A 57,671-nucleotide genomic window follows, 5' to 3' on the forward strand; every position below is an offset into this window, starting at 1 on the left:
CGGACCGAGCAGCACCACGTTGGAGGCCTTGGCCAGGAACGCCCCTGTGCCCAGGTGGGCGATCATGTCCCGATTCAACGCGGGCTGGTGATCGAAGTTGAAGTCCTCCAACGATTTGCGGGTCGGGAACCCCGCCGAGCGGATGCGGATCGCCGCACCGGAGGCCTCGCGGGCCGCGACCTCCCGAGAGAGCACCGCCGCCAGATACTCTTCGTGCGTCCAGCCGGCGTCGCGGGCCTGTTCGGCCAGTCGGGCGGCGGAGTCGCGGATGCGTGGTGCTTTGAGGGCCTGGGCGTAGTGCAGGCAGGCCTTGAGCGGATCGTCGGCCATGATCAAGCCACCTCACCATCGGAAACGTCTGTGCCCGTGCCGAAGTCGACACCAAATGCGCGGTCGTAGTCGGCCAGATCGCGCAGTAGATGAGCGCCCGCCTGCGGCGTCGGCCCGGCTTGAAACTGCTGGCGCAGCGTTGCGGCAGCGGCAACGTGGGCGGGGTCGGTGAGGGTTTGTCGCGCCGCCCAGCAGCGTTCGTGTGCCGCCAGCAGGCGCCCTGCCCGGCTCACGGTCACGTGGGCCAAGGTGGTGGTCACGTCGACGATCTGGCCGATCGCCGCCGGATCCACGGAGTAGTCGTTTCCGGCCACCCGCACGTAGTAATCGCGTCCCAGCCGCACCGAGGTCACCGTCTCGGTGACCGGCGGCACCGGCGGCAACCTCAGCATCTGAGCTCGGTCGGCATCCAGGAAATCGATCGGACGACCATCGAGGACCCGCACTCGACGACTGTTGGCGACCGGAAGCCATTGCTGGAGTTGATCATTGAAGTCCTGCGGTGAGGTGAAGCTGCGACCCGGCAGAAACGACGTCTCCAGATACCGGTTAGCTCGCTCGACCATCCCCTTGGATTCGGGGTCATAGGGTTTGAGTTGCACCAACCGCGACCCCAACGTGCCCACCAACGCGGTAACCGGATCGGTCAACCGGCCCCGACGTCCGATCCCGGCTTCGTTGTCCCACCACAGCTCACGCGGAACCGCGGCGAAACAGCCCGAGAGCAGCTGCCACATCCCAGCCACCAGATCCATCGTCTGGCGCGAGGGCAGCATCACCGCGGCGATGAACCGGGAGAACGCGGCCACCATCACCAACACCGGCAGCATCGCCTCCTGGCCGAACCCGACCGCAATCTTGGGTGCGGGGAACCACAGATCGCACTGAATCACCCGCCCCGGCGGATGCTCGAGGCGGTCGACCGGATCCGCCGGCAGGTACTCCGGGCGGACCGCCCGGACCCGCTCCCGAAACCAGGAGATCGAGCCGGTCCAGCCGACCCGCTCGGCGATCACCGTCGCCGGCAGCTGTGGATACGCCGATAACAAGGCCCGAATCCGTGGCTCCACCTCGTTGATCGCCGACGGCACCGCGGGCCGCTCGTACTTCGGTGGACCATCACTGGCCAGCGCCCTGGCCACCGTGTCCCGCGCAATGCCGAGCTGTCGTGCGATGGCCCGCTGCGACAAACCCTCGCTGCGATGAAGATGCCGGATCAAGGCCCAGTCTTCCAAGGAGATCACCCATCCAATCTGATTGGGTGGCCTACTTTTCAACCGTCGCGCCTGGCCGGAACTTCAACCGTCGTCAACAACCGGTGGGGTCAGCCGGCCGCGGTGGAACTGCTAGTGCGGCAAGGCGTGGCGCCGGGTCAGCCAAACTTCTTAGCCGCCAGCAGCGTCAGGTGCTGTCTCAGGCGGAAGTCTGACCAGACCGGAGTGGAGGACTTGACCCTGCTGCGCAGTTCTTCGTGTCACGACGAAGGCACAGCACAAGCGAAGTTCGATGAAGCGGGAAACAGGATCCGGTGACATCCGCTCGACCTGCACACACATTGTGCCCCCAGTCGGACTCGAACCGACACTTGGCGGATTTTAAGAAGGGGCGAGCCGCTTCCGGCGACCACGGGAAACACTTCGCCGAAGCGGCCATACTGCCTGATAGACGGCCGTTTTTGGCGTTGCAAGTACGCCTCCGGTACGGCTCCGATTCGCCCTAGAACCGCCCCCGGCCGCCGCGTTCGCGCCGCGACGAGACCCGGGCGCGGCAGTTAGCTACGGAACCGCAGGACACGGCCGAAGCTCGGACACACCGACTGCTTACTTCCAAGCCAGAGACATCTCGCGGGCTCTCCACTAACGTGTGGAGTAACAGTATTTCGATAGCTCTTGGGGGAACCTCTTCGTGACTCAGAATCAGAACATCGAAGATGCCTTTAATTCAATGTTGCGAACAGACTATATTCCGCTCGCTGATACAGATAAACTGAGCCTCTTGGCCGACTATTACGTCGACTACATGGGTTACATGAAGGACATCGTAGGCCCGACTGACCAATTAATAGTCGGCCGACGCGGCACCGGAAAGACAACTCTTCTGTATAGAGCGCTTGTTGAATGCATGCGCTCCTGGGGCCCAACTGAAACTAGTGCGCGACCGCGCACGCTCGGCGTGTATCTCGATCTAGAAAAGTGCCAATCCCTAAGTTCGACGGCGTCCAGCGACTACGAAACCTTCGAATTTGCGTTTGTAGCCGAGCTGTGCGATGCACTGAAAGAAGAGCTGCTGCGGTCTTGGCCGGCTCTGGCCAAAGAGCCCACGCTAATCGATCGGCTCTTTCGAAACGGAGAAATGAAAAAGGCCGTCGCCGTCAACACGGAACTTTCTAAGTTAGTCTCCGTTTTGACTACAGGACTTCCGCGGTTTGTCAATAAGTCTGGCATAGTAGAAAAGCGTTCCGAGGTCAAACAGTCGCATACTGATAAGGCTGACATTTCGGCTTCGCTGACCGCATCGGCCGCGAAGCTCAGCGGCAATCTAGGTGCGGACGACAGTCTCTCCACCATGTCAGAAGTCAAGAATCGAGAAAACATTCATTACCGACTTTCCGTAGCCGATATACTTCGCGTAATTGGTGATCTACGAACTGCGGCGCAAATCCCGTATTTCTTAATATTTATCGATGAGTTTTCATCTCTCCACCTAGACCTGCAGCAACGGTTTACCACCCTGCTGAAGAAGATGCTCGGAAACCATTCGGGTGTGTACATTAAATTGGGAGCAATTACCGACAACTATCAACTCGGGTCATCGATTATTTTGCAACGTGACTTGTTTGAACTTTCGTTGGACTTAGACGCCTTTGTAGGGCGAAGTGGTTCTTTGACCGCCGCAATGGACCAGCTGACACAGCTCACAGAGATGATAATTGAGCAGCGGATACAGGCTTATACTCAATCACCGGGCAGTAGGATGTTCGACGCTCCCGAAGACGCATATCGAGAACTCACACGGTCGGCGATGGGCGTTCCTCGCACAATCGGTATCGTGCTGAAGCAGGCCTGGTCGCGCGCGAGGCAATCTCCGAGGGGCCGAATCCGTCGTACCGACCTCGACTATGGTATCAGGTATGCGTCCAACGCATATATGAACCAAATGACGGGGGCTGCGCGTAATGGAGTGGCAATACCCGAGCATGTTCCCGACATATGGGACTCTCTACTTGTGCGCGCCTCTCAGGAACGCAGGAAAAATCCGGACAGCCCCGCAAGCCACTTCATGGTGCTGCCCAAGAATGAAGAACGACTTCGCTTCCTGAACATGTTTTTTCTTGTCCATCTCTTAGAGAAGGGACGAACGACCAAGAAAGAGCGTGTTAATCGGAGCCTTTATTCGTTTGATTACGGGATCGCCTTAGAAAACAATCTTGGCTGGGGCGACGACAAGAACGTCATCCGCCAGCAACGATTTGCCTACGACTCCACTTTGCAGGAGTATGACCGATTTTATGAGGCTGGCCAAATGGCTAGCTTTCGCTGCACCTGTTGCGATAAAATTTACACAGAGTCTCAGCTCATGCTCGGCGGTTCTCGCTTGCAATTTTGTCCCGATGACCGGGCTGACCTCGAGGTTGTTGTGGAACACAGAAATGACACCCCTTACACTGAGGAAGAAATTAAAATTATCGGTGCGATACGCTCTGCTAAGCGTGCAGACAAGCTCGCCGCAAGGCAGGTTGCTGACGATGTCGGCTGCTATGTTCAAAAGGTCGCGAAGTTCGGCGAGAAACTCGAGCGCGAGCAACTGATCGCGCGAGACCGTCCCAACGATGCGAGCCGTCACTACTATTTCGATGTCGAGAAAGATTAAATCTCCCTTTACTCGAAGGAAATTCAACAGAAGTTGCCATCCCGCCGGTCGACCCCGCTAGTTAGCCTTCCGCTCAAGTAATCTCACTACATTGTCCGCCGTCTCTACGACAGGCGCTGGGGCAGGTGGTTCGGGCAGCGTATTTGCGGCCCCGCCGTCTTGCTCAGGGATGTAGTCGCCGTACGTGTCGAGAGTCAGCGTGAAGGTGCTGTGCCCTAGCCACTTTGATACCTGCATGAAGTGTGTGCCCGCCGAGAGCTGTAGCACCGCGAACGTGTGCCGGAGGTCGTGGAGCCGCACGCCTCGGGTCGCGGGCGCAGTCGCGGTCGCGGCACGGCTCGCCGGCAGCCCTACGGCCTCCAGGGCAGGCTTAAGAATGGTGTCGTAAAAGGTACCCATGGCGAGGGGGTGGCACCAGTTCAGCGGGACTACATACCGCTCGCCCTTCGCGCGGTACCCACCGCCGTTATTGCGTGACGGCCACAGCGGCGCAGTCGACTCGTTCGCACGCGGGTGGTTGGTCGTGAGGTAGTCCGTCATCCGCTCGGTTAGCCAAGGCGGAAGAGGGACCGTGCGGCGAGACTTCTTGCTCTTGAGTGTTCCGACGACCCACTGGCCGTCCTTGCGGTCCTTGGTTCGGCGCACATTCACCGAGCAGCGCGGCCCCGGCGCGAATACGAGGTCACCGACTTCCAATCCGCTGATTTCCGCAACACGGAGCCCGGTATAGGCCATGAACTCAACCATGAGCGCGTACGCCGGGTACGCAGGCAGACCGGGTACAATCCCCGCGACAGCAGCGGATAGCCGGCCAACCTGCTCGGCGGTCAGCGGGTGGTGCTCGAAACGGGTGTGGTCGCCGGTCGCGCGGCTTGCGGAGAAGTCCACGCGGTCGGTCGGGTTCGTGACTATCGCGCCGTGGTGCACGGCGTACCGCAACACCCGCCGCAGAACGTCCCAGACGTGTTTAACGGTGCCGGGTGTAAGCGGCTTACGGTCGCCTTGGCGTGACGACTGCCGGACCAACGCGGAAAGCATCCCCTCGCAATGGGCGGGGCCAATTGCGGCGATGGCGGTACCGCCTAGCTTCCCCAGCACATAGCACCGCAGCAGCCGGTCGTACTCGTCCACCGTGCGCTGTTTGAGCTTGCCCTGGGCCACCTTCAATGCCTGAGCGTCGAGCCAACCCCGCGCGTAGTAGCCAAACGGCAATTCCCCCGCCTTGCGCTGTTCGGCCAGGGCGCTGGTGCCGGTCGTGTGCCGGGCGGAGTTGAGTTCGTCGCGGCGAGCTTCTGCGGCCTCACGGGTGAAGTAGGTCTCGCGCCGCGCACGCACCTGCCCTGTGGGCAAGCCGAAGTCGTCGCGCACCGGCTCTCGCCAGACGACCGCGTACGTCTTGATCGGTTTACCGTTGCGCTTCTGCTTGGTCTCGTGGGCTCGTACGTAGGCCATGTGGTCATAGCTCCTTGCTCGCTTGTGATCGAAATTTGTGCACGTTACGCGGAGAGGACAGCCCACCAAATTGCCCCTATACCCCCGTTTCGGCGTGGTTGGCTCATGATGCCGCCTCCAAATCACTTGTAGCCGTTGCACTCTGATAAATGCGGCGCACCGTGGACACCTGCCACGTTGGCCGGCCAGCTGGGCTGAGGATGGCCTCGGCCTCCAGGGCGCGGGCGATGCGACCGAAGCTGAGGCCTGCGTTGCGGTCGAGCACGATGCGCCGCACGACGCCAGCGGTTGCGAGACGTGGCCGCCCAATGCGCTCGCCGCGCGCCTTCTTGGCGGCTAGGCCTGCCTTGGTGCGCTCGCTGATCAACTCGCGCTCGTACTCGGCGAAGTTGACCACGGTCCGCGCCATCATGCGGCCCGCAGCTGTCGACAGGTCCAGGTTGATGTCGAGCACGACCAGTGACCATCCCTGTGCTTGTGCTGCGTCAATTATGTTGGCGGCATGAACTATTGAGCGCGCGAGGCGGTCGAGCTTCGCCACGATCAGCCCGTCGCCTTGCCCAGAAGCCAACAGCTGCAACGCCTCCTGCAGGTTGGCGTTGATGAACTTGCCGCTGGCGCCTTCGTCGGCGTGGTGTTCCACCGTCCATCCGCGCCGCACGGCCTCGGCGTCGATGGCCGATCGCTGGGCTTCCAGCCCGTTCCGACTGTCGGCTTGCTCAAGGGTGCTCACCCGCGAGTACCCGAAGAACAGCTTCGTTTCCATGTCGTCTCCATTCGGGGTTGGGGCCTAACCGGTCGGTTCCGCCTTTCGCCTCAAATTCTACGCCAGCAGCAAACTTATATCTGGCCTTGAACTGGCTTTTTAACTCTACCAGCGACTTTTCTTCCGCGCTTGGCATCGGGCTTCGGCGGCGTCCTCCAACGTCATGAGCCCGCCGCTCGCGCGCGGCATATCGCCGCCGGGTACGTCGCCCGCCTCGGGGCCTCGCATCGCGTCTCCGGACCGCTCGGGGCCGCGCGCGGGGTCGCTCGCGTCGGCGGGCTCGACGACCTCGGCTTCGATAACGTAAGCGCCCTTGTGGGATCGGTGCTCGGCGCGGGATATCGTTGCGATGCCGGCAATGTCTTCCAAGAGTCGTTCGTATGGCTTGAGCTCCACGGACACTTCGGATTTGGCGCCGAGCCCCGCGCGGTCCAAGGCGTCCCGAATCGCGTTGAGCTTGACAGCTTCTGATTCGGCTCCCGTGGCCATGCCGAGCAGTTCGCGCGCCATACGGTCTGCGGCAAGCTCAAGCCGTTCCTTGGCTTTTCGCTTCACATGGCCGGCCGCGCCACCGTGAAACCGACACACGGTCCCGCCGCGAATGGCCGCCTTCAGACACTGGTCACCTGTTCTGGAACTATGTGCGACGCAACGGTTTTCGTTGTCGTGCGCCGTCCACCAGTCCTCCGAGTAGACTTCTGTGCAGCCCATTACTTGCTCCTGTTCTTGCCGTTTTCGATGGTTTTCGCGATGGTTCCGGGTGTGAAATGCTGGTTTACCGTCCTTGAAGGGTCGCGATCCTTTATGGCTCCGCAGTTGATGCAGTGCCCGCCGTCCAATCTCTTACTGAAAGTAGTGTGGCCGGGCGACGCTGAATGGGAATTGTTCTTATCGACGACCGTTCGGCGACGGCGGCGAGCGGTCGATACCCGCCCTAAAGGGAGGGCGGAGCGGGTATCGCCGACTCGGCTAGACGAAGCCCGGTAGCGTTTCCCGTATCGGGTATCGTTCTCTATCAGGCGTTTTCCGTTACTCGATGCGCCTCCCGGTGGGCCTCCGGTTAACGTGCGGGTATCGCTCCCGAGCGTCTCCCGCTTCGGGTATCGCCTCCGAACAGGCGTTTTCCGAGTCATAGCGTTACCCGGTCTCTCTGGTGGCTAAGGTCCATCGAGCTGGCGATCCACCCCCACCGGCGCCGCCACGGGAACCGGCCGTGTAAGCGAGTCGAATTTCGGCCACCAATTTGTCTAGCCGCCGCCGAACTGATTTCTTGGCGTTGTCGTAGCCGTCATCAAGCTTGCTGATATCAAAAAGTGCGTGCACCGCCTCGGCTTCGGTGATCCCGACTTCACCAGCAGTCGTCGCAAGTTCACACAATCGCTCATACGGGTCGCTCGCCGCAGACTCCCCGCGTGCGTGCTTGTGGTTGATGATGACCGGCGGTATCCGTTCTTGTGGTTGCTTGAGGTGACTTAGCTCCACCGACTTCGCTCCAGCCTCACCCCAGAGCAGAAGCACAGAGCCTTGTCCGGCCGTCAGCCAGTTGCTCCCATATACATCCGCAAGCTTGTCGGGTTTCCGGTTGTCCGCGTTGGCCTTCCGTTGGTGATGAAGTGATACGACCTCAGTCCCATCACGGATCACCGCCTGAATCGCAGCATTGAAGCCGATGCCGTCCTCATCCTTATTCAGGCCACTGCATACGTCCTTGACCGAGTCGATTATCAACATTCCGGGGTCACGGCCATGCTTAGCAACCCATTCCGCGAACGCGTCCGGTGCTTCATTCGCCATGATTGGTGGTCGCCCATCCCAGAAGATGAGTTGGTTACGCAATAGCTCGCGGTCTTTCACCTCGATCATCCGCAACATCGACCGCGCAATCTGCCGAGGGCGATCCATCGCTAGATACAGGATGGGTCGGTGATCCGGTTCCACCAGGTACCCGAATAGTTCATTGCCTAGCAGCCCCATTCGCGCCAAGACCAATTGTTGGACGATAGTGCTCTTGCCAACACCTTGCGGACCAACGATCATCAGCCCCTCTCCGGGTGCCCATAAGACGCGTCCACCTTCACCCCACAATGCTTGCGTTTCCGCGATACTCGTTAAGAACGTCCAGCCGTCGGCGAACCGATCTGAGCTGACATTGACAAGCGCTCGCGCCTTTCGTTCTGCCACGCGGCGACGGGCTTCTGCCTGCTCCTCAAACTTGTCGGCGAGTTCCTCGATGCGTCTCTCGCGTACACCCACGTCTTCGTCACTGTCCTTCCCCTCGCGGCCCGCGTCAGGCGCTTCAATTCGTGGTTGCCAACCGTCTACACCGGTGTGCTCAAGCCGTCGAAGCGTGTCGAATACATCCGACCGGCACATTCGCGCACCCCAGTGCACGAAAGCACTTTCATAGCCGTCGAACTCTCGGGCCGCTTGTCGAGCACCCCCACGGCGATCATCTTTGACTGCTTCGATGTACTGGTCTTTCAGCAGCGCGAGTGCCGCCGGCACTCCGCGAAGCCCCGCCGCGCCCATCTGAACCAACCATCGGACCTGTTCTTGCGCATGATCGTGGCGACTGCCCCAACGCCCATCAAGGCCAATTAGCGCGTCGTTGAGTGTCTCGCGGACTAAGGCGCCCATCGGACCATCCGGCATGGCATCGAGCCAGGCTTGGGCCTGCGCGTCGGACGCCAGTGGCGTCGCCTCGTCACTCCATCCCTGGATAACCAGGGGCAGCCAGGCGTCCGGCAGCCTTCTCTGCGACTCGATCGGTGGTGGCGCACCCAACGGCTTGTCGTCGACGTCGAACCACTGCTCGGCGTTGCCTGTATGAGGATTGATCCCGACGTTCACATACCTATGCGTCGGGGTAACGATGTCCACGCACGGACCAAGGCTCTTACGGAACTTCAGCCCAGTCTGCACCCAGAAAAGTCGCTTCTCACTTCCGTCAGTTCGGTTGCGTAACTTCGGTCCTCGTGGCAGATCGCAACCCGCGCGTTCCCGCGCCTCCGCCATCGTCGCCGCCCCAGTGCCGGGCCGGCCACTTACCCTTGGCGTAATTGTCAACGTCGATGAGCAACCAGCCATCCTGCAGCACGAACCCGATGCCGTCGTCGCCGCGTTTCCGAATCCACTTTTCAATCTGCTCTGCGGACGGCGGTGCCGTGTTATTGCTTCCGGTGAAACCGGTTGGAGGTGGTCCCTTTTGATGTTGCGGTAAAGGGATCGGTGCTGGGTAGCCCGCTCGCAAATACATCGGCGCCAAGTAGCGATACTTGGTCTGAGGCGGCACCTTCACCGCGGCGCATCCTCAGCCAGCCGGTAGACGCCTGCCTGTCGGCGCGACTCCACCCACCGTCGCAGGTCGTTGGCGCTCAGATAATTTCCGTTGCCGAAGCGACTTGGCTCAAGCTCACGCCGCAGTACCGCGTACTTGATGGTGCGCCGCGTTACGGGATATTTCCACTCACGTAGCTTTTGAAATGCCGCCTCCTGGTTCAGGTTTGCGACATCATCAGGATCAATGTCCATGTTTCCTCCGAAATGCGTATTCACCGCGCACGGTTGCGCGGGGTGGCGTTTCGGAGTGCCCCGTTACCTTCTCCAAGTCGGCTACGTAGCCGTTCAGCGACCGCGTTCGAGCAGCGACCACCGTGTTAGCCGGGACTTTTCTTCAGTTTTCGCCGACCCGGCGACGGGACGGATACCTAAAGCTTACCCGAACCGCCGCCGACGCGCCGACGTAAAGACGAGCCGAAATCGGCTACGCTGCAACATATTTAGTCTGGCCAACAGTTGGCCCAGTGCCGCTCGCGCCAAGCCATGTGCCGTCGGTCGCGATCATTGCCGCGGTCCTCTTCGCCGCAGCCATTGCAACGGTAAAGGGATATGCCGGTCACCGGGGCTGGGTCATCAAGAACGCGAATGATTTTGCGCGGCTGCACCTTCCCCTTCCCGTTAGCGTGGTTCAGCTTGTGGAGCGATGCCCTCAGAACGGCAACTAGGTCGTCCCGGTGGTGGTCACCAGCCTCTGAGGCGAGGTCATCCACTTTCGCCTTGGCACGGTCCTTCCAAGAGGTCTCAGTCATGCTGCCGTCTCCTCAGCGCCATCGTCCAACGCGCGCAGGCTTGACCTCAGCAGCTCAGATAGTTCATTGGCGCGCTCGTCGGATTCACCAGCTTCTTGCAGCCACGTATCGAGCTTCGCCTTGACGCGGTCTCCCCATCGGGTCTCGGTTCGTGGTGTCGGGCTCTTCCGCAGTTCCTCGGCGATGATCCGCCGCCAGGAGCCGCCGTGTTTTGTGCACGCGTGCTCAATTTCGAGCTTGGTGGTGAACTTCTCGGCCAGTCGCCTTCGGCGGGTGATTTCCGAGGCTTCCAACTTGTACTTCGCGGTGATCTGACCCCGCAGATCTTTCGGCAGTTGCTTCTTGCCTATTGGTATATGCGCCCGCAGGACACGCCCGAACTCCCAACGGGCGATGATGCTTTCCGTTCCGCTTTTTTGGATCCGTTCCTGTATGGCGTCTAACTCACTGACTACCAAGTCGGTATCGGCAGACATGTGTTCTCTCCTTTAGGGTTGTGTGAATTTACAGACCCCTGGAGAACGAGAAAGCGCACGCCCAAAGGTCAATTGCCTCTATAAGACGTGCGCATGTCCGGCCCATATCGTCCGGATCGATTAGCGTCTGGCTGCGGCCAGCTTGTTTCCTGCGTCACCCGCGACGTGGAGCTGCGGTCTCAAGTGTCGATATCGGAAGGCTGCCGTGTCAGCCAACGCAAGGACCATAGCGCGAGCACCACACCGACGCAAGACCCCGCCGAGCCCGTAGACGCGCTGCCGCACCGTAGGCATCCGATCCCCCGTCCGAAGCTCCGCATCAGGTCTCCGACGCGACGAGCGACCCGCGCGGACCCCCTCTAGAGACTCGGCGGGACCGCCGAGCCGGGGTCGATCCGCGCGCCGGGTGGCAAGTCTGCTTGAGCGGCCAGGACGCCCAGCTTGAAGTTGGTCTCAGCAGTCTCCCGAGCCCAGCTGTCGCAGGCTCTGCAGATGCTGAACACCACGATGAACTGGCCCCGCTCAAGCGGCAAGTACACAGCACGCCCGCTGCACCCACTAGGCGCAAGGTGCACGTCGCAGCCGCGCCGCCCAACAGCGTCGGGCAAGGGCACCCGTTTCGTGATCATGTACGAAAACCGTTCCATAGCATCGGCGTACACATAGAGGTCTGGGATGCAGGGGTAGTAAAGGAACGTGTCGCAGTCCGCCGCAGCCTCGATACGGTCGCCGAATTGTTGGTGTATATCGCGCATGGTCCGGTTGGCCAGCTCCCACATAGCGGGATTCCAAGTTGGGTCGAAAAGCCATGCGGTGTCGTCGGTCTCGCGCGTTACTAGCGCTCGGGTGCGCTCGACTACCTGGATCGCGTTCACATGCGGGTTGTCGGTCTGCGGGGGTTGGTCCATGCCGTATTTCGCGCGGAGGTCATATTCGTTGATGTTCATGGTGTTGTGTTGCCTTTCTGTTGGTTGTAGCGAGCGGCCCCGGCTGTACGGCTGGGACGGGTGACGATGAACCGCCACAATTCCTCGGTGCTGTACACGCGGCGACCGGCGATGATCCGACACATGAGTTCGTTGCGGTCGGTAACTGACTTCAGCCAGCGTTCAGTGACATCGACGCCAAGTTGTCGGTACCACTCGACGGCACCGCTGACGGTTTTGTCCGGGACGTGTGACAAATGCAGCCACTCCGGTGGTGGAGCGACACGCACAACTGATTGCGTTCTAGCCATGTATATTTCGCCTCTCGCCGGTAGCTCGATTATATCGCTCTAGGCCGTCCCGCGCCCGTCCTATTCCGACCGTTTCGGTACCAATAACGTTGTAGATGAACGAGATTCGGCGCCGAGGCGCGACTTTCCGATACCCTCGTCGTAATAGCGTTTCGATAGGAAGCGAGAGAGACGAGATGGCAAATAGCAAGGGATTCAACACTTCCGGAGACGTGCTCGTAAACGAGACGGCCGACGGCGTTGATCTGAACAAGATTTGGGATGAGATCGGGACCGCCCTGGCGCTTTACAACCGGCATCGCTCGGCTGTGGTTCGCCTGCTCAGCTACCCGACAACCGCAGTCGCCGACATCATCCCGCAGAGTATGTCCAGCGAATCCTTCGAGTTGGCAACCGAATTCGGCGTGCCGACCTCCTTGCGCGAGCCCGCCGACTATCTCCACCTTGGCTACAACTTCCGGGATTGGGACAAGAGTTTGCGGACGACTTGGCGGTGGCTCAGAGCTGCTACGGCCGAGCAGGTCACCGCACAAGTAACTCGCATATTCGAAGCAGACAACCGCCTCGTCACCGGCACGATCCTGCGTCGATTACTCGATCCCGCAGAATCTTTCAATGAATGGCAACACAAGTGTTACGGACTATGGTGCGGTGACGGGATGGTGCCGCCCGAACACCTCGGCCAAACATTCACCGGCAACCACACTCACTACCTCACCAGCGGCTCGACAACCATCGACTCCGCCGACATCGAAGACATGATCCACCACGTCACCGAACACGGCTACGGCCGCTTTGGCAGTCAGGGTGGGCGACTCATCATCCTCGCCCACCCCAATGAGGTTGAAGACATGACCTTCTGGCGGGCAGGCGTGGACTACGGCGGCGCATCCACGCCCAAGTGGGATTTCGTGCCGTCTCAGGCCGCCCCGGCCTATTTCACCACTGAGCATCTCGTTGGCGCGGTTCCGCCCGCCGATTTCAACGGCCTCCAAGTCCTGGGCAGCTATGGTGACGCCTGGCTGATCGAGTCCCATTATGTGCCGGCCGGATACGTGATCGTAGCCGCGACAGGAGGACTTGATTCGGACATGAACCCAATCGGCTTCCGCCAGCATGTCAACCCGGCATACCAAGGGCTGCGCCATATTCCGGGCCGCGGACCCTACCCGCTACAGGATTCGTTTTACGCACGTGGGTTCGGCGTCGGCGTCCGACACCGCAGCGCAGCCGTCGTCATGCAGATAACCACGAACGGCAGCTACACGCCGCCGACGATCAAGACGTAGGCGAACATGGCAACCGGATCATTCCGCCAGCGCCTTGGCTTCTGGAACGACAGGACACCGGACGACCCGTCCGAGTTTTCCTGGGGACCCGGACTCGTGCCGCCCGGCAAGGAGAACGCGCCACCAAGCCAGGGCGGAAGGTATCGGGGGACTTGTCCGCCGGTTGAGCTCACCCGCAGCCACGACCTCAGCGTGCGAGTACGGCAGGCCAGACCGCAACCAGGTGACGCGCCGCGTGGCTATCCAGGCGAGCGGGTGGGCTGACACGCGCGCCCGGCTTGCCGCGACTGATGCTGCGCCAGCAAGTTTGCCAGCGGGAACACATCGCCACCTAGATCAGCGGATTCGTGCACTAGAAAGCGACTAAGCTCTTCAACTATGCGAGCTCAGATCGTTGCTACGTGCGTGACTCTAGCTGTTCTTCTGTCCGGCTGCGGACTCAAGGCACCCACTGAGCTATCGGGTGGCGAGCCCAAGACACTGGAAGCTGCAACTGCGGCGGCACAGGAAATCAAGAACAGGCTGTCTTCGGAGGACTTCGCCGGAGTCTGGCTGATGATGAGCAAGCAGGTCCGAGAAAAAATTAGTCAGTCCGACTATGTCACTCTCCAAACCGCCTGCACCAAGACCCGTATCCCAATCAAGGTCGAAGGTGTTCGAATGGATGGCGATGAGCGAGCTATTGTCCGCATCTACCTAGACGTGCCAGGCCTCAGTGGGTTCAAATCAACCGACACAATGCTGTACGAGGACGGCAAATGGGTTGAAGCCCCAGACCCCCGCTATGCGCAGGACTATGGCCTTCCTATTCAGCAAATTATTGCAAAGCGAATCGCGACCGGACAATGCGACAGGACCGCGAGCGCGGCTTCCACACCGCCAACGGCAGCGCCACCGACAACCACAAACGGGACACCGTTACCGACTTGCCCGACCCCCGGCCCCGGCGACGAACCCCAGTACATTCCGCCGTGCACTCCGGCCCAGACGACACCGCAGGACTTCGTCTTCCCGGGCACCCAATACGCCTTCCCTGCCCACTACAGCAGGTACACACCCGCGAGAGAAAAGCCCGCGACCGTTGCGCTCAACTACCGTTTTCACTCACTGTCCAATCTGACTTGGACGACCTGGGGATCGAACGGCGCTGACGGCTCAGGCGAGGAGCACACCCAAACCAACTGCGACCCGACTTGCGCCGAGGGCGCGCGGTACACCGACGCGGTTCAAATCCATGCGTCGAATCCTCAACCTTCACCGATAAGCAGCGGATGCCCAGCCACCGTCTTGTTCTACTCCGACGTAGTACTCAGCTACCCAGACGGGAGCACCACGCCGCACAACCCCTCCGGCGAAAATTTCCAGTGGACCACCATCAACGGGATGCAGGCTGTTCACTACTGGAACCGCGTGCCGACGTGCGAATAACAGTTGAGGAGCGACACCCCTCCGCTTGCTCTGCCTCGGCTCGTCATCGACTTCCACATCACTGACTCTCAAAAGCAAACCCCGAGTTAGCTACCGCGTCGACCTCGCCGCCGCGATCCCGCCGTCGGCCGCGTCGACGCCGCGACGAGAGGCCCGCCGAGCCCGTCTATTCCTCCCAGAAAATTCGTCTACCAGCACAAACCCTGTGCCCCCAGTCGGACTCGAACCGACACTTGGCGGATTTTAAGTCCGCTGCCTCTGCCAATTGGGCTATGGGGGCTCAGCGAGTGAATCTAGTGTGCGATGCGCCCCGATCGGGCATGCCGTCGGCCGCGCAACGCCAATGTGCGGCGGGGCGGGGACTCCGCTAGGATGGCGCGCCGCGCATCTGAATAGGCGCGCCCACCCCGTTGGGGCATATGACACGGCCGTATCAGCCGCCAAGAGCTTGTTAAAAGCATCCACGCGATCGTTAAGAGGCCGTAAACGTCCGTCACCCTGTGCGCTTCGGCGGGAACTGTGGGGCAGTAGCTCGTTAGCGTTACGCCAACGCACAGCAGCCGTTACGCAAACACTCAGGGCCGACGGGCAGTACAGGTCGGCCATGTTTCCGGATACAAGGAGCAACAGATGTCATACCTGACAGCGGTACCTGCAGAACTGTCCGCCGCAGCGGCACAGCTGGGTGCCATCGGCAGTGCTTTGGCGGCGCAGAACGCGGGCGCGGCGGCCCCGACCACCTTCATTTCTCCCGCGGCTTCCGACGAGGTGTCGATCATCCAGTCCGGGATCTTCACCGCCTACGGCGCTCTGTATCAGCAACTTGCCGCCGAAGCTCAGGCAATTCAGGAACAGTTCGTGCAGACCCTCGGCATGAGCAGCGGTACCTACGAGTCATCGGAGTCGGCGAACGCCGCAGCGGCGACTCTGGCGGACGCCGTCGGCTCCGCCGCCGCCGCCCCGGCGGCCTCCGACCCCGTCTCGGACATCTTCACCGAACTTGCGACGCTGCTCGGCGGACCGGTCGGAAGCGTGAACAGTGAGCCCCTCAGCCTCTCGGGGAACATGGCCAACATCGCCAGCTACGAGATCGGTAACTTCGCCTCGGCCTCGTCGAACATGCTCGGGCTGACCAGCGGCGGCTTGATGTCGGAGGGATACGGCGTCCCCGAAGAACTTGCCGCGGCAGCCGAAGCCGCAACCGCGGCCGAAGGCGCCTCAGCGGTCAGCGCGGTGAGCGGCGGCGCGCCGATCGCGGCGGTCGGCGAGGCCGCGATGGTCGGCTCGATGTCGGTGCCACCGAGCTGGGCCGCGGGCACCACCCTGGTGTCGAGTTCCACCACGGGTGCGCTCTCCGGAGCCGGCTGGACGACCGCAGCGCCCGCGGCTGCACCCGGCGCGTTCTATCCCGGCATGCCTGGCGTGGCGTCGGCGGCCCGCAACAGCGCCGGTTTCGGTGCACCTCGCTACGGGGTCAAGCCCATCGTCATGCCGAAACCGGTGAGCGTCTAAGCCCCGCACGCCGAGCCTGCCACTAATCGGAATCAAACTAAAAGAAACGGATAGGACATGTCTTTCTTAGGATTCCCCCCGGAAGTCAACTCCGCGCTGATGTACGCCGGCGCAGGCGCCGGCCCGCTGATGGCGGCCGCGACGGCGTGGAACAACCTGGCCGCCGAGCTGAGCACGACCGCGACCCAGTACGAGTCGATCATCACGTCGCTGACCACCGAGCAGTGGACCGGCGCCGGGTCGGCGGCGGCCGCCGCCGCAGCCCAGCCCTACGTGGCATGGCTGACCTCGACAGCGGCAGCGGCAGAGCAGGCCGGCATTCAAGCCTCCGCCTCGGCAGCTGCCTACGAGGCCGCCTTCGCGGCCACGGTGCCCCCGGCGGTGATCGCCGCAAACCGCGCACTGTTGGCCACCCTGGTCGCCACCAACTTCCTGGGCATCAACACCCCGGCGATCATGGCAACCGAGGCCCAGTACCTCGAGATGTGGGTCCAGGACGTCCTTGCGATGACCACCTACCAGGCTAGTTCGGCCGTCGCGGGAATCTTGGAACCGGTGACTCCGTTGGCGCCGGAAACCAACCCCGGCGGCGCGGGAGCTCAGGCTGCCGCCGTCGCCGCCGCGCAGGCGGTGGGACCCGCCGCCGGGTTGGGCGACATCGTCACCGGTTTGCAGAGCGAAATGTCCAACTTGCTCACCGGGGCAACCGGGATCGGCGATGGCATCTATAAGGCGCTGCCGGCCGGTGCACAGGACCTGATCACGGCACTCGACGGCTTCTTGGGCACCCCATTCATCTTCAACGGCATCCAGCAGGTCGGCGTGACGGCGTCGTGGTTCATGTTCGCCGCGATCCCCAACGGGATCTTCGCCGCCCACACCATCGACGGCAACATTGCCGCCGCGGCCGAGGCGGCCGGGGTGGGTGCCATTGCGGCCGAAGGGGCGGCCGCGGGACTGATCAGCGACGTGGGGGCAGCCGGCGCCGCCGCCAGCATGGGCGAAGCGTCGCTGGTGGGCACCCTGTCGGTACCGGCGAGTTGGGCCGCGGCCGCTCCGGTGGCCGCCAACGCCGGAACCGCGCTGGCGGGCAGTGGTTGGACCGTCGCCGGGGAAGCCGCGGCGCCGGGAATGATGGCTGGGATGCCGGGCATGGCCGCGGCCGCCAAGGGCGCCGGAGCCGCTGCCGGCCCGCGCTACGGCGTCCGGCCGATCGTCATGCCCAAACAGGTCGTCTGCTGACGCGACGATCCCGGTAGACCACACCGGCACGTCTCGACGTGTGGCCGCATTCCTTCGGGGGTGCGGCCACGCGCGTTTGTATTGACCAGGTCGTTAGTTTGCTACAGCAACGGCAATTTCCGGGCCCCCGGCCTGCTGCCCCATCGCTTCGACCGACTCCTTCGGCAGCCGTACCAGCCCCGTCGAACCCGGCCGGCAGAACTCACCCACACCCGCCGGCACACCGAGCACCGGTCGTCGGCGCACATCTCCCAGCGGTCGCCGGCCGACGGTCCCGAAGGAGCAGGATCGCCCGTTGCGAAACCTGCCCCACCGATGAATCATGCTCTATCACAGAGTCTTTGGAAGTTCCGGCGGATGGCCTGCACCGCTTCGATGCATATCGAACGCATATCCGATCGTCCCGCGGCCGCCGCGTACCATGGTCATTAGTTTTGAGAAATCTATGAAGCCAGTGACAACCACATATGCGGTTGAAAGAATGCTCGAATATGACAGCAATGACGGGATACGGGCGCGCGCAACGTCCACGCCAAGCAATTCTTGGGCAACTGCCGCGAATCAACCGGGCCGACGGCTCGCCGATCCGAGTGTTGCTGGTCGACGACGAACCGGCTCTGACCAATCTGGTCAAGATGGCGCTGCACTACGAAGGCTGGGATGTCGAGATCGCGCACAATGGGCGCGAGGCCATCGCCAAGTTCGACCGGATCGGCCCGGACGTACTGGTCCTCGACATCATGCTGCCCGACGTGGACGGCCTGCAGATCCTGCAACGGGTGCGCGAATCCGACACCTACACACCTACCTTGTTCCTCACTGCCCGGGACTCGGTGATGGACCGGGTCACCGGCCTGACCGCGGGTGCCGACGACTACATGACCAAGCCGTTCAGCCTCGAGGAACTGGTCGCCCGGTTGCGCGGGCTGCTGCGCCGCTCCAGCCACCTGGCGCCACCAGCCGACGAGTCCCTGAAGGTCGGCGACCTCAAGCTCGATGCAGCCAGCCGGGAGGTGACCCGCGGGGGCACCCCGATGTCGCTGTCGTCGACCGAATTCGAACTGCTGCGCTTCTTGATGCGCAACCCGCGGCGTGCCCTGAGCCGCACCGAAATTCTCGATCGGGTGTGGAACTACGACTTCGCCGGCCGCACCAGCATCGTCGATCTGTACATCTCCTACTTGCGGAAGAAGATCGACGCCGACAGAGAGCCCATGATCCACACCGTGCGTGGGATTGGATACATGCTCCGACCACCCGAATGAGTTCGGCATGACGGGGGATCGCTACACCCCGCGGTGGTTCCCGCGCTCGCTTCGCCGTCAGTTGCTGCTGGGTGTGCTGAGCGTGGTGTCGGTGGTGCTGGTGGCTGTCGGCGTCGTCTCGGTGTGGACGCTGCGCGGCTACGTCACCGCCATGAACGACGCCGAAGTCGCCGAATCGATGCACGCGCTCAGCCACGCCTACGCGCGGTACCGCAACGGGGAACACACCTCGGTTCACAACGGGATACCGCCGGTGTCGCAGGCGTTGCTGGAGTTCACCGGCCAGACCCCCGGAAACCTCATCGCCGTGATTCGCGACGGGAAGGTCATCGCGTCGGCCGTCTTCTCCGAGGACGAGCCACGACCGGCGCCACCGGATGTCATCCGCGCCATCGAAGCGCAGTCGTGGACCGACGGCTCGTCGCGCGTCGAGAATCTGGGCACCCTCGGCCCGCATCAGGTGGACAGCCGCATCGCCGGATCCGACCGCCTGGTGGTCGGTGTCTCGCTGAGCATCGCCGAGGCGATCATCTCCCGCAAGCAACTCACCACCGCCGCCCTGGTTGCCACCGCACTGCTGGTCACCGCCGCCTTGACGGCGTGGGTGGTGGGCTATGCGCTGCGGCCGTTGAGCCGCGTCGCCGCAACCGCCGCGGAGGTGGCGGCGATGCCGCTTGCGCACGACGACCACCAGATCAGGGTGCGGGTCCGTCCGGAGGACACCGACCCGGACAACGAAGTCGGAATCGTCGGGCACACCCTGAACAAGTTGCTCGACAACGTCGACAGCGCGCTGGCCCACCGCGTCGAATCCGACTTGCGCATGCGCCAATTCATCACCGATGCCAGCCACGAGCTGCGCACACCGCTGGCGGCCATCCAGGGCTACGCCGAGCTGACCCGCCAGGACAGTTCCGATCTGCCGCCCACCACCGAGTACGCGCTGGCACGCATCGAGTCCGAGGCGCGGCGAATGGCGTCCCTGGTCGACGAACTGCTGCTGCTGTCACGGCTGGGTGAGGGCCAGGACCTGCAAACCGAAGAGCTGGACTTCGCCGATCTGGTGATCAACGCGGTGAACGACGCGGCCGTGGCCGCCCCCACGCACCGCTGGGTCACCAAGCTGCCCGACGTGCCGGTGTGGGTGAACGGGGACCACGCCCGGCTGCACCAGCTGTTGAGCAATCTGCTCACCAACGCCTGGGTGCACACTCCCCCGGACGTCACGGTGACCACCGCCATCACCTGCCACGCCGCCGGCAACCCCGACCCTGACGGCGCGGGCGGGCCCTACGTCGAGCTGACGGTCGCCGACGACGGACCCGACATCGACCCGGAGGTCCTTCCCTATCTGTTCGAGCGGTTCGTCCGGGCCGATAAGGCACGTTCCAACGGTTCCGGTCACGGACTGGGACTGGCCATCGTCAGCTCGATCGTCAAGGCGCACGAGGGCACGGTGGCCGCCGAATCCGCCAATGGTCTGACCGTGTTCCGGGTGCGGCTGCCACTGATCGATCCGCCGGTCGACGCCACCTAACGCGCCGCCGCTGCCTGCGCCGTAAAGGTCGCGGCCCACTCCGTAAAGAAACCGTCAAGGCCGCGGCCCCCGGGCCGCCGTCGCGCCTAACGTTCGATCCGGCCCTCACCCCGAGGGTCCACGTGCGCGAAAGTTGAGACGGAGATGTCGGTGATGGCCTATCTCGCGCTGACCGTGGCGATCTTCGCCACGCTCGGGGCATTGCTGAAGTTGGACAGATGAGTTTCGCCAACACCGTGGGCCTGGTGCTGGCCGTCTTGGTCGCGGCGCTGCTGATGGCAGCCCTGCTCTATCCGGAGAAATTCTGATGGGCCCCGGTGCGCTGTTCCTGGCGTTGCTGGTGATCGCGATAGCGGCCGTGCACGTCCCGCTGGGCGACTACATGTACCGCGTCTACAGCTCCGACAAGCATTCTCGGGCAGAGCTACTCGTCTACCGCATGGTCGGCGCCGATCCCGCGGCCGAGCAGACGTGGAAGACCTACGCCCGCAGCCTGCTCGCATTCTCGGCGGTCGGCGTCGTCTTTCTGTACCTATTGCAACTCAGTCAGAGCCGACTGCCGCTGCACCTGTCCGACCCGGCCACCCACCTGAGTCCGGCGCTGGCCTGGAACACCGCGGTCAGCTTCGTCACCAACACCAACTGGCAGGCCTATTCGGGCGAATCGACGCAGGGGCACCTGGTGCAGATGACCGGGTTGGCGGTGCAGAACTTTCTGTCCGCCGCGGTCGGCATGGCCGTCGCCGTCGCGCTGGTCCGGGGATTCGCTCGCCACCGCACCGAGGAGCTCGGCAACTTCTGGGTGGACCTGACCCGGGGTACGGTGCGTATCCTGCTGCCGATCTCGATCCTCGGCGCGATCGTCCTGGTCGCCGGCGGCGCCGTGCAGAATTTCCACCTGCATGACCAGGTGGCCAGCACACTGGCCGGCGCGCCGCAGATTATTCCCGGCGGTCCGGTCGCCAGCCAGGAGGCGATCAAAGAGCTCGGCACCAACGGCGGCGGGTTCTTCAACGCCAACTCCGCGCACCCGTTCGAGAACCCGACGGCGTGGACCAACTGGGTGGAGATCTTCCTGTTGGTCGTCATCGCCTTCTCGCTGCCCCGCACCTTCGGCCGGATGGTGGGCAACAAGAAACAGGGCTACGCGGTCGCCGCGGTCGTCGGCGCGTTGGCCACGCTCAGCGTCACCCTGATGATGGTGTTCCAGCTGCAGCACCACGGCACCGTCCCGACGGCCGTCGGTGCCGCCAGCGAGGGCGTCGAACAGCGTTTCGGAGTCATCGATTCGGCGATCTTCGCCGACGCCACCACCCTGACGTCCACCGGTGCGGTCGACTCGACGCACGACTCGTACACCAGCCTGGGCGGTCTGATGACGATGTTCAACATGCAACTGGGCGAGGTCGCGCCCGGCGGTACCGGCTCGGGGTTATACGGCATCCTGATCCTGGCCGTGCTGACGGTTTTCGTCGCCGGGTTGATGGTTGGCCGCACCCCGGAATACCTCGGCAAAAAGATCACCCCCCGCGAAATGAAGCTGGCGGCAAGCTACTTCCTGGTGACGCCACTCATCGTGCTGGTCGGAACCGCCGTCGCGATGGCGCTGCCCGGCCAACGGGCCGGCATGGCCAACTCCGGGCCGCACGGGCTGTCCGAGGTGCTCTACGCGTTCACCTCTGCAGCCAACAACAACGGCTCGGCGTTCGCCGGTCTGAGCGCCAACACCGTCTGGTACAACACCGCGCTGGGACTGGCGATGGTGTTCGGCCGGTTCCTCCCCATCATCCTGGTCCTCGCCCTGGCCGGTTCGCTTGCCCGCCAAGGTTTTACCCCGGAGTCCCGCGGCACCCTGCCCACCCACCGACCACAGTTCGTCGGGCTGGTGGTCGGGGTGACGCTCATCCTGGTCGCGCTGACCTTCCTGCCCGCGCTGGCGCTCGGGCCGCTCGCCGAAGGGATCCACTGACGTGACGATCACCACCGAACCACCGACGAACCAGCACAGCGGCCACGCCGCGGCCGCAAAGCTGCCGGGCGGCCTGCTCGACCCCACCATGCTGGTCACGTCGCTGCCCGACGCACTACGCAAGCTCGATCCCCGCACGCTGTGGCGCAACCCGGTGATGTTCATCGTCGAGATCGGTGCCGTGTGGTCCACGGTGTTGGCGTTCGGCGAAGAGACCTGGTTCAGCTGGATCACCGTCGGCTGGCTCTGGCTCACCGTCGTCTTCGCGAACCTGGCCGAAGCGGTGGCCGAGGGACGCGGCAAGGCGCAGGCCGATTCGCTGCGAAAGTCCAAGGCCGACACCATCGCCCATCGCCTCACCAGTTGGACCCCGGGCAGTCCCGGCCCGGCCGAGGAGGTGGCCGCACCGCTGCTGCAGCAGGGCGACATCGTGGTGGTCACCGCCGGTCAGGTGATACCCGGCGACGGTGACGTCGTGGAAGGTATTGCTTCCGTTGATGAATCGGCGATCACCGGGGAATCCGCGCCGGTGATCCGGGAATCCGGTGGTGACCGGTCCGCGGTGACCGGCGGGACGACGGTGCTGTCCGACCGCATCGTCGTCAGGATCACCCAGAAGCCCGGCGAAAGCTTCGTGGACCGGATGATCGCCCTCGTCGAGGGCGCGAACCGGCAGAAGACGCCCAACGAGATCGCGCTCAACATTCTGCTGGCCGCGCTGACCATCATCTTCGTCTTCGCAGTCGCCACCCTGCAGCCGTTGGCGATCTATGCCAAGGCCGACAACCCGGGGGTGGCGGACACCTCGGCGCTGAGCGGTGACGGCATCAGCGGCATCGTGCTGGTGGCACTGTTGGTGTGCCTGATTCCCACCACCATCGGGGCGCTGCTGTCCGCGATCGGCATCGCGGGCATGGACCGGCTGGTGCAGCGCAACGTGCTGGCTATGTCCGGCCGTGCGGTGGAAGCGGCCGGCGACGTCAACACCCTGCTGTTGGACAAGACCGGCACCATCACCCTGGGCAATCGCGAAGCCGCACAATTCATTCCGGTTACCGGTATCACGCACGAGGAACTGGCCGACGCCGCCCAGTTGTCCAGCCTGGCCGACGAGACCCCCGAGGGCCGTTCGATCGTCGTCTACGCCAAGTCGGCCTACGGGTTGCGGGCGCGGACGCCGGGCGAGCTCGGCAACGCTTCGTGGGTCGAGTTCAGTGCGACAACCCGGATGTCGGGCGTCGACCTGGACGGACGGCAGTTGCGCAAAGGTGCGGCCAGCTCCGTGGCCGAGTGGGTCCGTAGCCATGGCGGCACCGTGCCCGCCGAACTCGGCGACATCGTCGACGGCATCTCCGCGGCGGGCGGCACCCCGCTGGTGGTGGGCCGGGTGCGCCAGGGCGGCCGCCCCGACGACGAGGCCCGGGTGCTGGGCGTCATCCACCTCAAAGATGTTGTCAAGCAGGGCATGCGGGGCCGATTCGACGCGATGCGGCAGATGGGCATCCGCACGGTGATGATTACCGGAGATAATCCGTTGACCGCCAAGGCGATCGCGGAGGAAGCCGGAATCGACGACTTCCTCGCCGAAGCCACCCCCGAAGACAAACTGATGCTGATCAAGCGCGAGCAGCAGGGCGGGCGACTGGTGGCGATGACCGGCGACGGCACCAACGACGCCCCCGCGCTGGCCCAGGCCGATGTCGGGGTGGCGATGAACACCGGCACCTCGGCGGCCAAAGAAGCCGGGAACATGGTGGACCTGGACTCCGACCCCACCAAACTGATCGAGATCGTCGAGATCGGCAAACAACTGCTGATCACCCGGGGCGCGCTGACCACCTTCTCCATCGCCAACGACATCGCCAAATACTTCGCGATCATCCCGGCCCTGTTCGTCACCTTGTTCCCCGGCCTGGACCTGCTCAACGTGATGCGATTACACAGCCCGCAATCGGCGATACTGTCCGCGGTCATCTTCAACGCCGTCGTCATCGTCGCTCTGATTCCGTTGGCGCTGCGCGGCGTTCGGTACACGCCCAGCCAGGCCGCAAAGCTGTTGAGCCGCAACCTTTACCGCTACGGACTCGGCGGCATCCTCGCCCCGTTCGTCGGGATCAAGCTCATCGACCTGATCGTTCAACTGCTGCCGGGGATCGCCTGAGATGAACTTCGCCAACACGATTCGTCAACATTGGGCCGCACTGCGCGCGTTGCTCGTCTTCACCGTGCTGCTCGGCCTCGGTTACCCGCTGCTGATCTGGTTGGTGGCGCTGCTGCCCGGGTTGCACGACCGAGCAGAAGGGTCCCTGCTGCGGGTCGGCGGTACAACGCTCGGCAGCAAGCTGATCGGGCAATCGTTCACCGACTCAGCCGGCAACCCGCTCCCGCAGTACTTCCAGTCCCGCCCGTCGGCCGCAGGCGCCGGATACGACCCGATGTCCACCGGCGGCAGCAACCTGGGACCCGAGAACGTCATCGACACCATGGCCGATCCGGCCAAGATGGCCGCCGGAAAGAGTGCGGCCGACGCCGGCTTCAAGGCCAGCCTGCTCACCCTGGTCTGCTCGCGCAGCGTTGCCGTGGGGCGACTCGAGGGCGTGGACGGGTCGCGTCCCTTCTGCACGGCGGCGGGCGTCGGTTCGGTGCTGGCGGTGCTGGGTCCCCGCAACGAGCGCGGCCAGGTGGTGCACCCGACGCGGGTGGTCAGCGTCAACGAGCCCTGTGCGTCCACCAAGCTGCCCTTCGTGGACAGTTACCAGGGCGTGCGAGTCGAATGCGCCGTCTTCGGCGAGGACTACGCCAGCGGCATGATCGTGCCGGTCCGCGGCGCCGCGCCCGGCCGGCCCCAGGTGCCCGCGGATGCCGTCACCGCCAGCGGCAGCGGCCTGGACCCGGACATCTCCCCCGACTACGCCGAGATCCAGGTGAACAGGGTCGCCAAGGCCAGACATGCCACACCCGATCAGATCCGCCACATGGTGCAGCAGTATCGCAGCGATCGCACGCTGGGCTTCATCGGTGAGCCCGCAGTCAACGTCGTCCAACTCAATCTCGCGTTGGACCGCAGGTACCCGGCCACGGGTTAGCGCCGAAGGTGGATGATGTTGATGTGACCGACCCCGGCTTCACAGTGCACCGTCCCAAGCCCGGCGAGCTGCGCATCTATCTCGGTGCGGCGCCCGGCGTCGGCAAGACTTTCTCGATGTTGAGCGAGGCGCACCGTCGACTCGAACGCGGCACCGATGTGGTGGCGGCGGTGGTGGAAACCCACGGGCGGGCGAAAACCGCTGAGCTGCTTGACGACATCGAGGTCATCCCACCGCAATACATCGACTACCGTGGCGGCCGCTTTCCCGAACTCGACGTGCCGGCGGTGCTGGCGCGACACCCGCAGGTAGTCCTGGTCGACGAGCTCGCCCACACCAACACCCCGGGCAGCCGGAACGAGAAACGCTGGCAGGACGTCGAAGAACTGCTCGACGCCGGGATCACCGTAATCTCCACCGTCAACATCCAGCACCTGGAAAGCCTCAACGATGTGGTCGCCCAGATCACCGGGATCGAGCAGAAAGAGACGATTCCGGATTCGATCGTGCGACAGGCCGCCCAGGCCGAGCTCATTGACATCACCCCGGAGGCGTTGCGGCGCAGGCTTTCCCACGGCAACGTCTACGCGTCCGAGAAGATCGACGCGGCGCTGTCCAATTATTTCAGGCGTGGAAATCTCACCGCACTGCGGGAATTGGCGCTGTTGTGGCTGGCCGATCAGGTCGACACCGCGCTGGCCAAGTACCGCGCGGAGAACAAGATCACCGACACGTGGGAGGCCCGCGAGCGAGTGGTGGTCGCTGTCACCGGCGGCCCGGAGTCAGAGACGCTGGTTCGACGGGCGTCGCGGATCGCCTCGAAATCCAGTGCCGAACTGATGGTGGTGCACGTGCTGCGCGGCGACGGGCTCGCCGGGCTGTCCGAGTCCCGGATGAGCAAAATCCGGGAACTGGCAAACAGTTTGGACGCCTCGCTGCACACCGTCGTCGGCGACAACGTGCCCGATGCGTTGCTCGACTTCGCCCGCGAGATCAACGCCACCCAGCTGGTGATCGGCACCTCCCGCAGGTCTCGGTGGGCACGCCTGTTCGACGAGGGCATCGGCGCGGTGATCGTGCAACGTTCCGGCAAGATCGACGTTCACATCGTCACCCACGACCAAGCCAAGCGGGGCACCCGGACACCGTCGTCGCCCCGTGAACGACGGCTGATCTCCTGGTTGGCGGCGGTGATCATCCCGTCGGCGATATGCACTATCGCGGTCACCCTGCTGGATCCCTACCTGGACACCGGTGGCCAGAGCGCGTTGTTCTTCATCGGCGTGCTCTTGGTGGGTCTGCTGGGAGGCGTTGCGCCGGCGGTGCTTTCGGCGGTGCTGTCCGGACTGCTGCTGAACTACTTCCTGATTGCTCCGCGGCACAGCTTCACCATCGCCGCACCCAACAGCGCGGTGACCGAATTGGTGCTGCTGCTGATCGCGGTCGCGGTGTCGGTGCTGGTCGACAGTGCCGCCAAGAGAACCCGGGAGGCCCGCCGCGCCGCCCGAGAGGCCGAGCTGCTGACCCTGTTCGCCGGATCGGTGTTGCGCGGTGCCGATCTGGCCACGCTGTTGGAGCGGGTGCGCGAGACGTACTCGCAGCGCAGCGTCAGCATGCTGCGCGAACAATCGGGTCACCGTAAGGTCATTGCCTCCGTCGGCAAAGACGCCTGCGCCACAGTCGATTCCGCGGATACTGCGATCGAGGTCGGGGACGACGAGTTCTGGATGCTGCTGGCCGGGCGCAAACTTGCGGCGCGGGACCGCCGGGTGCTCGGCGCGGTGGCCAAGCAGGCTGCCGGGCTGGTCCGCCAGCGCGAACTCGCCGAAGAGGCCGGCCGTACCGAGGCCATTGTGCGGGCTGACGAATTGCGCCGGTCACTGCTTTCGGCGGTCAGCCACGACCTGCGCACGCCGCTGGCCGCGGCCAAGGTGGCGGCGTCCAGTCTGCGCGCCGCCGACATCGCGTTCTCCCCCGAGGACACCGCCGAATTGCTGGCCACCATCGAAGAATCCATCGATCAGCTCACCGCGTTGGTGGGCAACCTACTCGACTCCTCGCGGCTTGCCGCCGGGGTGGTACGTCCCGAACGGCACTTGGTGTACGTCGAGGAAGTGGTGCAGCGCGCCCTGGTCAGCATCGGCAAGGGCGCCACCGGCTTCTACCGGTCAGCCATCGACCGCGTCAAGGTCGACGTCGGCGACGCCGTGGCAATGGCCGACGCCGGGCTGCTGGAGCGGGTGCTGGCCAACTTGATCGACAATGCGCTGCGCTATGCGCCCGACTGTGTGGTCCGGGTCAACGCGGGCCGCGTCGGCGCCCGGGTGTTGATCAACGTCGTCGACGAGGGCCCGGGCATCCCGCACGGCACCGAAGAGCACGTCTTCGAATCCTTCCAGCGCCTTGGGGATCAGGACAACACCACCGGCGTGGGCCTGGGCATGTCGGTGGCGCGCGGCTTCGTCGAGGCGATGGGCGGCGCGATTTCCGCCGGTGATACGCCCGGTGGCGGGCTGACCGTGCTGGTGGATCTGCCTGCCCCGTGCGAAGGCGGTGAACGATGACCCGCGTGCTGGTGATCGACGACGAGCCGCACATCCTGCGGGCGTTGCGCATCAACCTTTCGGTACGCGGATACGAGGTGATCACCGCGTCCACCGGGGCCGGCGCGCTGCGCGCCGCCGCCGAACATCCCCCCGAGGTGGTGATTCTGGACCTCGGGCTGTCCGACATGTCGGGCATCGACGTGCTCGCGGGTCTCCGCGGCTGGCTCAGCGCACCGGTGATCGTGCTGTCCGCCCGCACCGACTCCGCCGACAAGGTCGAAGCACTGGATGCCGGTGCCGACGACTATGTCACCAAACCCTTTGGCATGGACGAGTTTCTGGCCCGGTTACGGGCGGCGGTACGCCGCAACACCACGGCTGCGGAGCTGGACCAGCCGGTCATCGAAACCGAGGCGTTCACCGTGGATTTGGCCGCCAAGAAGGTCACCCGCAACGGCACCGAGGTGCATCTGACCCCCACCGAGTGGGGCATGCTCGAGGTGCTGGTGCGCAATCGGGGCAAGCTGGTGGGCCGCGAAGACTTGCTCAAAGAGGTGTGGGGACCGGCGTACGCGACCGAAACCCATTATCTGCGAGTGTATCTGGCGCAGTTACGGCGCAAACTCGAAGACGATCCGGCCAACCCTAGGCATTTGCTCACCGAGTCGGGTATGGGCTACCGATTCGAAGTGTAGGCGCGGCGATCGACAGCACAATGCCGTCCAGGATGTCGTGTTCGCTGACCGTCAACTCGGCGATACCGGCCCGGTCGTGCAGTTCGCGGGCCAACTCCCGCACCACGATCGCACCGCCGCCGATCACATCGACTCGGCCCTCGTGCATAGGTCCCAACGCGGCGCGCTCAGCGCGGGTCATGGCGATCAACCGATCACAGAAGTCCAGCAATGGGGCCAGCGCCACACGCGAAAGATGAATGGCCGCAGCGTCATAGGTGGTCATCTCGTGGGCCAGGGCCGACAAGGTGGTCATCGTCCCGGCCAGTCCCACCCAGGTCCGTGCCCCCTCGACGGGCACTGCGCGCAGTGCGACCTCGAGTCGTTCGCGAACCACCTGTGCGGCCGCCTCGACTTCCGCCGCGGTCGGCGGGTCGGAATGCAAGCAGCGCTCGGTCAGCCGGACACAACCGATGTCGGCCGAGTAGCTGGCGATCACCTCGTCAGCCGCCTTGCCGAGCACGATCTCGGTCGAGCCGCCGCCGAGGTCGACAACAAGGAAAGGTGCGTTAGCGCTGTCCAATTCGCCGACCGCACCGCGGAACGACAACTCGGCCTCCTCGGCACCGGTGATGACTTCGGCGACCGCACCGGGAATCACCGTGCCCAGCACCTCGGCCGTCATCGCGAAGAATTCGTCGCGATTGCTGGCATCGCGGGTGGCGGAAGTGGCGACCATCCGCACCCGCTGCACGCCGTGCTGCGCCAGCAATTCGGCGTAGTCGGTCAGCGCGGCCCGGGTGCGGGCGATCGCGTCCGGAGCGAACGCGCCGGTCGCATCCACCCCCTGGCCCAGCCGCACGATCCGCATTTCCCGGTGGACGTCCGTCAGCTGGCCGTCGGCGACATCGGCGATCAGCAGACGAATCGAGTTGGTACCGCAGTCGATTCCGGCTAGACGGATCATACCCATTGTCTCCCAACCAGATTCGCGGTCGCAGGCTCAGCAGCCAACAGTGCCAGCGCTTCGTCCCCGAAGGGGTTGATCCCGGGCCCCTTGGCCAACGAGTGTGCGATCAGCACATGTAGGCACTTGACCCGGTCCGGCATGCCACCGCCGGAAAACGCGGTCCCCAGTGGCTCGATCGCGTCGCGCTCAGCCAGATACGACTCGTGCGCCCGGCGGTACGCGGCCGCCAGGTCCGCGTCCCGGACCAATCGTTCCGTCATCTCACGCATCAGGCCGGTGGTCTCCAGTCTGCTCGCAGCCGCCGTCAGCGCCGGATGCGTCAGGTAGTACAACGTCGGAAAAGGCGTTCCGTCAGGAAGTTTCGGAGCGGTCTTCACCACGCCCGGGGTGCCGTCGGGACACCGGAAGGCGATGCTGAGCACCCCACGCGGCTCGCGCCCGAGCTGTCGCGCCACCGCCTCCAGGTCCGCCCGATCAACCACCGGAATCCGGTGGATTCGGCGGCACCGGCCCCGGTTCGGGTGCCGGGGCAACAGTGGGCGGCAGGTGCGGCGCATCGGCGATGGTGTGCCACAGCGAGGTGTACCAGGGTTCGTTCTTGGCCTGGGGGTTGCCCTCACCGCCCGGCTGTGGCGCGGTCGCGGCCGTCGGCGGCAGCTGCACCTGGAACGGAATGTCGCCGGGTTTGACGAATCCCAGCCGTTCGCGCGCCTGCGCCGCGATGTAAGCCGGGTCGCCCAGCTGGCCCTTGCGTTGCTCCAGATCGGCGATCTGGCGGCGCAGCGCGGCTTCGGTCGCGGTCAGCTGCGCCATTTCGGTGCGCTGCGCGAAATAGGTACGCACCGGGCCGGCAATGGTCAACGTCAGCACGCAGACCACCGCGGCCAGAATGGCGGCTCGGCGCGCGGTGAAGCCGAGTCGCTGGTCGGAGCGCTGGTCGACGGATTCGCTGAACTTGCGCTTGATGGGCTCGACGACGTGGTCCTGCAGCGAATGCGCAGAGCTGCGGCTCTCGTCGGGCGCGGTCTGCGCGGGCTTGGACTGCGGCCTGGAGCCCGGTTTGGCGACCGGTTTGGAGCTGGCGCGCCGGCCCCGAGCCGAGTCGCCGGCCTTCCCCGGCCGCGATGCCGGGGAACGACGCTTCGGATCAGACTTGGCGGCCAAGCGGCTTTACTTCGGGTCCAGCGCGAATCGTGGGAATGCCAGGTCGCCGGCGTAGCGGGCCGCGTCGCCCAGCGCCTCCTCGATGCGCAGCAGCTGGTTGTACTTCGCGACGCGCTCGCTGCGGGCCGGCGCACCGGTCTTGATCTGCCCGCTGCCGACCGCCACCGCGAGATCGGCGATGGTGGTGTCCTCGGTCTCACCGCTGCGGTGGCTCATCATGGTGCGGTATCCGCTGTGGTGGGCCAGCGCCACCGCGTCCAGCGTCTCGGTCAGCGTTCCGATCTGATTCACCTTGACCAGCAACGCATTTGCCACGCCGCGTTCGATACCTTCTTCGAGGCGTTCGGGATTGGTGACGAACAGGTCGTCACCGACGATCTGCACCCGGTCGCCGATGCTGGCCGTCAACGCGGCCCAGCCGTCCCAATCGTCTTCGGACAGCGGGTCTTCCAGGGATACCAACGGGTAGTTGCCGAGCAGCTCGGCGTAGAACCCGGCCATCTCCTCGGCGGTGCGGGTGGAACCTTCGAAGCTGTAACCGGTGCCGTCGGTGTAGAACTCGGTGGCAGCGACGTCGAGCGCCAGGGCGATGTCGGCACCGGACTTGAAGCCCGCCGACTCGATGGCCCGGACGATCAGGTCCAGCGCGGCGCTGGTGCCGGCCACGTCCGGGGCGAAGCCGCCCTCGTCGCCCAGGCCGGTGGACAGCCCGTCTTTCTTCAACTCCGCCTTCAACGCGTGGTAAACCTCCGCGCCCCAGCGCAGCGCCTCGTGAAAGCTGGGGGCACCGATCGGGGCCACCATGAACTCCTGCACGTCGACGCCGGTGTCGGCGTGCGCGCCGCCGTTGAGGATGTTCAGCATCGGCACCGGCAGGATGTGCGCGTTCGGGCCGCCGATGTACCGGAACAGGGGCAGCGCGGCACTGTCCGCGGCCGCCTTGGCCACCGCCAGCGACACCCCCAGGATGGCGTTGGCGCCCAGCCGGGACTTGTCCGGCGTGCCGTCCAGGTCGACCAGCGCCTGGTCGACCAGCCGCTGATCGTCGGCGTTGAGCCCGATCACCGCCGGACCGATCTCGTCCAGCACGGCTTGGACGGCCTTCTTCACGCCCTTGCCGCTGTACCGGTCACCACCGTCACGCAGTTCGACGGCCTCGTGCTCCCCGGTCGAGGCGCCCGACGGCACCGCAGCGCGGGCAAATGTTCCGTCGATCAGCGCAACCTCGACCTCGACGGTCGGGTTGCCGCGAGAGTCGAGGATCTCGCGGGCTCCGACCTGCTCGATAATGGGCACTGGGCTCTCCTTCGCCTGCTGACTTCTGACACACCCCCGGCAACGTTTAGCGTAAAGCCTGGGTCAGCGCTTCATCTTTCTACAGCGGATGACCCGCCGCATAGGCGGTCGCCCAGTCCCGCACCGCGCGTGCGTACACCCCGGAATTGTTGTAGGCGCGAAGCGCCGTGATCCAGCCGCGGGGCGTCGCGAGATCCTTTCCGCGCCAACATAAATATCCGGCGGCCGAGAGCGCGGCATCGTCGATGTTGTCCGCACTGGCGGCGCCGTCGTTGTTGGCGTCGACGCCGTACAGCCGCCACGTCTCGGAGATGAACTGCATGGGCCCCATCGCGCGTTGCACGCCGTCGTCGTCACTGGAGCCGTTCGACGCGGCCGCGTCGGCCTCGTCCACGATCCGCAGATTGCCGCCGGTGCCGTCGAGGCGCACCCCACGAATAGGCGGCCTGACATCGCCGTTGGGCGCGATCGTCGCCCCCCGGTAGGTGCCGTTGTGACTCTCGACCTGCCCGATACCCGCCAGCGTTGTCCAGGCGATATGACACTTGGGATTCTCGACCTCAGCCACCCGGGCGGCGTAGGCGTAGGCCTCCAGCGCGGTGACAGGCATCTCCAGAGCAGGCGCCCGTTGCTGCGCCCACTCCCGTAACTGGTCGGCGGGACGGCCGGCGGCATGGGTGTCCACCGGCGGTACCGGGTCCCCCGCGGGCGGTGGCACACCGTCAGGGATGAAAAGGCTCAGCTGCCACGTACAACTTGAAGCCAGCAGCATCGCGGTCGCCCCTATCACGGCGACCGCGCGCAACCAGCGTCTCGGCGACACAACTCTCCCTGTCGGATCTCCCTGTCGGACGCCCCGTCGGACCCCGCAACGGTGTTTTCTCCCCGCTCATCGTCCCACGGGTTGCGGGCGGGCCCGGTTGACCGGTACGCCTAGCAAACGTGCGCGTCCGATATTTGGGGCGCTGCCGCATCCCATCTGAAGCAGCTCGGCCAGCGCCTCAGGGACATATTCACGTCGCTATCTGTGGAGTGCCCCTGAGTCGCCGCAAAGATCACGGAGACGGTCTGTCGCCGCCCTCAGACGCTGCCTTCGGGCACTGTCGATGGCGCCGGGCGCAAACGCCGGTGCCGAGCGCGATCACTGCCGTCGCGTGCAAACGGCTATCGCCGGCCTTTGCGCTTCTTGGATGACCCGCCGCGAGATTCCTTCTGCGACGTGGCCGGCTGCTCGGTTTCCAGCGCCGCCGCTTCCCCGTCGACGACATCGGATGTCGGGGTGCCGGCCACCCAGTGACTGCGCCACTCCTCCTCGGTGACGAAACCGAGCGGGGTCATGTCCAGCTCTTCGGCGATGCTGTCACCGCGGCGGCTCGCGGCAATCGCTCCCTCCACCCGGTGCACAGTGTCCACAAAATCCAGAACTGCTGCGCGCAAAATGTTTTCGGCATCCACATCAGCAGATAGCGTGATGGTGGTGAGCTCGGCGGGAATGAACTCCGCGGGCAGCCCGGCGTGGGTGACGCGCTCAATCACCTTCTGCGCCAACGCCAACGACGGCTGACCGGTGTGCACGTCGTCCAGCACGGAGTGCCGCGACTTTCGGGACCGTTCGGCCGCCTTGGCCGCCTCCCATTGTGCGAGCTGGTCCTGCAGCGAGATCGATTCTCCGGCAAGCACTCCCGGAACCCGGTTGCCGAGCTTGCGGATCAAGGTGTCGGCGACGTCGTCGATGGTGAACGGCAGCTGCGCCGCATCCTCGGCGATACGGGCGTGGAACAGCACCTGCAACAGCAGGTCACCGAGTTCCTCGCGCAGTTCGTCGACGTTGCCGCTGCGTACTGCGTCCAACAGTTCGTAGGTCTCTTCCAGCAGGTATCGGCGCAGTGAGTCGTGGGTCTGCTCGCTTTCCCACGGCCCCGCGGTGCGCAGCTTGTCCATCATCGCGACGGCATCCAGCAGCCGTTCGCCGCGTTGGCGATCCGGCGCCGAGATCAGCCGGGCTCCGGCGGCCAGCCGCGCGGTGACCGCCGGGTGACTGGGATCCGACGACAGCAGCACCGGCGCATCCTCACCGGTATGGGCCGGGTGCGCATCGGGCAGCGACCACGGCACCGCGATCGGCATCTCCTCGGTGTACTGCACCTTCCCGCAGAGCAACTCGATGGCATCGACCGGAACCAGTGCCGGCCGGCGGGGGTCGACGAGGACGACAATCATCTGCCTTGTCGCTCCTTACTCGGCGGTCCGGGCTCCGTTATACCAATATCTTGCTGCGGTTTACCCGCCATTGCGGTCACCAAGTCGGCCACCATCTGCACCAATTCGACATCACGGATGTGTCCGGCACCAATTCCGCCCGCCCGCGGAACGGGAACCTGGACCGTCGACGTGGTGGCGCGGTAGCGAGCACCCGGGTACATCCGCGCCAGCCGCACCTGGGCAGAGTCCGGCAACGTCATCGGGGACAGCCGCACCGTCGTCGCCGACACGGCACTGACTTCGGTGATCCCGGAGGTCCGGCACAGCAGCCGCAGCCGCGCCACCGCCACCAGCCGCTCGGCCGGTTCGGGCAGCGGGCCGTACCGGTCGGTGAGCTCCTCCACGACCGCGGCGATGTCGCTGTCCGACGCGGCGGCCGCCAGCCGGCGATAACCCTCCAGCCGCAGCCGGTCACTGGCGATGTAATCCGGCGGTAGATGCGCATCGACCGGCAGATCGATCCGCACGTCCTTGGGCTCCTCGGCGGTGCTCACCGTCTCACCGTCGGCGGCGGCCTTGTACGCCTCGACGGCCTCCCCCACCAGCCGCACATACAGGTCGAAGCCGACCCCGGCGACATGCCCGGACTGCTCGACGCCCAGGACGTTGCCCGCGCCGCGGATCTCGAGGTCTTTGAGCGCCACCGCCATGCCGGCGCCCAGTTCGTTGTTCTGCGCGATGGTCGCCAACCGGTCGTAGGCCGTTTCGGTGAGCGGCGCATTCGGTGGATACAAGAAATAGGCGTAACCGCGTTCCCGGCTGCGCCCCACCCGTCCGCGCAACTGATGCAGCTGCGACAGACCGAACGTGTCGGCGCGCTCGACGATCAATGTGTTGGCGTTGGAGATGTCCAGGCCGGTCTCCACGATCGTGGTGCACACCAAGATGTCGTAGTCGCGGTTCCAGAACCCCTGGACAGTGCGTTCCAGCAGGTCTTCGGGCATCTGACCGTGTGCGACGACGACGCGCGCCTCGGGGACCAGGCCACGCACCCGGGCAGCGGCGGAGTCGATGGAGCTGACCCGGTTGTGCACGTAGAACGCCTGCCCGTCGCGCAGCAGCTCGCGGCGCAACGCCGCGGCGATCTGTTTGTCGTCATGCGGACCCACGTAGGTCAGCACCGGGTAGCGCTCCTCGGGTGGGGTCAGGATCGTCGACATCTCCCGGATCCCGGCCAGGCTCATCTCCAGCGTGCGCGGGATCGGGGTGGCGCTCATGGTCAGCACGTCGACGTGGGTGCGCAGGCTCTTGATGTGCTCCTTGTGTTCGACGCCGAACCGTTGCTCCTCGTCGACCACCACCAGTCCGAGGTTCTTCCAGCGCACCCCGGTCTGCAACAACCGGTGGGTGCCGATCACGATGTCCACCGACCCGTCGGCCAGGCCTTCCACGACCTTGCGGGACTCGGCAGGATCGGTGAAGCGCGACAGGCCCTTGACAGTCACCGGGAACCCGACCATCCGGTCGGTGAACGTCTGCAGATGCTGGTCAGCCAGCAGAGTGGTGGGCACCAGCACGGCGACCTGCCGCCCGTCCTGCACCGCTTTGAATGCCGCCCGCACCGCGATCTCGGTCTTGCCGTAGCCGACGTCGCCGCAGATCACCCGGTCCATCGGGATCGGCTTTTCCATGTCGGCCTTCACCTCGGTGATCGCGGTGAGCTGGTCGACGGTCTCGGTGAAGCCGAACGCGTCCTCCATCTCGGCCTGCCACGGGGTGTCCGGGGCGAACGCGTGGCCCGGACTGGCCTGCCGCTTGGCGTAGAGCGCCACCAGTTCACCGGCGATCTCACGCACCGCGCGGCGTGCTTTGGTCTTCGTGTTCGCCCAGTCGCTGCCGCCCAGTTTGCTCAGCGCCGGCGCCTGACCGCCCACATACCGCGACAGCTGGTCCAGCGAATCCATCGGGACGTAGAGCTTGTCGGACCCGCCGCCACGCTTGCTCGATGCGTATTCGAGCACCAGGTACTCGCGCCGGGCGCCGCCGACGGTGCGTTCGACCATCTCCACGAACCGGCCGATGCCGTGCTGATCGTGCACCACCAGATCGCCGGCGGACAGCGCCAGCGGGTCGACGGTGTTGCGGCGCTTGGCCGCCAGCCGCTTGCCCTCGACGGCAGTGGCGCGGCTGCCGGTCAGGTCGGCCTCGGTGATGACGACCAGGTTGGCCCCCTGGACCACCACCCCGTCGTGCAGCGGGCCCTTGAGCACACCGACCACACCGGCCGTCGGGGCGGACCCACACTCCAGCATGGCCGCGGGGATGTCCGACTCGGCCAGCCGTTCCACCATCCGGTGGGCGGTGCCGGCGCCGGGCGCGACCATCGCGGCGTACCCGCCGGTCGCGACGTGCGCGCGCAACATCGCGAAGATGCCGTCGATGTCGTGCTGATGCCCCCGCGCGGACGGCGCGGCCCGGATGTCCAGCTCGACCGCCGACTCGTCGGACAACTGGCTCAAGGTCCACCACGGATGACCGGCGCTGGTCGCGGCGGCGCGCACCTCGTCGAGTTCGGTGAACCCGGACCCGCCCAGCTGTTCGACGTCGACGGGCGCGTCGGTACCCAGCGCCGCCACCGACCACGACGCCTCGAGGAACTCCCGGCCGGTCTTGATCAGGTCGGCCGCGCGGGTGCGGACCTTCTCCGGGTCACACACCAGCACCGGGGTGCCGTCGGGTAGTTGATCGGTGAGCTGCGCATGAGCCCCGTCTTCTGCGGGCTGCAGCACCGATTGCAGCGCCTCCATGCCGTCGGTCGGGATGCCCTCGGCGAGCTTGGCGAGCATGTCGATGATGCTGCCGGTCACGGTGTTCTCGGTGGCCGGATGCTCCTTGGCGAGTTCGGCCGCACGTGCTTTCACCTCAGGGGTGAGCAGCAATTCGCGGCAGGCGACCGCAATCAGCGTGTCCACCTCGACGTCGGGGATCGAACGCTGGTCGGCGACGGAGAACATCCGCATCTCGGTGATCTCGTCGCCCCAGAACTCGACGCGCACCGGATGTTCGGCGGTGGGCGCGAAGACGTCCACGATCCCGCCGCGGACCGCGAACTCGCCGCGACGCCCCACCATGTCCACCCGGGTGTAGGCCAACTCCACCAGCCGCTGCGCCACGTCCTCGAACGGCATCTCGTCACCGACGGTGAGCGTGAGCGGCTGCTGATGCCCCAGCCGCGGGGCCATGGGCTGCAGCAGCGATCGGACTGCCGTCACCACCACCCGCAGCGGCGGACCCAGCCGGGCGTCGTCGGGGTGGGCCAGCCGGCGCAGCACCATCATCCGGCTGCCCACGGTGTCGACACCGGGCGACAACCGCTCGTGCGGCAGGGTCTCCCACGACGGGAAGACCGCGGCGGCGTCGCCGAAGACTCCTCGCAGCTCGGCGGTCAGGTCGTCGGCTGCCCGGCCGGTGGCGGTGACCACCAGCAACGGACCATTGCTGGCCAGCGCGCTGGCTACGAACACCCGTGCGCTAGCGGGTCCTACCAGCGGCAGTTCGGCAGGCCGATCGGAGGCACGCTCGATGAGCTGTTGGAATGTCGGTGCAGTCAGCGCCAATTCGACGAGCCCCGCGATCGGGGTATCTGGGCTAGCAGCCCCCGGTGCGGTCATGATGCGCCCATTCTAGGGCGCTTCAATTCCGCAGCCCGTCGGGCGGCGGGCGTCCCTCGGGCGTTGACTCTGCGCTCAGGGCGCGCTCACTCGCACTTCCCCGCCACAGCCGCAGAATCAACCGCGCCCGCGCACCGAGCTGGCTTATTCGTCCCGCAGCTGCGGATCGGCTTCCAGATGCGTCAGGCCGTTCCACATCAGGTTGACCAGATGCGCGGCGACCACTTCTTTCTTGGGCTCGCGCGTGTCCAGCCACCACTGCGCGGTCATCGACACTGAACCCACCAACGCCTGGGCGTACAGCGGCGCCAGGCCCGGGTCCAGACCGCGCCGGGCGAAGTCGCCGGCCAAGATGGAGCTGACCTGGCTGACGGCATCGTTGAGCAAGCTGGAATAGGTGCCCGAGCTGATCGCGGCGGGCGAGTCCCGGATCATGATGCGAAAGCCGTCGGTGCGTTCTTCGACGTAGGTGAGCAGCGCCAACGCCACCCGCTCGACACGGACCCGGGACCGGTTGTTGGTCAGCGACGACGTGATGCCGTCCAGCAGCGCCGACATCTCCCGGTCGACGACGACGGCGTACAGCCCCTCCTTGCCACCGAAATGCTCGTAGACGACGGGCTTGGACACATTGGCGCGCTGGGCGATTTCTTCGATCGACGTGCCCTCATAGCCGCGTTCGGCGAACAGCGACCTGGCGATGCCGATGAGCTGATGTCGGCGCTCGCTGCCGGTCATCCGGGCGCGGGGCGTCCGCGCTTCCTTCTCCACACTTTTCAGCGGCTCAGCCACGGGAATCAGGGTATCGGTGTTTGCGGTCGTTGCACCGAACGTCGACGGGTCGGCTGCGGAGCGGTCAAGCGGCTTTGCCCGGCTGCCCCGCCTGTTCCATGGACCCCTTGGTCCCGGCCGGCAATAAGGCGACGATCACGATGCCGATCAGACCCAGCAGAGCGCCGAGGGCAAAAGACTCGCCGACGCCGCGGTTCTTGCGTCGCGCGACCCTGACCGCGTACAGCCCGCACAACACCGAAAGGACGACCGAGAACACCGCAATCGGCCACAGCTCGACCAGGTTGTCCATCTCAGACATTCTGCCGTCGACGCACGTGGCGGTCTAGCCGGCCGCAAGCGCCCGGCCCCACGGTCAGCCTCCTCCTCCGGCCGCAAGCGCCCGGCATCGTCGGCAGACCCAGCCCCACGGTCAGCCTCCTCCTCCGGCCGCAAGCGCCCGGCATCGTCGGCAGACTCAGCCCCACGGTCAGCCTCCTCCTCCGGCCGCAAGCGCCCGGCATCGTCGGCAGACTAAAGTCATCTGGGCGGTCGCGCACCGGCCACCCCCAATCCGTCGTGGTGTAATCGGCAGCACCTCTGATTTTGGTTCAGATAGTTCAGGTTCGAGTCCTGGCGACGGAGCCCCGTTTTTTGCCGCGAGCGTGCATGAAATGCCACTCTTAACGGCGTGTCGGCGTACAAATGCGCACGCTCAGCGCGCCAAACTTCGGTGAGGAGGGTCGATGACGTTTCGTGGTGACACCGCGGTCCTGGTCCTGGCGGCCGGGCCCGGCACCCGGATGCGCTCGGATACCCCCAAGGTGCTGCACACCCTCGGCGGGCGCAGCATGCTGTCACACTCCCTGCACGCGATGACCAAGCTCGCGCCGCAACATCTGGTCGTGGTACTCGGCCACGACCACCAGCGCATATCCCCGCTGGTCGGCGAGCTGGCCGACAATCTGGGCCGCAGCATCGACGTCGCGCTGCAGGATCGGCCGCTGGGCACCGGGCACGCGGTGCTGTGTGGTCTGTCCGCGTTGCCCGACGACTACGCCGGCATCGTCGTCGTTGCCGCCGGCGACACCCCGCTGCTGGACGCCGACACCCTGGCCGACCTGATCGCCACGCATAGTTCGACGTCTGCGGCCGTGACCGTGCTGACCACCACGCTGGACGACCCGCACGGCTACGGCCGCATCCTGCGCACCCAGGACAACGAGGTGATGGCGATCGTCGAGCAGACCGACGCCACCGCCTCGCAGCGCGGCATCCGTGAGGTCAATACCGGCGTCTACGCGTTCGACATCGCCGCCCTGCGCTCGGCGCTGGGCCGGCTGAGTTCCAACAACGCCCAGCAGGAGCTCTATCTGACCGACGTGATCGCGATCCTGCGTCGCGACGGCCACACGGTCAGCGCCCGCCACATCGAGGACAGTGCGGTGGTGGCCGGGGTCAACAACCGCGTCCAGCTCGCGGAGTTGGGCGCCGAACTCAACCGCCGCGTGGTGGCCGCCCACCAACTTGCCGGAGTCACCGTGATCGACCCTGCCACCACCTGGATCGACGTCGACGTCACCGTCGGCCGCGACACCGTCATCCAGCCGGGCACCCAGCTGCTCGGCCGTACCCAGATCGGCGCCGGCTGCGCTATCGGACCGGACACCACGCTGACCGACGTCAGCGTCGGCGACAGCGCAACGGTCTGCCGCACCCACGGCTCGTCCTCGACGATCGGCGACGGCGCCACGGTGGGACCGTTCACCTATCTGCGGCCCGGGACCGTGCTCGGAGCCGACGGCAAACTCGGCGCATTCGTCGAGGTCAAGAACGCCACCATCGGCACCGGAACGAAGGTGCCGCACCTGACGTACGTGGGCGACGCCGACATCGGCGACCACAGCAACATCGGCGCCTCCAGCGTGTTCGTCAACTACGACGGCGTGACCAAACGGCGCACCACCATCGGCTCCCATGTGCGGACCGGCTCGGACACCATGTTCGTCGCCCCGGTGAACATCGGCGACGGCGCGTACACCGGCGCCGGAACCGTGGTCCGCGAAGACGTGCCGCCGGGCGCCCTGGCGGTGTCAGCCGGTCCCCAACGCAACATCGAGAACTGGGTGCAGCACAAACGCCCCGGGTCGGCAGCGGCAAAAGCGGCCGACGACGCCGGCCGCAAGCCCGAATCAGAACAGACACCGTGAATTGGTTTCCCGGAAACCCGGCTACGATGAGGCCTTCCATTCCCGATCTCGACACGGCGAGGGCAGCACGTTGAGCCACGACTGGACCGACAACCGCAAGAACCTGATGCTGTTCAGCGGCCGCGCCCACCCGGAGCTGGCCGAGCAGGTAGCCAAGGAACTCGACGTTCACGTCACCGCGCAGACGGCGCGCGACTTCGCCAACGGCGAGATCTTCGTGCGGTTCCACGAGTCGGTGCGCGGCTGCGACGCCTTCGTGCTGCAGTCCAATCCGGTGCCGGTCAACACCTGGCTGATGGAACAACTGATCATGATCGACGCGCTGAAGCGGGGCAGCGCCAAGCGGATCACCGCGGTCCTGCCGTTCTATCCCTACGCCCGGCAGGACAAGAAGCACCGCGGCCGCGAACCGATCTCGGCACGGCTGGTGGCCGACCTGCTGAAGACCGCGGGCGCCGACCGGATCGTGACCGTCGACCTGCACACCGACCAGATCCAGGGATTCTTCGACGGACCCGTGGACCACATGCGCGGGCAGAACCTGCTGACCGGCTACATCCGCGACAACTATCCCGACGGCAACATGGTGGTCGTCTCCCCCGACTCCGGGCGGGTCCGTATTGCGGAGAAGTGGGCCGACTCCCTCGGCGGCGTGCCGTTGGCGTTCATCCACAAGACCCGCGACCCCCGCGTGCCCAACCAGGTGGTGTCCAACCGCGTGGTCGGTGAGGTGCAGGGGCGCACCTGCGTGCTGATCGACGACATGATCGATACAGGCGGCACCATCGCCGGCGCGGTCAAGCTGTTGCGCGACGACGGCGCCGAGGATGTGGTGATCGCGGCCACCCACGGCGTGCTGTCCGACCCGGCCGCTGAGCGACTGGCCGCCTGCGGGGCGCGTGAGGTGATCGTCACCAACACTTTGCCGATCGGTGAGGAGAAGCGCTTCCCGCAGCTCACCGTGCTGTCCATCGCGCCGCTGCTGGCCAGCACCATCCGGGCGGTCTTCGAAAACGGCTCAGTCACAGGACTGTTCGACGGGGACGCGTAATGGGTTCTGGTCGCACCGTGATCTACCACAACCCTAAGTGCAGTACGTCGCGCAAGACGCTGGACTTGTTGCGGGACAACGGGTTAGAGCCTGAGGTCGTCCAGTATCTGAAGACGCCGCCCACTCGGGACGAATTGGCGCAGCTGATCGCCGATGCCGGCATTGAGGTTCGTGCCGCGGTGCGCAAACGCGAGTCTTTGTACACCGAACTTGATTTGGCCGACGCCGGTGACGACGAGTTGCTCGACGCGATGGCCGAGCATCCCAGCCTGATCGAACGGCCGTTCGTCGTCACCCCCAAGGGCACCCGACTGGCCCGACCGATCGATGCGGTCCGCGAGATTTTGTGAGAGACAAGCTTTTCAGCACCCTCGTGGTTACTGTCCTGGCGTTATCGGGGGTCGCCTGCGGCGCCAAAGCCCCCGACTATCAATCGATCTGGACGACCAGTGCGACTACCAGCGGGTCTGCCGAGCCGACGGCCCCGCCGGTCCCGTTGTCGAAATATCTTGAGGGTGAAGGAGTTACCGGTGAACCGGTCTCGCCAGGTGACCTGACCGATCTGACGGTGTCGATTCCCACGCCGCCCGGGTGGTCAGCACGCGGCGGCGATCCGAAGGTCACCGCCGCCAGAACAATGATCTCCAAGGGGAATAACTACCCGGCGGCAATCATGGTGGTAATCAGGCTGCGCGGAGAATTCAACCCTCGCGAGGCGATCAAGCACGCCAATGCCGATCTGCCGCAGGACTTCCACCAATTGGACGCGTCCACCGCTGATTTCAACGGCTTTCCCTCGTCGATGGTGCAGGGTACCTACGAGCTGAAGGGCGCGCGGATGCGCAGCTGGAACCGGGTGGTGTTGCCCACCGGTGCAGCGCCGGGAAATCAGCAGTATCTGGTGCAGCTGATCATCACCAGCCTGGCTGACGAGGCCGTCGCCGAGTCCAATGACGTCGAGGCAATCATCCGCGGCTTCGTGGTCGCCAAGAAGTAGCGTCGGTCCTCCTCAGGCCTTCGGTGTCAGCACAATCACCGGGATCGGCCGCGAGGTCTTCTTCTGGTACCCGATGTACCGGTCGGAGTTGTTGGCGTTGACGAGTTTCCACAGTCGCGCGTAGTCGGGATCATCGGGCAACACCGGGTGCGCGGTGACGGCCAACCGCTTTGCGCCGACATTGATTTCGACGTTGGGGTCGGCCTTCAGATTGTGATACCAGCCGGGCGCCTTGGGATACCCGGCCTTCGACGCCACCACCAGGTAGTCGTCGCCGTCTTCGGCGTAGGTCAGCGTTGTCGTGCGCGGCTGACCCGTCTTGGCTCCCACCGTGTGCAGCAGCAGGTTGGGTGGCATCCCCGGCAACCGATGGCCTATCCGGCCGTTCGTGGCCTGATAGATCTTGTCGTGAATGCTGAGGAACTTGAAAAGCAACCGCTCGGACGAGGATGTCATCGCCTCAGTCTTATGGAGTCACGCCGCTTTTGACCAGCCGGCAGAGCCGCCCTGTCCGAGGCCGCACTGTGCACGCCAATACAGTGGGGACCATGACTTGGACAGCTGCTGACCTTCCCTCGTTCGCCGGCCGCACCGTGATCGTCACCGGCGCCAACGGGGGGCTGGGCGCGGTCACCGCCCGCGAACTGGCCCGTACCGGCGCCACGGTCGTCATGGCCGTCCGCAACACCGAGAAGGGCGAGAAAGCCGCGGCCGAGATCGACGGTGATGTGCAGGTGCGCGCGCTGGACCTGCAGGATCTGTCCTCGGTGCGGCAGTTCGCCGAGAGCGTCGACGGCGCCGACATCCTGATCAACAATGCCGGGATCATGGGTGTCCAGTACGCCCTGACCACTGACGGCTTCGAGAGCCAGATCGGCACCAACCACCTCGGGCATTTCGCCTTGACGAATCTGCTGCTGCCCAAGCTCACCGACCGGGTGGTCTCGGTGTCGTCGATCATGCACTGGCCGGGCCGGGTCGATCTGGACGACCTGAACTGGCAGCGCCGCAAGTATTCGCCCTGGCTGGCCTACTGCCAGTCCAAGCTGGCCAACCTGCTGTTCACCAGCGAACTGCAGAGGCGACTCGAGGGCGCCGGGTCGTCGCTGCGCGCAGTGGCGGCGCACCCGGGTTACTCGCGCACCCACCTGCAGGGAGCGTCCGGCCGCAAACTCGAGGACGCCGTCATGTCGACGGTGACCCGGTTCCTGGCCACCGACGCCGATTTCGGCGCCCGGCAGACGCTGTATGCGGCGTCCCAGGATGTGCCCGGTGACACGTTCATCGGGCCCCGCTTCGGCCAGTTCGGCCGCAGCCAGCCCGTCGCACGCAGCCGGGCCGCAAAGGACACGAACACCGCGACCAAGCTGTGGGAACTCTCCGAGCAGCTCACCGACACCAAGTTCGCGCTCTGAAGCCGCCCCAGAGTCGCTGACTCTGCGCCGACGGCGGGCGTCTCTCGTCCGAAGTCGCCACAGCCGCAGCGTCAGCGGCCGGGTCCCGAATTTCCGCCGCGACCCGCCGATGCGGTAACCTAGCCGGGCGTCACGGCGAGGGTGCACCGGTTCGACCAGCACCGTTATCGACGGAGACCGACAAATCGTCGCGTTCCTGGCCGTGCCCCGAAACACAGGAGCGACACACATGGCTAAAGCCACCGCTAACCAGCTCACCGCCACCGTGCGTACCGAGACCGGCAAAGGCGCCTCCCGCCGGGCCCGCCGCGAAGGCAGGATTCCCGCCGTTCTCTACGGCCACGGCAGCGAACCCCAGCACCTCGAACTGCCCGGCCACGACTTCGCCGCCGTGCTGCGCCACTCCGGCACCAACGCAGTGCTCAGCCTGGACATCGCCGGTAAGGAACAGCTGGCGTTGACCAAAGCGCTGGACATCCACCCGATCCGCCGCAGCATCCAGCACGCCGACCTGCTGGTCGTGCGCCGCGGCGAGAAGGTCACCGTGGAGGTCACCGTCGTGGTCGAGGGCGAAGCGGGTCCGGACACGCTGGTCACCCAGGACACCAACGCCATCGAAATCGAGGCCGAGGCGCTGTCGATCCCCGAGCAGTTGACCGTCTCCGTTGAAGGCGCGACCGCCGGCACCCAGTTCACCGCCGGCCAGATCGAGCTGCCCAACGGTGTCAGCCTGGTCTCCGACCCCGAGCTGCTGGTGGTCAACGTGGTTCCGGCGCCGACCGCCCAGGACCTGGCCGAGGAGGGCGCGGGTGAGGAAGGCGAGGCCGCCGAGGAGGGCGCGGAAGCCGGCGACGAGGGCAGCGACGCCGACGCCGACCAGGCCGAGTCCGAGTAGGAAAGCGTGGCCGAACCGCTTCTGGTGGTCGGCCTGGGCAACCCGGGCGACAACTACGCCCGGACCCGCCACAACGTCGGCTTCCTGGTTGCCGACGTACTCGCCGCCAGAATCGGTGCAAAGTTCAAGGTGCACAAACGTTCTGGCGCGGAGGTGAGCACCGGCCGGTTGGCCGGCCGGTCGGTGGTGCTGGCCAAGCCGCGCTGCTACATGAACGAGTCGGGGCGCCAGGTGGGGCCGCTGGCCAAGTTCTACTCGGTGCCCCCCGCCGACATCATCGTCATCCACGACGAGCTCGACCTGGAGTTCGGCCGCATCCGGCTCAAGCTGGGCGGCGGCGAGGGCGGCCACAACGGGCTGCGCTCGGTGGCATCGGCGCTGGGCAGCAAGGACTTTCAGCGGGTCCGGATCGGGATCGGCCGGCCGCCCGGACGCAAAGACCCGGCAGCCTTCGTGCTGGAGCCGTTCAACGCAACCGAACGCGCCGAAGTGCCGACCATCTGCGAGCAGGCCGCCGATGCCGCGGAGCTACTGATCGAACTGGGCCTCGAACCCGCGCAGAACCGGGTGCACGCCTGGTAGAAGCCAGATCCATTGTGCTAGCACTGCTTTGAGTGTGAACGCAGGGCGGGCGACACGCCGTGCCGAGCGCCGCCGGCTCACACTCAAAGCCACCGGCTCACACCCGCCCGCGCTACGTGACCAGCGTGACCGAGTTGGCGCGGCGCAGCTTGCCCGACGGCGTCTTCGGGATGGTCCCGGGCCCCAGCACCACCACGTTGCGCGGACGCACGTCGACCTCCTTGACGACCTCGTGTGCCACGTCGTGCTCGATGCGACGCACCTCGGCCGGGTTCTCGAAAGCGTTCGACTCGACGGCCACGGCGAAGGACTCCCGCGAATGCCCGGCGTCGAGGCGGACCGCCACCGCGCAGCCGGGACGGACCCCGTCGACCCGGCCCGCCGCCCGCTCGATGTCGGTCGGGTAGATATTGCGCCCAGCCATGATGATCACGTCCTTGACGCGGCCGCACACCACCACGTGGCCTTCGTCGGTGAGGTAGCCGAGGTCACCGGTGTCGTACCAGCCGTGCTCGTCCTGCGCCGGGATGAACCCGCCCATGGTGATGTAGCCGGGGGTGAGGCACTCGCCGCGCAACTCGATGACACCGACGCCGCGCGACGGCATCACCGTGCCGTCCTCGTCGACGATGCGGGCTTCCAGATCCTGCAGCAGCGGCCCCAGCGTGGCCAGCCGGCGGGTATTGCCGTGGGTCGCGGGGACGGCCCGGCGCAGCGCGGCCAGCAGGTCGGCGTCGACCTCGTCGACCACCAGGCCGGAGTTGCACTTCGAGAACGACACGGCCAGCGTCGTCTCGGCCATGCCGTAGGCCGGCAGGATCGCCGACGACCGCAGCCCGAACGGCTTGCCGGCGTCCAGCAGGTCCTCGACGTCGGCGGGTTCGACCGGCTCGGCGCCGGACAGCGCGAAACGCAGCGTGGACAGGTCGAACTGCCCCGGCTTGGCCTGCCGTCGCAGCCGCTTGGCCAGCAGCGCGTAGGCGAAGTTCGGCGCCGCCGTCATGGTGCCCCGGTACTTGTCGATCAACTTCGCCCACAGCAACGTGTCCCGCAGGAAGTCCATCGGAGTGACCTTGACCAGCTCCGCCCCGAAGAACATCGGGATGGTGAGGAAGCCGACCATGCCCATGTCGTGGAAGCAGGGCAGCCAACTGACCATCACGTCTTTGTCGACGTCGTATTCGGCGCCGACGAACATCGCCTCGGCGTTGGAGTAGATGTTGCGGTGGGTGATCTGGACCGCCTTCGGCGAACCCGTCGAACCCGAGGTCAGCTGCATCAGCGCCAGGTCATCCTCGCCGACGTCGATCGGGTCGATGGGGTCCGACGCGAGCAGATCGGTGACCGTCAGGACCTTGATGCCCTTGTCTTCGAGCACCGGAATCGCCACCGTGAACGGCTCGGAGACGATCACGGCCTTGGCCTCGATCATCCCGATCACCGTCATGGTGTCCTCAGCCCACACCGCCAGGTCTGTCCGCGGCGTCGGCTGGTGCAGCATGGTCAGGCTGGCGCCGCGCATCCACAGGCCCTGCGCGGTCGGCGCGATCTCCACCGGGAAACCCGCGAGGACGCCGACAGCGTCGCCGAGACCTACGCCCGCGGCGGCCAGCCCGCCGGCAATGCAGCGGGCCCGCTCGTGCACCTCGCCCCAGGTGTGCCGGACGGGTTCGTGGGGTTCACCGGTGACCATGCCCGTCGTCGCGGTGCGGGCACTGCGGTACATCTTCTCGGTAAACCTGCTCACGCAAACCTCCTCGGTTCCAGCGCATCCCCAAGGTCCGGGTTTTCATGTTGCACCCGCCAGATCTCGCTTGAGGGCAGGCGCGCACACATTTTGGGGAGCGGTTAGGTCTCGATTTGGTGATGAACGCGGTCCTGCGCTGGGTTTGCTTTTGCCAACCGTGACTCGTCACCGCGGCTTATCTTAAGCAACTCTTAAGTAACTGCCAAACGGTGACGGGATTTGAGTGCGATCTCACATCGACGACGGCCGTCAGGCACCGTCGGCGGGGGTCGGCACCACCCGGGCACCCGGCACCGGACCGGTGGCGACCCGGACCGTGCGGCACACCCCTGCCCCGGTCAGCTGCGTGGCGACATCGACCGCCGCCTCCGCGGAGGCGCACAGAAAGGCGCAGGTCGGACCCGAACCGGACACCAGGCCCGCCAGCGCGCCCGCATCCACTCCCGCCCGCAGCGCCCGGCGCAACGCTGGGTCCAGACTGACCGCCGCGGCCTGCATCTCGTTGCCCAACAGCGGCGCGAGCTGGTGCGGGTCCCCGGCCGCCAGGGCCGCCAGCACGGGGCCCGCCTCGTCCAGCCGGGGCGGGTCGCCCACCTCTCGAAGCCGGTCCAACTCCCCGTATACCGTCGCGGTCAGCAACTCGCTGTCGGCGAACGCCAGCACCCAGTGGAACGTGTTGCGCGACAACACCGTAGCGAGCTCCTCGCCGCGCCCCGTGCCCAGCGCGGTGCCGCCGTGCAGCGCGAACGGCACGTCGCTGCCCAGCCGGCTGGCGAGCAGGCGCAGATCACGGCGCGGCAGGTTCAGTTCCCACAGCGAATTCATCGCCACCAGCACCGCGGCCGCATCGGCACTGCCGCCGGCCATGCCACCGGCCACCGGGATGGATTTGTCGATCAGGACGGAGACGTCCGGCGCCCGGCCCACGTGCTCGGCCAGCAGCTCGGCGGCCTGCCAGGCCAGGTTGCGCTCGTCGGTGGGCAGCTTGTCGGCGCCTTCGCCGACCAACTCCAGCGACAGCACGTCGGCGTTGCGCACCGTGACCTCGTCGAACAGCGAGACAGCGTGGAACACCGTCGTCAGCTCGTGATAGCCGTCATCCCGGCGGTCACCGACGGCCAGATAGAGGTTGACTTTGCCCGGCACCCGCACGGTGACCGACCCGGTGGGCACCCACAACTCGGCGGTGTTGCTCTCAGACATCCGCGACCACCGCAGCAGACTATCGCGGCGCGTCCCGTCAGCCGGCCGAGACCTGTGCGGGATCCTCCCCGCCCCCGGGGTGGTCTGACGCCGACTCGGAACGCTGCAGCAACCGCACGAAATCCTCGATCGACAGCGTCTCACCGCGCCGGGCGGGGTCGATGCTGGCGGCAAGCAGCCGACTCGCGGACTCGTTGCCGGAACCGGCCCACTGCACGAAGGCGTTGCGCGACGTCTTACGCCGCTGGCCGAAGGCGATGTCGACCAGCTCGAAGACGCGCCGGCGGAACGCTTCGTCGGTGGGCCACGGCGACGTCTCGTGGCGGTCGATGCGCACCAGCCCCGAATACACCCGCGGGATGGGCCAGAACACCGTCGGCGGCACCGTGCCGCAGCGGCGTACCCGGCCGTAGAAACCCATCTTGACGCTGGGCACCCCGTATTCCTTGCCACCGGGATCGGCAGCCAGCCGTTCGGCCACCTCGGCCTGCACCATGACCGTCACGACACGGATGGAGGGAAATTCCGCGAGCAGATGCAGCAGCGCCGGCACCGCCACGTTGTAGGGCAGGTTGGCCACCACCGCGGTGGGTTGCACGTCGAGTTCTTCGCGACGCAGCGACAGCACGTCGCGGTTGATCACCGAAAATCGCTGCATCTCACTGTGGGAATGTTCGGCGATGGTCTGCGGCAGCCGGGCCGCCAGCACCGGATCGATCTCGACGGCGGTGACGGTCGCGCCGCGGTCCAGCAGCGCCAGCGTCAGCGACCCCAGCCCCGGCCCGACTTCGAGGACCACATCGGACTTGCCGACGCCGGAGGCCGTCACCACGCGGCGCACCGTGTTGGCGTCGTGAACGAAGTTTTGTCCGAGCGATTTCCGTGGCCGCAGATCAAGCTCTTTGGCCAGCCGCCTGATTTCGGTGCGTCCGAGCAGCCGGATCGTCAGCGCGCACCCACCCGGCCACTGCACACGGGCCAGGCACCCCAACCTTGACGCTGCCGGGTCACCTCGGCGACGGCGATTTGTTCCTCCCGGGTGGCCAGGTCGGCCCGGGGCGCGTAGCGCAGCCCGCCGTTGGCCTCCCAGGTGCCCTGGTCGAACTGCACGCCGCCGTAGAAGCCGTTGCCGGTGTTGATCGCCCAGTTCCCGCCGGCCTCGCAGCCCGCCAGCGAGTCCCAGACGCCACCGTCGCTGACCGGGGGAACCTCGGTGCCGGGTTTGGTGCCGACCCGGACCACGGCTTCGCGGGCCGGGGCCAGCACCGTGTTGGCGATCGGCAGGCGACCGGTTTCGACACCGTTGACCTCAGCCACCGCGAAGGTCACCTCCTGGGTGCCGGGGCTGCCCGGGTCCTCGACGACCTGGCGGCTCATGTTCAGCTCCGGGTCCTCGATGCGCCGCGCCGGGGGCGGCAGCGGCATCTGCTCGGTGACCCGCTGGATGCGGTTGCGGGTGACCTGGATCTGCATGCCGTCGACGACGGGCGCGTTGGCGGCGGGTACTACCTGGTCGCTGTCCTGCAGGGGGGCGCCGGCCGCGGCGAGCAACCCGGCGACGTTGGGCGCGGGCAGGTGCACTGTGCGCTGCACGCCGCCGTCGTCGATCTGGACCGTCTTGGCGCTGACCACCGGCAGAGCCATGCCGTTCAACGGGACGCGGCTGGCCCGGGATGCGGCGGCGGGGGCGGTGTCGGTCATCGCCAACTGCGCCAGCGCCTCGTCCACGGTGGACGCGGTGGTCCACACCTGCCGGGAGTTCTGGCCGTCCAGAGTGATCTGCAGCGGGCGGCTGCGGCGCAGCACGATGGTGGCGGCGTCGCCGACGGAGACGTCCCCGGCGGGGTAGAGGTCGTCCCGCGCGTCCACGTCGAAACCGTTCTCCGCCATGATGTCGCTGACCCGCGACTTCATCGTGTTGACCTGGATGGACGTGCCGTCCACGGTCAAGGTCACCGTCTTGGACGCGGACACGGCGAAGCCGCCGGCGAATGCCAGTACCACTAATAAAGCGCCAACCACCAGGCGCAACATCGGCGATTCAGTTTGATGAAGTTTAGTAAGCAGATTCAATGTCTAATCCCAGTTAGTCCCGACCTACAGCGACCGTTACGCAGCAACAACTCAGCATTGAGCTACCGACCATATTCAGCTGAAATGACAAAATGGGCCCAGAGGCCCACCCGTACGATCACAAGACGGTAACGAAACGTCGGGTGCTGAGCAACTCGAGCATGTTGAATTCAGGACCGTTCAGCGGCCGCACCCCTGCAGTCCGTAGGCCCTTACCGCATTGCTGGCAGTAATCTGCGCTAGCTCCTCGGCCGGCCGGTCGACCAGCTCAGCCAGCGCGCGAACGGTATACGGCAGGCAGTAAGGCTCATTTGCTGCACCGCGGTACGGGTGCGGCGTCAAAAATGGCGCGTCGGTCTCCACCAGAAGGTGCTCCACCGGTATCAGCAGGGCGGCCTCGCGCAACTCTCGAGCATTGCGAAAGCTCACCGTCCCGGACAGGCTCAGCAACCATCCGGCGGCTACGCACTCCCGGGCCATCGCGCTGTCCGAGGAGAAGCAGTGCATGATCACGGTGTCGGGAGCGCCTTCGGCGCGCAGCACGTCCAGCACGTCGCGGTCGGCCTGCCGATTGTGGATCATCAGCGGCTTGCCCAGCCGTTTGGCCAGATCGATGTGCCACGCGAAGGCCTCGCGCTGCACCTGCGGCTGCGCGCAACCGTCGAGCCGGCCGGGCCAGTACAGGTCCATTCCCGTTTCGCCGACGGCCACCACCCGCGGGTGGGCCGCGAGTTCCTCGATCTCGGCGCGGGCCGCCCCGGTGAGCGCATCGGCGCGGGTGGGGTGCAGGGCCACCGCACCGTAAACCCGGGAGTCCCACTCGGTCGCGTCGGTGACCCAGCGGGCCGAGTCCATGTCGTCGGCGATGGTGACCACCGCCACCACGCCGACGGCGGCCGCGCGGTCGAGGATCGCGCGCACGTCGGCCGCGTCGACCGCGCCGCAGGCATCGAGGTGGGTGTGCGCGTCGATCAACGGCGAGAGCGGTTCCGGCGGCGGCGGTGCTGCGCGGGTGGGGCTCACGTTGCACACCCTCTCACGTCGCGCCCACGCACCCGCCGCACCCAATAGGGTGAATCCCGATGAAGCCCTACTACGTCACCAACGCCATCACCTATCCCAATGCCGCGCCGCATCTGGGGCACGCCTATGAGTTCATCTCCAGCGACGTCATCGCACGCTTCAAGCGCCTCGACGGCTTCGACGTGCGGTACCTGACCGGCACCGACGAGCACGGACTCAAGATGGCCCAGGCCGCGGCGGCCGAAGGATTGCCCACCGCCGCGCTGGCGCGCCGCAACTCCGACGTCTACCAGCGGCTGCAGGAGAAGCTGAACATCTCGTTCGACCGGTTCATCCGCACCACCGACGCCGACCATCACGAGGCGTCCAAGCAGATCTGGCAGCGCATCGAGGCCGCAGGCGACATCTATCTGGACGCGTACTCAGGCTGGTACTCGGTGCGCGACGAGCGGTTCTTCGTCGAATCGGAGACCACGGTCGTCGACGGAACCCGGATCGCCGTGGAGACCGGCACCCCGGTCACCTGGACCGAGGAGCAGACGTATTTCTTCCGGCTGTCGGCGTACGCCGACAAGCTGCTGGCCCACTACGAGGCGAATCCCGATTTCATCGGACCCGACGTGCGCCGCAACGAGGTGGTCAGCTTCGTCTCCGGCGGGTTACGCGACCTGTCCATCTCGCGGACGTCGTTCGACTGGGGCGTGCAGGTGCCGGGACATCCCGACCACGTGATGTACGTCTGGATCGACGCATTGACGAATTACCTTACCGGCGTTGGCTTTCCGGATACCGAATCGGAGTCGTTCCGCCGGTACTGGCCGGCCGACCTGCACATCATCGGCAAGGACATCATCAGGTTTCACGCCGTCTACTGGCCCGCGTTCCTGATGTCGGCCGGAATCGCGCTGCCTCGAAGGGTTTTCGCGCACGGATTCCTGCTCAACAGTGGCGAGAAGATGAGCAAGTCGGTGGGCAACATCGTCGACCCGGTGGCTCTGGTCGACACATTCGGGGTGGACCAGATCCGCTACTTCCTGATGCGCGAGGTGCCGTTCGGTCAGGACGGCAGTTACAGCGACGAGGCCATCATCACGCGGATCAACACCGACCTGGCCAACGAGTTGGGAAACTTGGCGCAGCGGTCGTTGTCGATGGTGGCCAAGAACTTGAACGGGACGGTGCCCGATCCCGGTGAGTTCATCGACGCCGACACCGACCTGCTGACGACGGCCGACGGGTTGCTGGAGCGGGTGCGCGCACATTTCGACACTCAGTCGATGCACCTTGCGCTGGAAGCTATTTGGCTGATGCTCGGCGATGCCAACAAGTACTTCTCGGCGCAGCAGCCCTGGGTGTTGCGCAAGAGCGAAACCGATGCCGACCAGGACCGGTTCCGCACGACGCTCTACGTCACCTGCGAGGTGGTCCGCATCGCGGCGCTGCTGGTCGCTCCCGTGATGCCGGAGTCGGCCGCGAAGTTGCTCGACCTGCTGGGCCAGCCCGACGATCGGCGGTCGTTCAGCGCGATCGGTACACGACTGAGACCGGGCACCGAACTGCCGGCGCCGGCCGGGGTTTTCCCGCGGTATCAGGCTCCCACCGAAGTCGGGTGAAGTGAAGTTTCGCCGTAGGCCATAATCGGGCTGTGGAGCGCAGACGGACTCGGCAGGTCAGCCAATCGCCGATGACCACCCTCAAGCAGCTGCCTGCTCTGGTGGTGCTGGAACGGATCCCGGTTCCCGTCCTTGCTGTCGCCGACGACGGCAGCATCCTGTTCACCAATACGGCGTTTGCACAGATGGTGGGCTGCGAGCCCGAAGAGGTCCTGACGCTGAGGTTCCACGAGATCTTCCACCAGGCTCCCGAATCGGAGTCATCACTGCTCTCCTTCGTGCACGCCCTGGCGAACATGGTGGTGGAACTGGCACATAAGGACGGCTCGGTGGTGCGGGCCCTGATGAGCCGCTCGGCGGTGATGCGCGCCGACGACAAGTTCGCCCTTGCCGCTTTCCAGGACCTCACCGAGCAGTTGTGGGAAGAGGAACGCTGAGGCACCCGCCTCAGACTGCAAGTCACGCTCTACCCATTTTCTGATACTTGTAGTATGGTTTGGCGGGTGATCAGGACGCGCAGTGACCTTGACGCCTACCTGGCGGCGGATTTGCAGGCACAAGGCTTGGAGCGCTGGCGGCATCGCTACCGCATCACCCAACGCGCGCCGTACTTCCAGCGGATGCTGCGCAAAACCGAATACTGGACGAACACCGCCCGGACGCCGGCCGGTCACCTCCTCGCCGCCTACTTGCGGCTGCGATTGAAATTTCTGGGCGAGAAACTCGGCTTCGGCATCTCGCTGAATTCGTTCGGGCCGGGCCTATCGGTTGCCCATGTCGGCTGGGTGCACGTCCATCACCTCGCCAGAATCGGCGCGAACTGCCGGATTCATCAGGGAGTCACCATCGGTGAAGGGCGACCCGGCGAGTATCCGACCATTGGCGACGACGTGTTCATCTTTCCCGGCGCGGTAATCCTGGGTGTCGACGTCGGCAGCCGCGTCGGGATCTATGCGGGCGCGGTCGTCACCAAGCCGGTGCCCGACGACGTTGACGTCGCCGGCGTCCCGGCCCGCATCATCAGGGACCGCCGGCCCAGTAACGCCGCGAGCGCAGTCGGCTAGTTGCCGTCCGGCACGACGGCGATACTGGGACGGTTGTGGCGCATCGCCTCTCGGGCCAGGAACTGCTGGAAGTACGGCAGCGATGCGTCGGAGGCAACGCCGGGCAGCAGTAGCAGCCAGATCTGGCTCAGTTGCGAGGTGCGTTCGGTTCGCGGACCGTCTGTGCTGCGGCCGCGCGCCATCGCGATGGACAGCAGGCGCGTTCCGACCATCGCCCCGACGATCACCTCGCTGAGTGCGACCGGGTCGACGTCTTCGCGCAGATCACCTTCGGCGATTGCCCGACGCGCCTGCGCGGTCACCTCGGCAACCCAGGCCGAACAGGAGCGCGCCGCCGCGTCGTTGTATCCGCTCAGCGCGGCGACCAATTGGCCGGCCGCGCGGGCCGTCTTGTCCGCATTGAGCACCGCGGCGATGGCGAACGTGCCGTGGATCATGTTCTCCAGGGCCGGAGACGCCGATCCGCAGACGTTGCGAAACGCTGCGAGCAGAACCTCGGCACCCTCGTCGATGATGTCGGAGGCCAGGGCTTCCTTGGAATCGAAATGGTGGTAGAGCGCGCCCTTGGTCATGCCGGTTCGCTCGATGATCGTGCCCCAGCCGGCCGCGGCATACCCGACTTCGCTGAAAACGTCGATCGCGGAATCGAGGATCTTCCGGCGGGTCACCTCAGACCGAACCTGGCGCGCCATATCCCGCCCTCCGCAGCATGTTCTTCCGGTTAGGCTCCGGACCTGCACGTCTCGTTCTTCCTGGTCAGCGGGTAAGCCTAACAGCCGCCGGAGCGGCGTCTCTGACTATGCGTGGTTTCGTTCCGCGCCGTTCACCGCGCGGACGGGGACGCCCCGGCGGCAGAGATGGCCAGCGCGGTGCGCCGACGGACGAATTGGGTGAAGTAATCGAGCCGGTCGGGTTCCAGGATCCCCGCCAGCACCAGCATGCAGTTTCTTTCCAGATCGAGCAGGTAGCGCTGCGGATCGTCGAGGTCGCTGGTCTGTCGCAGCCCCATGTACATCGATACGATGAGCCGCCCCACGTCACGCGGTTCCCAGCGGGCAGCGACATCACCTTCGGCGATCGCCCTCTCGACGACCCCGGCCAGCATGTCCATCCAGCCGTTGAGCAGCTGCGCCTGCAGCCCCTCTGTCCGCCCGACCGTCTCGAGCAGGTGCGACGCGGCCCGGGCCACATCCGTTGTCATGTCCTGGACAGCGGCCAGGTAGCAGAAGTCGACCAGGGTCTCCAAGCCGGAAAGGTGCCTGGCCAGCAGATCGTCGACCGCCGTCCGCCCCGCCGAGGTGTGCTGGTTGATGATGGCAACCGCAAGCGCGTGCTTGGACCGGAAGTGGAAGTACATCGCGCCTTTGGTCAGTTCGGCTTCGGCGAGAATGTCGTCCAGGCCGACATCGTGGTAGGGACGTCGAGCGAACTGGTGTGCGGCGGCCCGCAGAATATGTTGCCGGGTGGTGTCGGCCCGTCCGTCGGCCTGTTCAGTCGTCATACGACCCGTTGGTCGGGTGACCCGCCGAGACCGCGGCGTCGCCCCTGGCACCGATGCGCGTCGCTTCCACCATCACGATGCCTTCCTTGAGCGGACCGCCGGGTTCGTAGGACGAAGGTACCGGCACTTATGCCTCACGTAGCAATTACACGCCACTGCGAGGTTAGCAGTCTGGTCCTGATCCGATGTGTTCTACGCCACACAAGACCGGAAAACCCCTCTACAAATACTTGAAGTCAATCTGAGGACTCGCGAGCGTACAAAAAGTATGTATAGTTCGGTTTGAACAGGATGCTGGTTTGGGCAACCGGGAGCCGGAAGCCGCGACGCGGTCGAGATCGAGTCCGATGGATGGGGAGGGGCGCATGTCGTTCGTTACCACGCACCCAGAAGTGTTAGCGGCCTCGGCCGGCACCCTGCAAGGTATCGGCGCCGCCGTCAGCACAGGCAGCGCTGCCGCAGCGATACCCACGACCAGCCTGGCCCCGGCGGCGGCCGACGAAGTATCCGCCCTGACCGCGATGCAGTTCGCCGCACACGGGCAGATGTACCAGGCCGTGAGCGCTCAGGCCGCCGCAATTCACCAGATGTTGGTGCAGACCATGCAGGTCAGCGCGGAATCCTATGGCGCCACAGAGGCCGCCAACGTAGCTGCGACCAGTTGACGCACGGGGGATAAGAGCAATGGACTATGGGGCACTGCCACCGGAGATCAACTCCGCGCGGATGTACCTCGGCGCAGGCGCGGCACCCTTGCTGACGGCTGCCGTGGCATGGGACGAGCTGGCGGCCGAACTGCAGACGGCGGCTTCGTCGTACTCGTCGGTGATCAGCGGCCTGACCAGTGGACCCTGGCTGGGTCCCGCGGCGATCGCCGCCGCGGCGGCGGCCACCCCGTACGCGGTCTGGGTCGGAACGACCGCAGCCCAGGCCGAGCAGGCAGCCAGCCAGGCCAGGGCCGCAGTCGGTGCCTATGAGGCCGCCTACGCCATGACGGTCCCCCCGGCGGTGGTCGCCGCCAACCGGACGCTGTTGGCGGCATTGGTCGCCACCAATTTCTTCGGTCAGAACTCGCCGGCCATTGCAGCCACCGAGGCGCACTACAGCGAGATGTGGGCGCAGGACGCCCTGGCCATGTACAGCTATGCGGCCAACTCGGCTGCGGCTACCACGCTCGCACCGTTCGAGGCGCCGCCGCAGGTCACCGATGCAGCTGGGCTGGCCAGCCAGGCCACCGCGGTGTCCGAGGCCACCGGCGAGGCCGCCGCCACCCAGACCACGCTGTCCTCGTTGGTGAACTCGCTGCCCACCGCGTTGCAGGGCCTGGCGGCCCCGACCTCGCTGGCCTCGGCGGAGTCCGCTGCCGCGGCGGCCGTCCTGCCGACCAGCAGCGCGATGTCCAGCGGCGACATGGCCAATTATCTGAACATCGCGGTCATGCCGCTATTCGCGCTGA

At 65.6% G+C, this 57,671-nt stretch carries 53 protein-coding genes and 2 tRNA genes (1 of these 55 running past the window's edge); 26 read left to right on the plus strand and 29 right to left on the minus strand.

Translation table 11 applies throughout. The features are described from left to right. A partial coding sequence (locus AC5Y5Z_RS08430) for an ATP-binding protein (RefSeq protein ID WP_499924607.1) occupies positions 1–330 on the minus strand: 330 nt, incomplete at its 3' end. A 2-nt stretch (positions 331–332) separates the two neighbouring features. Continuing rightward, positions 333–1,574, minus strand: coding sequence for an IS21 family transposase (istA, locus tag AC5Y5Z_RS08435; RefSeq protein ID WP_499924609.1), 1,242 nt, complete (start codon positions 1,572–1,574; stop codon positions 333–335). Between the two features lie 661 nt (positions 1,575–2,235). Here istA and AC5Y5Z_RS08440 point away from each other — a divergent pair. After that, on the plus strand, positions 2,236–4,200 hold the full coding sequence (locus AC5Y5Z_RS08440; RefSeq protein ID WP_499924611.1) for an ORC-CDC6 family AAA ATPase: 1,965 nt from the start codon (positions 2,236–2,238) through the stop codon (positions 4,198–4,200). Between the two features lie 57 nt (positions 4,201–4,257). Here AC5Y5Z_RS08440 and AC5Y5Z_RS08445 read toward each other — a convergent pair whose 3' ends face one another. From AC5Y5Z_RS08445 to AC5Y5Z_RS08480, 8 genes are all read right to left on the minus strand, one after another. Continuing rightward, positions 4,258–5,652: a tyrosine-type recombinase/integrase gene (locus tag AC5Y5Z_RS08445; protein WP_499924613.1), complete on the minus strand. Its 1,395-nt coding sequence runs from the start codon at positions 5,650–5,652 to the stop codon at positions 4,258–4,260. Between the two features lie 103 nt (positions 5,653–5,755). Continuing rightward, on the minus strand, positions 5,756–6,418 hold the full coding sequence (locus AC5Y5Z_RS08450; protein WP_499924615.1) for a recombinase family protein: 663 nt from the start codon (positions 6,416–6,418) through the stop codon (positions 5,756–5,758). A gap of 105 nt (positions 6,419–6,523) precedes the next feature. Further along, a complete protein-coding gene (locus tag AC5Y5Z_RS08455; RefSeq protein ID WP_499924617.1) occupies positions 6,524–7,129 on the minus strand; it encodes a hypothetical protein in 606 nt (201 codons plus the stop codon). Between the two features lie 426 nt (positions 7,130–7,555). Next, positions 7,556–9,298 (minus strand): AAA family ATPase, encoded by a 1,743-nt coding sequence (locus AC5Y5Z_RS08460; protein ID WP_499924619.1) that lies wholly within the window; start codon positions 9,296–9,298, stop codon positions 7,556–7,558. A gap of 67 nt (positions 9,299–9,365) precedes the next feature. Further along, positions 9,366–9,716: a bifunctional DNA primase/polymerase gene (locus tag AC5Y5Z_RS08465; protein ID WP_499924621.1), complete on the minus strand. Its 351-nt coding sequence runs from the start codon at positions 9,714–9,716 to the stop codon at positions 9,366–9,368. Then, on the minus strand, positions 9,713–9,949 hold the full coding sequence (locus AC5Y5Z_RS08470) for a hypothetical protein (RefSeq protein WP_499924623.1): 237 nt from the start codon (positions 9,947–9,949) through the stop codon (positions 9,713–9,715). Before AC5Y5Z_RS08470 ends, AC5Y5Z_RS08465 begins: the two co-directional genes overlap by 4 nt. A gap of 553 nt (positions 9,950–10,502) precedes the next feature. Beyond that, positions 10,503–10,982: a hypothetical protein gene (locus AC5Y5Z_RS08475; RefSeq protein WP_499924625.1), complete on the minus strand. Its 480-nt coding sequence runs from the start codon at positions 10,980–10,982 to the stop codon at positions 10,503–10,505. Positions 10,983–11,341: 359 nt separating this feature from the next. Then, entirely contained in the window at positions 11,342–11,929 is a 588-nt protein-coding gene (locus AC5Y5Z_RS08480) for a hypothetical protein (RefSeq protein ID WP_499924626.1), read from the minus strand. Positions 11,930–12,395: 466 nt separating this feature from the next. Here AC5Y5Z_RS08480 and AC5Y5Z_RS08485 point away from each other — a divergent pair, with 466 nt between their 5' ends. After that, positions 12,396–13,508: a hypothetical protein gene (locus tag AC5Y5Z_RS08485; RefSeq protein ID WP_499924627.1), complete on the plus strand. Its 1,113-nt coding sequence runs from the start codon at positions 12,396–12,398 to the stop codon at positions 13,506–13,508. Positions 13,509–13,886: 378 nt separating this feature from the next. Beyond that, entirely contained in the window at positions 13,887–14,936 is a 1,050-nt protein-coding gene (locus AC5Y5Z_RS08490) for a hypothetical protein (protein WP_499924628.1), read from the plus strand. Positions 14,937–15,142: 206 nt separating this feature from the next. On the opposite strand, the gene AC5Y5Z_RS08495 is transcribed toward AC5Y5Z_RS08490, so the two are convergent. After that, positions 15,143–15,216 (minus strand) — tRNA-Leu (locus AC5Y5Z_RS08495). Positions 15,217–15,566: 350 nt separating this feature from the next. Between AC5Y5Z_RS08495 and AC5Y5Z_RS08500 the strand changes: the two genes are divergently transcribed. The 10 genes from AC5Y5Z_RS08500 to AC5Y5Z_RS08545 all read left to right on the plus strand — a co-directional run bounded on the left by AC5Y5Z_RS08500 (position 15,567) and on the right by AC5Y5Z_RS08545 (position 28,788). Next, positions 15,567–16,448, plus strand: a complete 882-nt coding sequence (locus AC5Y5Z_RS08500; RefSeq protein WP_499924630.1) for a PPE family protein, SVP subgroup — start codon at positions 15,567–15,569, stop codon at positions 16,446–16,448. Positions 16,449–16,505: 57 nt separating this feature from the next. Beyond that, positions 16,506–17,690 (plus strand): PPE family protein, encoded by a 1,185-nt coding sequence (locus AC5Y5Z_RS08505; protein ID WP_463827487.1) that lies wholly within the window; start codon positions 16,506–16,508, stop codon positions 17,688–17,690. Positions 17,691–18,181: 491 nt separating this feature from the next. Continuing rightward, complete coding sequence (locus tag AC5Y5Z_RS08510; RefSeq protein WP_463827486.1) at positions 18,182–18,955, plus strand: response regulator transcription factor; 774 nt, start codon at positions 18,182–18,184, stop codon at positions 18,953–18,955. Positions 18,956–18,962: 7 nt separating this feature from the next. Further along, complete coding sequence (locus AC5Y5Z_RS08515; protein WP_463827485.1) at positions 18,963–20,492, plus strand: sensor histidine kinase; 1,530 nt, start codon at positions 18,963–18,965, stop codon at positions 20,490–20,492. A 218-nt stretch (positions 20,493–20,710) separates the two neighbouring features. After that, positions 20,711–20,800, plus strand: coding sequence for a potassium-transporting ATPase subunit F (locus tag AC5Y5Z_RS08520; protein WP_463827484.1), 90 nt, complete (start codon positions 20,711–20,713; stop codon positions 20,798–20,800). Continuing rightward, positions 20,800–22,461, plus strand: coding sequence for a potassium-transporting ATPase subunit KdpA (gene kdpA, locus AC5Y5Z_RS08525; protein WP_499924633.1), 1,662 nt, complete (start codon positions 20,800–20,802; stop codon positions 22,459–22,461). The genes AC5Y5Z_RS08520 and kdpA overlap by 1 nt, the downstream gene beginning before the upstream one ends. A 7-nt stretch (positions 22,462–22,468) precedes the next feature. Then, a complete protein-coding gene (gene kdpB, locus AC5Y5Z_RS08530; RefSeq protein WP_499924948.1) occupies positions 22,469–24,622 on the plus strand; it encodes a potassium-transporting ATPase subunit KdpB in 2,154 nt (717 codons plus the stop codon). 1 nt (position 24,623) lies between these two features. Beyond that, positions 24,624–25,547: a potassium-transporting ATPase subunit C gene (locus tag AC5Y5Z_RS08535; RefSeq protein WP_499924634.1), complete on the plus strand. Its 924-nt coding sequence runs from the start codon at positions 24,624–24,626 to the stop codon at positions 25,545–25,547. A gap of 8 nt (positions 25,548–25,555) precedes the next feature. Beyond that, positions 25,556–28,111, plus strand: a complete 2,556-nt coding sequence (locus AC5Y5Z_RS08540; protein ID WP_499924636.1) for a DUF4118 domain-containing protein — start codon at positions 25,556–25,558, stop codon at positions 28,109–28,111. After that, the gene (locus AC5Y5Z_RS08545; protein WP_499924638.1) at positions 28,108–28,788 is read left to right on the plus strand and encodes a response regulator; all 681 of its coding nucleotides are present in this window, start codon (positions 28,108–28,110) and stop codon (positions 28,786–28,788) included. Before AC5Y5Z_RS08540 ends, AC5Y5Z_RS08545 begins: the two co-directional genes overlap by 4 nt. Here the strand turns inward: AC5Y5Z_RS08545 and AC5Y5Z_RS08550 are convergent. The 9 genes from AC5Y5Z_RS08550 to AC5Y5Z_RS08590 form a co-directional block, all read right to left on the minus strand. Then, the gene (locus AC5Y5Z_RS08550) at positions 28,751–29,734 is read right to left on the minus strand and encodes a Ppx/GppA phosphatase family protein (protein WP_499924639.1); all 984 of its coding nucleotides are present in this window, start codon (positions 29,732–29,734) and stop codon (positions 28,751–28,753) included. The genes AC5Y5Z_RS08545 and AC5Y5Z_RS08550 overlap by 38 nt on opposite strands. Beyond that, complete coding sequence (locus AC5Y5Z_RS08555) at positions 29,731–30,219, minus strand: DUF501 domain-containing protein (protein WP_499924640.1); 489 nt, start codon at positions 30,217–30,219, stop codon at positions 29,731–29,733. The genes AC5Y5Z_RS08550 and AC5Y5Z_RS08555 overlap by 4 nt, the downstream gene beginning before the upstream one ends. After that, positions 30,212–30,901 carry an FtsB family cell division protein gene (locus AC5Y5Z_RS08560; protein ID WP_499924642.1) on the minus strand — a complete coding sequence of 230 codons (690 nt, stop codon included), beginning with the start codon at positions 30,899–30,901 and terminating at the stop codon, positions 30,212–30,214. Before AC5Y5Z_RS08560 ends, AC5Y5Z_RS08555 begins: the two co-directional genes overlap by 8 nt. Before the next feature lie 6 nt (positions 30,902–30,907). Next, positions 30,908–32,197, minus strand: a complete 1,290-nt coding sequence (eno, locus tag AC5Y5Z_RS08565) for a phosphopyruvate hydratase (RefSeq protein WP_463827476.1) — start codon at positions 32,195–32,197, stop codon at positions 30,908–30,910. Positions 32,198–32,276: 79 nt separating this feature from the next. Then, entirely contained in the window at positions 32,277–33,020 is a 744-nt protein-coding gene (locus AC5Y5Z_RS08570) for a lytic transglycosylase domain-containing protein (RefSeq protein WP_463827475.1), read from the minus strand. Positions 33,021–33,361: 341 nt separating this feature from the next. Then, complete coding sequence (locus AC5Y5Z_RS08575; RefSeq protein ID WP_499924643.1) at positions 33,362–34,417, minus strand: nucleoside triphosphate pyrophosphohydrolase; 1,056 nt, start codon at positions 34,415–34,417, stop codon at positions 33,362–33,364. Continuing rightward, complete coding sequence (gene mfd, locus AC5Y5Z_RS08580; protein ID WP_463827473.1) at positions 34,414–38,070, minus strand: transcription-repair coupling factor; 3,657 nt, start codon at positions 38,068–38,070, stop codon at positions 34,414–34,416. Before mfd ends, AC5Y5Z_RS08575 begins: the two co-directional genes overlap by 4 nt. 144 nt (positions 38,071–38,214) lie before the next feature. Beyond that, positions 38,215–38,808, minus strand: a complete 594-nt coding sequence (locus AC5Y5Z_RS08585) for a TetR/AcrR family transcriptional regulator (RefSeq protein ID WP_463827515.1) — start codon at positions 38,806–38,808, stop codon at positions 38,215–38,217. A gap of 118 nt (positions 38,809–38,926) precedes the next feature. Continuing rightward, positions 38,927–39,154, minus strand: coding sequence for a hypothetical protein (locus AC5Y5Z_RS08590; RefSeq protein ID WP_499924645.1), 228 nt, complete (start codon positions 39,152–39,154; stop codon positions 38,927–38,929). Between the two features lie 260 nt (positions 39,155–39,414). On the opposite strand from AC5Y5Z_RS08590, the gene AC5Y5Z_RS08595 reads away from it, so the two are divergent. The 5 genes from AC5Y5Z_RS08595 (at position 39,415) to AC5Y5Z_RS08615 (ending at position 43,099) form a co-directional block, all read left to right on the plus strand. Further along, positions 39,415–39,486 (plus strand) — tRNA-Gln (locus AC5Y5Z_RS08595). Between the two features lie 101 nt (positions 39,487–39,587). Further along, complete coding sequence (gene glmU, locus AC5Y5Z_RS08600) at positions 39,588–41,051, plus strand: bifunctional UDP-N-acetylglucosamine diphosphorylase/glucosamine-1-phosphate N-acetyltransferase GlmU (RefSeq protein WP_499924646.1); 1,464 nt, start codon at positions 39,588–39,590, stop codon at positions 41,049–41,051. Between the two features lie 70 nt (positions 41,052–41,121). Next, on the plus strand, positions 41,122–42,102 hold the full coding sequence (locus tag AC5Y5Z_RS08605; protein WP_499924648.1) for a ribose-phosphate diphosphokinase: 981 nt from the start codon (positions 41,122–41,124) through the stop codon (positions 42,100–42,102). Further along, complete coding sequence (gene arsC / locus AC5Y5Z_RS08610) at positions 42,102–42,452, plus strand: arsenate reductase (glutaredoxin) (RefSeq protein WP_499924650.1); 351 nt, start codon at positions 42,102–42,104, stop codon at positions 42,450–42,452. The genes AC5Y5Z_RS08605 and arsC overlap by 1 nt, the downstream gene beginning before the upstream one ends. Next, positions 42,449–43,099, plus strand: coding sequence for an LpqN/LpqT family lipoprotein (locus AC5Y5Z_RS08615; protein ID WP_463827468.1), 651 nt, complete (start codon positions 42,449–42,451; stop codon positions 43,097–43,099). Before arsC ends, AC5Y5Z_RS08615 begins: the two co-directional genes overlap by 4 nt. Positions 43,100–43,111: 12 nt before the next feature. Here AC5Y5Z_RS08615 and AC5Y5Z_RS08620 read toward each other — a convergent pair whose 3' ends face one another. Further along, positions 43,112–43,555, minus strand: a complete 444-nt coding sequence (locus AC5Y5Z_RS08620) for a nitroreductase family deazaflavin-dependent oxidoreductase (RefSeq protein WP_463827467.1) — start codon at positions 43,553–43,555, stop codon at positions 43,112–43,114. Between the two features lie 92 nt (positions 43,556–43,647). Here AC5Y5Z_RS08620 and AC5Y5Z_RS08625 point away from each other — a divergent pair, with 92 nt between their 5' ends. The 3 genes from AC5Y5Z_RS08625 (at position 43,648) to pth (ending at position 45,991) form a co-directional block, all read left to right on the plus strand. Continuing rightward, positions 43,648–44,514: an oxidoreductase gene (locus AC5Y5Z_RS08625; protein WP_499924652.1), complete on the plus strand. Its 867-nt coding sequence runs from the start codon at positions 43,648–43,650 to the stop codon at positions 44,512–44,514. 229 nt (positions 44,515–44,743) lie between these two features. Continuing rightward, positions 44,744–45,409: a 50S ribosomal protein L25/general stress protein Ctc gene (locus tag AC5Y5Z_RS08630; protein ID WP_499924654.1), complete on the plus strand. Its 666-nt coding sequence runs from the start codon at positions 44,744–44,746 to the stop codon at positions 45,407–45,409. Positions 45,410–45,415: 6 nt separating this feature from the next. After that, entirely contained in the window at positions 45,416–45,991 is a 576-nt protein-coding gene (gene pth / locus AC5Y5Z_RS08635) for an aminoacyl-tRNA hydrolase (protein WP_499924656.1), read from the plus strand. Between the two features lie 112 nt (positions 45,992–46,103). Here the strand turns inward: pth and AC5Y5Z_RS08640 are convergent, their stop codons facing one another. The 5 genes from AC5Y5Z_RS08640 to AC5Y5Z_RS08660 form a co-directional block, all read right to left on the minus strand. Then, positions 46,104–47,738, minus strand: a complete 1,635-nt coding sequence (locus tag AC5Y5Z_RS08640; protein ID WP_499924657.1) for a fatty acyl-AMP ligase — start codon at positions 47,736–47,738, stop codon at positions 46,104–46,106. A gap of 249 nt (positions 47,739–47,987) precedes the next feature. Next, the gene (locus tag AC5Y5Z_RS08645; protein WP_499924659.1) at positions 47,988–48,941 is read right to left on the minus strand and encodes a 4-(cytidine 5'-diphospho)-2-C-methyl-D-erythritol kinase; all 954 of its coding nucleotides are present in this window, start codon (positions 48,939–48,941) and stop codon (positions 47,988–47,990) included. 37 nt (positions 48,942–48,978) lie between these two features. After that, positions 48,979–49,914, minus strand: coding sequence for a 16S rRNA (adenine(1518)-N(6)/adenine(1519)-N(6))-dimethyltransferase RsmA (rsmA, locus tag AC5Y5Z_RS08650; RefSeq protein ID WP_463827461.1), 936 nt, complete (start codon positions 49,912–49,914; stop codon positions 48,979–48,981). After that, a complete protein-coding gene (locus AC5Y5Z_RS08655; protein ID WP_463827460.1) occupies positions 49,887–51,014 on the minus strand; it encodes a resuscitation-promoting factor in 1,128 nt (375 codons plus the stop codon). The genes rsmA and AC5Y5Z_RS08655 overlap by 28 nt, the downstream gene beginning before the upstream one ends. Positions 51,015–51,194: 180 nt before the next feature. Next, entirely contained in the window at positions 51,195–52,037 is an 843-nt protein-coding gene (locus AC5Y5Z_RS08660) for a TatD family hydrolase (RefSeq protein ID WP_499924662.1), read from the minus strand. A 59-nt stretch (positions 52,038–52,096) separates the two neighbouring features. Between AC5Y5Z_RS08660 and metG the strand changes: the two genes are divergently transcribed. The 3 genes from metG to AC5Y5Z_RS08675 all read left to right on the plus strand — a co-directional run bounded on the left by metG (position 52,097) and on the right by AC5Y5Z_RS08675 (position 54,714). Continuing rightward, positions 52,097–53,650 (plus strand): methionine--tRNA ligase, encoded by a 1,554-nt coding sequence (metG, locus tag AC5Y5Z_RS08665; RefSeq protein WP_499924663.1) that lies wholly within the window; start codon positions 52,097–52,099, stop codon positions 53,648–53,650. A 71-nt stretch (positions 53,651–53,721) separates the two neighbouring features. Then, positions 53,722–54,087 (plus strand): PAS domain S-box protein, encoded by a 366-nt coding sequence (locus AC5Y5Z_RS08670; protein WP_463827457.1) that lies wholly within the window; start codon positions 53,722–53,724, stop codon positions 54,085–54,087. 66 nt (positions 54,088–54,153) lie between these two features. Beyond that, positions 54,154–54,714 (plus strand): LbetaH domain-containing protein, encoded by a 561-nt coding sequence (locus AC5Y5Z_RS08675; protein ID WP_499924664.1) that lies wholly within the window; start codon positions 54,154–54,156, stop codon positions 54,712–54,714. On the opposite strand, the gene AC5Y5Z_RS08680 is transcribed toward AC5Y5Z_RS08675, so the two are convergent. The 3 genes from AC5Y5Z_RS08680 to AC5Y5Z_RS08690 all read right to left on the minus strand — a co-directional run bounded on the left by AC5Y5Z_RS08680 (position 54,711) and on the right by AC5Y5Z_RS08690 (position 56,342). After that, positions 54,711–55,406: a TetR family transcriptional regulator gene (locus AC5Y5Z_RS08680; protein WP_463827455.1), complete on the minus strand. Its 696-nt coding sequence runs from the start codon at positions 55,404–55,406 to the stop codon at positions 54,711–54,713. The genes AC5Y5Z_RS08675 and AC5Y5Z_RS08680 overlap by 4 nt on opposite strands. Before the next feature lie 131 nt (positions 55,407–55,537). Then, positions 55,538–56,215: a TetR family transcriptional regulator gene (locus AC5Y5Z_RS08685; protein WP_499924666.1), complete on the minus strand. Its 678-nt coding sequence runs from the start codon at positions 56,213–56,215 to the stop codon at positions 55,538–55,540. Continuing rightward, positions 56,205–56,342 carry a hypothetical protein gene (locus AC5Y5Z_RS08690; protein ID WP_499924668.1) on the minus strand — a complete coding sequence of 46 codons (138 nt, stop codon included), beginning with the start codon at positions 56,340–56,342 and terminating at the stop codon, positions 56,205–56,207. The genes AC5Y5Z_RS08685 and AC5Y5Z_RS08690 overlap by 11 nt, the downstream gene beginning before the upstream one ends. 238 nt (positions 56,343–56,580) lie before the next feature. On the opposite strand from AC5Y5Z_RS08690, the gene AC5Y5Z_RS08695 reads away from it, so the two are divergent. Both AC5Y5Z_RS08695 and AC5Y5Z_RS08700 read left to right on the plus strand, forming a co-directional pair. Continuing rightward, positions 56,581–56,880: a PE family protein gene (locus AC5Y5Z_RS08695; RefSeq protein WP_499924669.1), complete on the plus strand. Its 300-nt coding sequence runs from the start codon at positions 56,581–56,583 to the stop codon at positions 56,878–56,880. A gap of 19 nt (positions 56,881–56,899) precedes the next feature. Further along, positions 56,900–57,671 carry the 5' portion of a PPE family protein gene (locus AC5Y5Z_RS08700; protein ID WP_463827451.1) on the plus strand. Its footprint extends 407 nt past the window's final position, so only the first 772 of its 1,179 coding nucleotides appear in the window; it begins with the start codon at positions 56,900–56,902; its stop codon lies off the right edge, out of view.

It is taken from the genome of Mycobacterium sp. NGS29 (assembly GCF_059812965.1).

Coding starts and splice junctions, on each gene's coding strand:
- AC5Y5Z_RS08445 (WP_499924613.1), bottom strand. CDS start 5,652: ATGGCCTACGTACGAGCCCACGAGACCAAGCAGAAGCGCAACGGTAAA.
- AC5Y5Z_RS08450 (WP_499924615.1), bottom strand. CDS start 6,418: ATGGAAACGAAGCTGTTCTTCGGGTACTCGCGGGTGAGCACCCTTGAG.
- AC5Y5Z_RS08455 (WP_499924617.1), bottom strand. CDS start 7,129: ATGGGCTGCACAGAAGTCTACTCGGAGGACTGGTGGACGGCGCACGAC.
- AC5Y5Z_RS08470 (WP_499924623.1), bottom strand. CDS start 9,949: ATGGACATTGATCCTGATGATGTCGCAAACCTGAACCAGGAGGCGGCA.
- AC5Y5Z_RS08475 (WP_499924625.1), bottom strand. CDS start 10,982: ATGTCTGCCGATACCGACTTGGTAGTCAGTGAGTTAGACGCCATACAG.
- AC5Y5Z_RS08480 (WP_499924626.1), bottom strand. CDS start 11,929: ATGAACATCAACGAATATGACCTCCGCGCGAAATACGGCATGGACCAA.
- AC5Y5Z_RS08485 (WP_499924627.1), top strand. CDS start 12,396: ATGGCAAATAGCAAGGGATTCAACACTTCCGGAGACGTGCTCGTAAAC.
- AC5Y5Z_RS08490 (WP_499924628.1), top strand. CDS start 13,887: ATGCGAGCTCAGATCGTTGCTACGTGCGTGACTCTAGCTGTTCTTCTG.
- AC5Y5Z_RS08500 (WP_499924630.1), top strand. CDS start 15,567: ATGTCATACCTGACAGCGGTACCTGCAGAACTGTCCGCCGCAGCGGCA.
- AC5Y5Z_RS08505 (WP_463827487.1), top strand. CDS start 16,506: ATGTCTTTCTTAGGATTCCCCCCGGAAGTCAACTCCGCGCTGATGTAC.
- AC5Y5Z_RS08510 (WP_463827486.1), top strand. CDS start 18,182: ATGACAGCAATGACGGGATACGGGCGCGCGCAACGTCCACGCCAAGCA.
- AC5Y5Z_RS08515 (WP_463827485.1), top strand. CDS start 18,963: ATGACGGGGGATCGCTACACCCCGCGGTGGTTCCCGCGCTCGCTTCGC.
- AC5Y5Z_RS08520 (WP_463827484.1), top strand. CDS start 20,711: ATGAGTTTCGCCAACACCGTGGGCCTGGTGCTGGCCGTCTTGGTCGCG.
- kdpA (WP_499924633.1), top strand. CDS start 20,800: ATGGGCCCCGGTGCGCTGTTCCTGGCGTTGCTGGTGATCGCGATAGCG.
- AC5Y5Z_RS08535 (WP_499924634.1), top strand. CDS start 24,624: ATGAACTTCGCCAACACGATTCGTCAACATTGGGCCGCACTGCGCGCG.
- AC5Y5Z_RS08545 (WP_499924638.1), top strand. CDS start 28,108: ATGACCCGCGTGCTGGTGATCGACGACGAGCCGCACATCCTGCGGGCG.
- AC5Y5Z_RS08550 (WP_499924639.1), bottom strand. CDS start 29,734: ATGATCCGTCTAGCCGGAATCGACTGCGGTACCAACTCGATTCGTCTG.
- AC5Y5Z_RS08575 (WP_499924643.1), bottom strand. CDS start 34,417: ATGATTGTCGTCCTCGTCGACCCCCGCCGGCCGGCACTGGTTCCGGTC.
- mfd (WP_463827473.1), bottom strand. CDS start 38,070: ATGACCGCACCGGGGGCTGCTAGCCCAGATACCCCGATCGCGGGGCTC.
- AC5Y5Z_RS08585 (WP_463827515.1), bottom strand. CDS start 38,808: ATGACCGGCAGCGAGCGCCGACATCAGCTCATCGGCATCGCCAGGTCG.
- AC5Y5Z_RS08590 (WP_499924645.1), bottom strand. CDS start 39,154: ATGGACAACCTGGTCGAGCTGTGGCCGATTGCGGTGTTCTCGGTCGTC.
- glmU (WP_499924646.1), top strand. CDS start 39,588: ATGACGTTTCGTGGTGACACCGCGGTCCTGGTCCTGGCGGCCGGGCCC.
- arsC (WP_499924650.1), top strand. CDS start 42,102: ATGGGTTCTGGTCGCACCGTGATCTACCACAACCCTAAGTGCAGTACG.
- AC5Y5Z_RS08620 (WP_463827467.1), bottom strand. CDS start 43,555: ATGACATCCTCGTCCGAGCGGTTGCTTTTCAAGTTCCTCAGCATTCAC.
- AC5Y5Z_RS08625 (WP_499924652.1), top strand. CDS start 43,648: ATGACTTGGACAGCTGCTGACCTTCCCTCGTTCGCCGGCCGCACCGTG.
- AC5Y5Z_RS08630 (WP_499924654.1), top strand. CDS start 44,744: ATGGCTAAAGCCACCGCTAACCAGCTCACCGCCACCGTGCGTACCGAG.
- AC5Y5Z_RS08645 (WP_499924659.1), bottom strand. CDS start 48,941: ATGTCTGAGAGCAACACCGCCGAGTTGTGGGTGCCCACCGGGTCGGTC.
- metG (WP_499924663.1), top strand. CDS start 52,097: ATGAAGCCCTACTACGTCACCAACGCCATCACCTATCCCAATGCCGCG.
- AC5Y5Z_RS08670 (WP_463827457.1), top strand. CDS start 53,722: ATGACCACCCTCAAGCAGCTGCCTGCTCTGGTGGTGCTGGAACGGATC.
- AC5Y5Z_RS08680 (WP_463827455.1), bottom strand. CDS start 55,406: ATGGCGCGCCAGGTTCGGTCTGAGGTGACCCGCCGGAAGATCCTCGAT.
- AC5Y5Z_RS08685 (WP_499924666.1), bottom strand. CDS start 56,215: ATGACGACTGAACAGGCCGACGGACGGGCCGACACCACCCGGCAACAT.
- AC5Y5Z_RS08695 (WP_499924669.1), top strand. CDS start 56,581: ATGTCGTTCGTTACCACGCACCCAGAAGTGTTAGCGGCCTCGGCCGGC.